Source organism: Comamonas aquatica NBRC 14918 (genome assembly GCF_000739875.1).
GTDB classification, from domain to species: domain Bacteria; phylum Pseudomonadota; class Gammaproteobacteria; order Burkholderiales; family Burkholderiaceae_C; genus Comamonas; species Comamonas aquatica.
In genome coordinates this window covers 1-57,151 of sequence record NZ_BBJR01000047.1, presented here as the reverse complement: position 1 = coordinate 57,151, position 57,151 = coordinate 1, and the positions used below count along the sequence as shown (strand labels likewise).

Genomic DNA, 57,151 nt, shown 5'->3' with positions numbered 1-57,151 from the left:
CTGCAGGCCATCCATGCCGGGATTGCCGCCGGCCAGTACTACCAGATCAACTACACCCAGCAGCTGCGCGCCGAGGCCGCACGCCCTGTGGAGGGCGCGGCGCTGTTTGCCGCACTGCAGCAGGCGCAGCCCGGCGGCTATGCGCTGTACCTGGACATGGGCGGCGAGCAGGTGGCCTCGGTCTCGCCCGAGCTGTTTTTCGACTGGCACCAGCCCGCCACGGGCAGCGGCCCCATCCTGACCCGCCCGATGAAGGGTACGGCCGCGCGCGGCGCCACGCCGCAGCAGGATGCGGCCCAGGCGCAGCACCTGCAGACCGCGGCCAAGGAGCGGGCCGAGAACGTGATGATCGTGGACCTGCTGCGCAACGACCTGGGGCAGATCGCCGAGGTCGGCTCGGTCGAGGTGCCGCAGCTGTTTGCCGTGCAGGCCCTGCCCAGCGTCTGGCAGATGACCTCCGATGTGCGCGCCCGTCTGCCCCAGGGCACCGGCCTGCGCGAGGTGTTCACCGCGCTGTTCCCCTGCGGCTCGGTCACCGGGGCGCCCAAGCGCTCGGCCATGGCCGCCATCGCCCAACTGGAGCCCGCGCCGCGCGGCTGGTATTGCGGCGCCCTGGGCGTGGTGCGGCCCGACGGGGCCGGTGGCCTCCGTGCCACCTTCAATGTGCCGATCCGCACGGTGGTGGTGCAGGGCCGTGCGCTGCGCTGTGGCATCGGCAGCGGCATCACCGCCGATGCCACCGAACCCGGCGAATGGGCCGAGTGGCGCGCCAAGCGCGCCTTTGTGGAGCGTGTGAGCAGGGCGTTCGATCTGATCGAAACCCTGGCGCTGGAGGACGGACGCTTTCGCCACCTGGGCCTGCACCTGCAGCGCATGCAGGCCGCGGCGGCGCACTTTGGCTATCCCTGGAGCGAGGCTGCCCTGCAGCTGACCCTGCAGCAGGTGCAGGACACCCACCCCAGCGGCCTGTGGCGCGTGCGCCTGCAACTGGGCCGCGATGGCCTCTATGCCAGCCAGGCCGTGGTCTGCCCGCCGTCACCGCCGCAGGCCTATCTGCAGCTGGCGCCCGAGCCGCTGGCCGAGGCGCACGGTGAATTCGTGCGCTTCAAGACCACGCGCCGCGCGCACTACGAGCGCTGGGCCCCCAAGGACACCCACATCTTCGACACCATCCTGTGGAACGAGGCCGGTGAAATCACCGAAGGCACGCGCGGCAATGTGGCCGCCTTGATCGACGGGCAGTGGGTCACGCCGGCCCTGGCCTGCGGCCTGCTCAACGGCGTGGGTCGCCAGGTGGCACTGGCCGAGGGCCGGGTGGTGGAAGGCGTGATCCACCGCGACGACCTGCACCGGGTGCAGCAGTGGGCCTTCATCAACAGCCTGCGCGGCTGGGTGGCCTGCCAGATGGTGGGCCACCTTTCTTAGTTTCTATGCGGTTGGCGAGTGCAAGGTGAAAAGGCTGTTGGAGATTAAGCTGTTTTTACTTGTGCGTTCTTGCTCTTTGGCGGAGGATGGCTCCGTATCCTTTACTGAAAGAACGTATTTAAAGGATTCCACTAAATATTGCTAGATCAAATCAAACCGGGACGCTGAGAAGTCGGCTCGCAGCGTACTGATCACTATGCCGGCAAGGAGATTGTTATGAGCAAAGGTGGCCATGGTGGAGCTAGTGCTGGTCGTGGAGGGGGGGCGCAAGGCAGTGGTGGTAGCAAAGGCGGTTCTTCCTCTGGAGGGGGGCGTGGTCAGGGGAATGGAGGCGGATGGCCTAGTGGTACAGGGAATCCTTCTGGAGGCGGACGTAGCAATGCTCCGGCAGGTAACGGTGGCAAAAAATAACTGATCTTTACTGATCATTGATGAGGCATCAAAAGCTTTTGATGCCTCTTTACATTTTGGACTGCTTACTTTTTTGTGAGTACCTGCAGCCAGCCACCATGGTGAGTTGTCATTTCGAAGCGGAAAGCTGCTGTATCTGAAATTTGGTGCATAAAGATGATGCGTGCGAGTGGCCGTTATCGTCTCCGCTATTTGATTTAACAGCGATTGTGGTTTGTTTCAAGCGAAGTTCCTGATGTCTGAAGACTCTGTCTCGGCCGCGGGCAGCGCCCAGGCGGCCACGCCACGCACCACATCACCGATCACCAGCACGCTGGGGCTGCCCAGGGCCTCGTCCGCCAGGGTGGTGGGCAATTGCGCCAGCGTGGTGATGGCATGGCGTTGTTGGGGCAGGCTGGCGTGCTGGATGATGGCCGCCGGGGTGTCGCCGGGCAGACCACCGGCCTGCAGTTCCTGCGCCATGTCGGCCGCGCCGCTGACGCCCATGTAGACCACCAGGGTCAGCTTGGCGGCCTGGGCCGTGGCGGCCAGTTGGCGCCAGTCGGTGCCGGCGTCGCCGGGTTTGGCGTGGCCGGTGATGAACACCACGCCATGGGCGTGGTCGCGGTGGGTCAGCGGGGCGCCCAGGGCGGTCAGGCCGGCCAGGCCGGCGGTGATGCCGTTGATCACCTGCACCTCGACCCCGGCGGCGCGCAGGTGTTCCACCTCTTCGCCGCCCCGGCCAAAGATGAAGGGGTCGCCCCCCTTGAGGCGCACCACGTTCTCGCCCTCGCGCACGGCCAGCAGCATGAGTTTTTCGATGAAGGCTTGGGGCGTGCTCTTGCAGCCGCCGCGCTTGCCCACGTCGATGATCCGGGCCGTGGGCGCGGCATGGGCGACGATGGCGGGCGACACCAGGTCGTCCACCAGCAGCACGGTGGCGGCCTGGATGGCTTTGAGGGCCTTGAGGGTCAGCAGCTCCGGATCGCCGGGGCCGGCCCCCACCAGGGTGCAGCGGCCGGTTGCGGGCAGGGTGAAGGTGGCATTGGTGCTCATGGCTGTTCTCCTGGGGGAATTTGGCGCGCCAGCTGGCAGATGTGCGCGACCTGCCGGGCAATGGCCTCGGGGACAGGAAGGCTTCCTGCCAACACCTGGCGGGTGTAGTCGGCGGTGCTGGCCACGTCGATGGCGGTGGGCAGGCCGTCAATCGCGCTGGCCGTACCGGGCTGTTGCTCATCCAGCACCTGGTGCACGCCGGCGACAAAGCCGTCGTAGCGCGGCAGGCGGCGCGGGTCGGCCACGACCTCGCCCTCCAGCCCGCGTGACAGCAGGGCGTACAGGCCCAGGCCCTGGCAGGTGGCCCGCAGCGTGTCCAGGTACTCGGGGTGGGTGTAGCTGCTGACGATCAGAGCCGGACCGGCGCAGGGGTTCATCAGCTTGACCACGCTGTGGCCCGGGTTGCGCAGGCCGATGACGGCGCGCGTGGCCAGCAGGCGGGCCAGCCCGGGGTGCAGCAGGTCGGTGGCGATGTGACCCACCTGGCCGGGCGCCACGGCGCCGGGCGTGGTCTGGGCCGCCATGCCCAGGGCCTCGAGCACGTCCGAGGCCAGCACGCGCCGGGCCTCGGTGCGCATGCCGTGCAGCAGCACGGGCAGGCCTTCGCGCGCCAGCAGCAGGGCCAGCAGGGGGGTCAGCACCGGCAGCCGCCGCGCGCCGTTGTAGCTGGGCAGCACCACCACGGGCTGGGGGCCGGCCGGCACGGTGTGCAGACGGGCGTGCACGGCATCCAGGAAACCGCACATCTCCTCGGCGGTCTCGCCCTTGATGCGCATGGCGATGCAGAAGGCGCCGACCTCCAGGTCGCTGACCTGGCCGTCCAGCACCTGGCCGAACAGGTCCTGGGCCTGGTGGCGGTCCAGGGCCTTGGCGCCACGCGCGCCGCGGCCGATTTCCTTGAGGTAGTGGCTGATGGGCATGGCAAGACCTCCGTTCAGGCGCTGTGGGCCGCGTGCTGCTGCACCATCTGGCGCAGCCGGGGCAGGCAGGAGCCGCATTCGGTGCCGCAGCGCAGCGTGTCCTGCAATTGGGGCACGGAGTGCAGGCCGCTGTCCAGGGCCTGGGTGATGGCCTGTTCGTTCACGCCCAGGCAGGTGCAGACCAGGGCGGCGGGCGCGGCGGGCAGGCCCTGGGCGGGGGGCGCCTGGGGGCGCAGCAGGGCGTGGCCCGGCAGGGACAGTGGCTGCGCGCTGTGCAGCAGCGGCAGCAGCCAGTGCCCGGCATCGGAGGGGCCGCACAGCACCAGGGCCTGCAGCCAGGTCTGCTGCTGCGCATGCTGCAGCACCAGGCTGCGGCGGTGCTGGCGCTGGGCATCGGCATAGCGCAGCACTTCGGCCCCTTCCAGGCCCAGCAGGGCATGGACCTGCTGCACCAGGGCCGCATCGGGTGGCGTGGCGCTGGCTGCGCGCAGCAGCACCCCCTGGCGTGCGGGGCTGCTGGGCGCCCCCGGCGCGGCAAACGGCACGCAGCTGGCAAAGTCCCACTGCGGCAGCAGCGCGGCCAGGGCCTGGCGCACGGCCAGCAGGCGCTCTTCGGGCAGCCAGGCCGCGGCCAGCAATTGCCAGGGCAGCTCCACCGCCTGCACGCTGACGGCAGCGTGCTTGAGTTCCGGTTGCTTGGACTGGGGGCAGAACGCCGGCGTGGTCACGGCGTTCACGCCGCCCACGGCCTGGCCATCGTGGCTGCGCCCGCCCAGGTATTCGCTGCCCCAGTGCATGGGCAGGTAGACCTGGGACAGGCCCAGGCCGGCATCGGCCTGCACCGGCACGACCAGCTGGCCGTGGCGGCTGCGCACGGCGACCAGCTGGCCGGGCTGCAGGCGCTGGCGCTCCATGTCCTGCGGGTGCATCTGCAGCGCGGGCTCGGGCGCGTGGGCCATCAGGCGGGCCAGCTGGCCGGTGCGGCTCATGCCATGCCACTGGTCGCGCAGGCGGCCGGTGTTCAGGCTGAAGGGAAAGCGCGCGCTGCGCGGTTCGGCCACGGGCTGCCAGGGCTGGGCGGCAAAGCGGGCGCGGCCGTCGGCCGTGGGGAAGACGCCCTCGGCATACAGGCGGGCCTGGCCTTGCTGCGCGCCTTCGGGCAGCGGCCACTGCTGCGGGCCGGCGCGGTCCAGCAGCGCCCAGGACAGGCCGGTGATGTCCAGGTCGCGCCCGCGGGTGCTGGCGCGGTGCTCGTTCCAGATCTGCTCGGCGCCCAGCTCGGCGTGCTGGGTGTCATAGGCAAACAGGCTGGGCTGGCCGGGGCGCAGGCGGGCCTCCAGGCGCTGGGCGATCTGCGTGGCAATCTGCCAGTCGTGCCGGGCCTGGCCCAGCGGGGGCACGGCGGCACGCACACGCGAGATGCGGCGTTCGCTGTTGGTGACGGTGCCCAGCTTTTCGCCCCAGGTGGTGGCGGGCAGCAGCAGGTCGGCGTAGGCGGCGGTGGCCGTGGTGGCGAAGGCGTCCTGCAGGATCACGAACTCCGCCCGCTGCAGTGCGCGGCGCACGGTGGCCTGGTCCGGCAGGCTGTGGGCCGGGTTGGTGCAGGCGATCCAGAGGGTCTTGATCTGGCCGTCGGCCGCGGCCTCGAACAGCTCGATGGCGGTCTTGCCGGGCTGGGCGGGCACATCGTCCACGCCCCACAGCGCGGCCACCTCGGCGCGGTGATCGGGGTTGGCCAGGTCGCGGTGGGCGCTGAGCAAGTTGGCCATGCCACCCACTTCGCGCCCGCCCATGGCATTGGGCTGGCCGGTCAGCGACAGCGGGCCGGCGCCCGGCTTGCCGATCTGGCCCGTGGCCAGGTGCAGGTTGATCAGCGCGGCGTTCTTGGCCGTGCCGCTGCTGCTCTGGTTCAGGCCCTGGCAGTACAGGCTGAGCGTGGGCGCGCGCTGGGCCGTCGTTTCCACCGCACCGCCCAGCGCAAACCAGCGGGCGGCCTGCAGCACATCCTGCATGTCCAGGCCGCAGTCGCGCGCCACACGTTCGGGCGTGGCTTCGCGCACCAGGGTCTTGAGGGCGTCGAAGCCATGGGTGTGGCGTTCGATGTAGGCGCTGTCGATCCAGCCTTCCCACAGCATGGTGTGCAGCATGCCGTGGAACAGGCGCACATCGCTGCCGGGCTGCAGGGGCAGGAACAGGTCGGCGATCTCGGCGGTCTCGGTGCGGCGCGGGTCGGCGACGATGATCTTGAGTGCCGGGTTGGCGGCCTTGGCGTCCTCGATGCGCCGAAACAGCACGGGGTGGGCCCAGGCCGTGTTGCTGCCGGTGATGAACAGGCAGCCCGCGTGCTGCAGGTCGTCGTAGCAGGCCGGGGGCGCGTCGGCCCCCAGCGTGGCCTTGTAGCCGGCGACGGCGCTGCTCATGCACAGGCGCGAGTTGGTGTCCAGGTTGTTGGTGCCCAGCAGGCCCTTGGTCAGCTTGTTGAAGACGTAGTAGTCCTCGGTCAGCAACTGGCCGCTGGCGTAGACGGCCACGGCATCCGGGCCGTGCTGCTGCACGGTGTCGGCGATGCGCGTGGCAGCGAGATGAAGCGCCGCATCCCAGGCCAGGGGCTGGGGCGTGGCACCGCGCTGGGCGCGCTGCAGCGGCTGCAGCAAGCGGGTCTGCGGGGCCAGCGCAGCAGCGGCGGTCAGGTGCAGGCTGTTGCCCTTGCTGCACAGGCGGCCGAAGTTGGCGGGGTGGTCCGGGTCGCCGCGCACGCCGGTGATCTGCGCCCCCTCGGACTGGATGATCACGCCGCAGCCGACGCCGCAGTACGGGCAGGTGGAACGGGTTTCGGTCATGGCGAGAATTTCCAGTGTTTGAGGGCTTTGGCGCAGGCGGGGCGGGCGCAGGCAGCTATGGTTTCAGGCAGCGGGTGCGCAGCGGCGCGCCGGCCCGGCGATGGGGCGCGCCAGGTCGGTGGCCTTGGTGGCCAGCTCGGCCGCATCCAGGTAGACCATGCCGTCCTGCACCTGCACGGCAAAGCCGGGGGTGCAGCCTTCGTCGGGCGCGGCGGCCTGACCGTCGCACAGGCCGATGGTCCAGTTGTGCAGGGGACAGGCCACGCTGTGGCCAAACACGATGCCCTGCGACAGCGGGCCTCCCTTGTGCGGGCAGCGGTCCAGTAGGGCGAAGACTTCGTTGTCCGCATTGCGGAACAGGGCCACGTCCAGCCCCTGGGGGCGGGCGACGCGGCGGGCGCCGAGGACCGGGATGTCGTCGACGGCGCAGATGGCTTGCCAGGTGGTCATAGCTATTCCTTTGGGAGCTGTTGGCGCTCGTGGGTATTGGGCTGGGTGGCGATTGGGTGCTGCATCACGCGGTGACTGCCTGGCCCGCGGGCAGGGCGGGAATCATGGGAATCACGCGCTGGAACTGGCGCGCATCCACGTGCGCCTTGTCCAGCTCGAACCAGGGGTCGGGCTCGCCATCCAGCGCGAACTGCAGCTGGACCCACAGGGCCTGGCGACCGGCCGCATCGTCCAAGATGCGGCGCTTGACGTAGTCCAGGCCCACGCGGTGCACGTAGTGCACGGTGCGCTCCAGGTACCAGCCTTCCAGGCGGTACAACTGCATGAAGGCACCCGTGTACTCCAGTACCTCTTCGGCGGTCTTGAGCTTGGTGAAGAAATGCGCCACCTCGGTCTTGATGCCGCCGTTGCCGGCGATGTGCATCTCCCAGCCGCTGTCCACGCCGATGATGCCCACGTCCTTGATGCCCGATTCCGCGCAGTTGCGCGGGCAGCCGCTGACGGCGAACTTCACCTTGTGCGGGGCGTACATGCGCCACATGGCGCGCTCCAGGTCCTTGCCCAGCTGGGTGCTGTCCTGGGTGCCCATGCGGCACCATTCGCTGCCCACACAGGTCTTCACCGTGCGCAGCGCCTTGGCGTAGGCGTGGCCGCTGGGCATGCCGATGTCGTTCCACACCGCCTGCAGGTCTTCCTTCTTCACGCCCAGCAGGTCGATGCGCTGGCCGCCCGTGACCTTGACGGTGGGGATCTGGTATTTGTCCACCGCATCGGCGATGCGGCGCAGCTCGCTGGCCGTGGTCTCGCCGCCCCACATGCGCGGGATCACGCTGTAGGTGCCATCTTTCTGGATGTTGGCGTGGCTGCGCTCGTTGATGGCACGGCTTTGCGGGTCGTCCTGGGCCTCCTTGGGCCAGGTGCTGACCAGGTAGTAGTTCACGGCTGGACGGCAGGTGGCGCAGCCATTGGGCGTGCGCCATTCCAGGTGGCGGAAGACGGCGTCCGTGGTCAGCAGGTGGTGCTGGGCGATGGCCTCGCGCACCGCCTGGTGGCCGTGGCTGGTACAGCCGCACACGGCCTTGGTCTTGGGCGTGGCGGAGTAGTCGCCGCCGGCGGTGAACATGATGATCTGCTCCACCAGACCGGTGCACGAGCCGCAGCTGGCACTTGCCTTGGTGTGCTTGCGCACCTCGTCCAGCGTGAACAGGCCTTTTTCCTGGATGGCCTTGCAGATGGCGCCCTTGGTCACGCCGTTGCAGCCGCAGACCTCGTCGCTGTCGGCCATGGCCGAGGCCTTGCTGTGCCCTTCGTGGCCGGTGTCGCCGATGTTGGATTCACCAAACATCAGCCGGTCGCGCAGGTCGGCGATGGAGCGGCCCTCGCGCAGCAGCTTGAAGTACCAGCTGCCGTCGACGGTGTCGCCGTACAGGCAGGCGCCGACCAGTTTGTCGTTCTGGATCACCAGCTTCTTGTAGACGCCACCACCGGGGGCAGAGGGGTCGCGCAGCACGATTTCCTCGGTGTCCGCGCCGCCCTGGAAGTTGCCGGCCGAAAACAGGTCGATCCCCGTGACCTTGAGCTTGGTGGAGGTCAGCGAGCCCTGGTAGCGCCCGATGCCCCATTCGGCCAGGTGGTTGGCCAGCACCTTGCCCTGCTCGAACAGCGGGGCCACCAGGCCATAGGCCACGCCGCGGTGGGCGGCGCATTCGCCCACGGCGTAGATGCGCGGGTCGGTCACGGTCTGCAGCGTGTCGCTGACCACGATGCCGCGGTCCACATGCAGGTGCATGCGCTGCGCCAGCGCGGTGTTGGGGCGGATGCCCACGGCCATGACCACCAGGTCGGCCGGCACCTCGCTGCCATCCTTGAAGCGCACGGCGCGCACGCGGCCGCCCTCGCCCGCCAGCAGCTCCTGGGTCTGGGCCTGCATCAGGAACTGCATGCCGCGCTCGGCCAGCGACTGCTGTAGCATCCGGCCGGCCACATCGTCCAGCTGGCGCTCCATCAGCCATTCGTTGGCGTGCACCACCGTCACCTGCATGCCGCGCTTCATCAGGCCGTTGGCTGCTTCCAGCCCCAGCAGGCCGCCGCCGATGACCACGGCGTGGCGGTAGCGGCTGGCCGCGTCGATCATGGCCTGGGTGTCGGCAATGTCGCGGTAGGCCAGCACGCCCTGCAGGTCGTGGCCCGGAATCGGCAGGATGAAGGGGTTGGAGCCGGTGGCCAGCACCAGGCGGTCATAGGGTGCGCTGACCTGGCGGCCTTCGGCATCCACGCCGTGCACCAGGCGGCGCACGCGGTCGACCTCGGTCACAGTGACCCCAGCATGCAGGGTGATGCCGTGCTCCTGGTACCAGACCCAGTCGTTGAGCACGATCTCGTCGAGCGTCTGCTCGCCCGCCAGCACGGGCGACAGCAGGATGCGGTTGTAGTTGGGATGGGGTTCGGCGCCGAAGACGGTGATCTCGTACAGATCGGGTGCGATCTTCAGCAGCTCTTCCAGGGCGCGCACACCGGCCATGCCGTTGCCCACCAGCACCAGTTGGGATTTTTTCATCGTGCCCCCAAGGCAGTTCGCCAAAACAAAAAGGCGTCCACACGCGGGGCGGGCCAAAGGCCTGCTGCGTGGGGACGCCGTCGTCCTGCGAGACTGGTGCACCGTTGCACGCGCCCCGCACGCGGCCTGCATCGGCCGCAGGCTAGCTATGCAAGCTGCGTGCCAGGATGGCGGGCAACGCGCTGCCACTCCGGGGGCGTGGCGCAGCTGCTCTCGTCAGGGGGCGCCTGGGCTGGCGGCCCGCACCTCGGGCTGCGCCGCGCTGGGGCAGGACTGCACCATGCTGGGGGGCTCCGAGCGCCAGTGTGCCCGGCACGGCGCAGGGGGCAAGCGCCGGTGGACGACAGGGACATGGGGATAAAGCCCGGTTGCATGGCGCACCCGGATGGGCTGAAATGGTTTTTCACATCTGTGTTTTTTGCCCGGAGCTGTTCCATGACCACTGTTGCAGAGATCCTCAAGTCCAAGACCTCTTCCATGGTGTTTGCCATTGCCCCGACGGCGACGGTCTATGAGGCCCTGCGCCTGATGGCCGAGCAGGGCATCGGCTCGCTGCTGGTGAAGGACGGCGAGACCATCGTCGGCATCTTCACGGAGCGCGACTATGCGCGCAAGATTGCCCTGATGGGGCGCACCTCGGCGCAGACGCGGGTGAGTGACGTGATGACCACGTCGGTGCTGTTCGTGCAGCCCAGCCAGACCAGCGAGGAGTGCATGCAACTCATGACCAGCAAGCGCCTGCGCCACCTGCCTGTGGTGGACAACGGCCAGCTGGTGGGCCTGGTCTCCATCGGGGACCTGGTCAAGGACATCATTTCCGAGCAGAAATTCATCATCGAGCAGCTCGAGCACTACATCAACGGCGGCGGCCGCTAGGCCGGGAATGCCCCCTGCGCGGGGGGCGCTCTCCCTTCTCTCGGATGGCTGCGCAATTCGGCAAAGGCAACACCGCCAGCGCGGTGGTGCTGCCCTTGCGCCGCGTCCCTGCCCTGGGGCGTGCCGGTTTTGTGCGCCGTGCGGCGAAAGGCGGAGAGACAAAAAGCCCCGACGGCATGCCGTCAGGGCTTGGGGGGCGGCGGCCGGGTCAGGCAGCCTTTTCGACGTGCCCCTGGCGCGTGTAGAGGAAATCGATCACGGCCTTGCGGCAGCGCTGGTACTCGCGGTCCTCGGCCAGGGCGACGCGCTGGCGCGGGCGGGCCAGGGGCACGTGCAGCACTTCGCCGATGGTGGCGGCCGGCCCGTTGGTCATCATCACGATCTTGTCGGACAGCAGCACGGCCTCGTCCACGTCGTGGGTCACCATGACCACCGTGCTGTGCGTGCGTGCCACGATCTCCAGCAGTTCGTCCTGCAGCTTGGCGCGCGTCAGGGCGTCGAGGGCGCCGAAGGGCTCGTCCATCAGCAGCACCTGGGGTTCCATGGACAGGGCGCGGGCAATGCCCACGCGCTGCTTCATGCCACCCGAGATCTCGCCGGGGCGCTTCTGCGCCGCATGGCCCAGGCCGACCAGCTCCAGGGCCGCGTCGGTGCGGGCCTTGAGCTGGGCCTTGCTCTCCTTGGCACCAAACACGCGCTCCACCGCCAGGTGCACATTGCCCCAGCAGGTCAGCCAGGGCAGCAGCGAGTGGTTCTGGAAGACCACGGCGCGCTCGGGCCCCGGGCCCTTGATCTCCTTGTTGGCGCACAGCAGGGCACCGGCCGTGGGCGTGGTCAGGCCGGCGATCAGGTTCAGCAGCGTGGACTTGCCGCAGCCCGAGTGGCCGATCAGGCTGACGAACTCGCCCTTGGCAATCGACAGGTCGATGCCCCGCAGCGCGGGAAACAGGCCCTTGGCGGTCTTGAAGGTCTGCTCCACGCCCTGGATTTCGAGGTACTTGGTGGACAGCGATGCATTCATGATTTCACCTCTTCGAACGTGAAGGCCGAAGCCAGCTTGACCAGGGCCCACTCCAGCAGCAGGCCGACGATGCCGATCACGAAGATGGCAATGATGATGTTCTTGACGTTGAGGTTGTTCCACTCGTCCCAGACCCAGAAGCCGATGCCCACGCCGCCGGTCAGCATCTCGGCCGCCACGATCACCAGCCAGGCCGTGCCCACGGCCAGGCGCACGCCGGTCAGCAGGTAGGGCAGCACGGCCGGGAACAGGATGGTGGTGGCGATCTTCCACTCCGACAGGTTCAGCACCCGTGCCACGTTCATGTAGTCCTGGGGTACGCGCTGCACCCCGACGGCGGTGTTGATCACCATGGGCCAGATGGAGCAGATGAAAATAGTCCAGATCGCGGCCGGGTTGGCCCCCTTGAACACCAGCAGGCCGATGGGCAGCCAGGCCAGGGGCGAGACCGGGCGCAGCAGGCTGATCAGCGGGTTGACCATGCGCGACAGGAAGCTGAAGCGCCCGATCACAAAGCCCAGCGGGATGCCGACCAGCGCCGCCAGGCCAAAGCCCAGGGCCACGCGCTGCAGCGAGGCCAGCACGTTCCAGCCCACGCCCTGGTCGTTGGGGCCGTTGCGGTAGAAGGGATCGCTGAAGACCTCGACGGCCTGGGCCCAGGTGGCCTGCGGGCCGGGGATGGACTGGCCGGTGCTGCTGGCCACCACGGACCACAGGCCGATCAGCAGCGCCAGGCCCAGCGCCGGTGGCAAGGCCCAGGCCAGCAGGGCCTCCAGCCGCCTGCGTGCGCCGGGCCGGGCGTGTGCGGTGGGTGTCAAGGGTTTTCCGGCTTTGGATAAGGTACTGCCTGCGCTGGTAGCTATGGATTTTGGGGTGGCGTTCAGGGCGTCGCCGGGGGCGGAACGCTCACGCGGGGAGTGGAAGACGGCGCTGACCATGGGGGTTCTCCGTTAGCGTGGTGGCCTCAGGCCTTGATCTTGAAACTGTCGGCGTATTGCGCGGGGTTCTTGCCATCCCACACCACCCCGTCCATGAGCTTGCTGCTGCGCATCGCGTCCTTGGGCACGGCCACCTTGAGTTGGCTGGCCGCCTGGGTGTACAGGTCGATGCGGTTGATCTGCTTGGCCACGGCCAGGTAGTCGGGGTGGCTCTTGAGCAGGCCCCAGCGCTTGTGCTGCGTCAGGAACCACATGCCATCGCTCAGGTAAGGGAAGTTCACTGCCCCGTCGTTGAAGAACTTCATGTGGTGGGGGTCGTCCCAGGTTTTGCCCAGGCCGTTCTGGTAACGCCCCAGGATGCGCTGGTTGATGGCGTCCACGCTGGTGTTGATGTAGGACTTCTGGGCCACGGTTTCGGCCATCTTCAGCTTGTTCTGCAGGCTGGCGTCGATCCAGCGGCCGGCCTCCAGGATGGCCATGATCACGGCGCGGCAGGTGTTGGGGTACTGGTTGGCAAAGTCCCCTGTGGCGCCCAGCACCTTCTCGGGGTGGTCCTTCCAGATGTCCTGCGTGGTGTTGGCGGTGATGCCGATGCCGTCCATGATGGCGCGGTGGTTCCAGGGCTCGCCCACACAGAAGCCGTCCATGTTGCCCACGCGCATGTTGGCCACCATCTGTGGCGGCGGCACGGTGATCAGCTTGGCACCCGACAGCGGGTTGATGCCGGCGGCCGCCAGCCAGTAGTGCATCCACATGGCATGGGTGCCCGTGGGGAAGGTGCCGGCAAAGGTGTAGTCGCGCGGGTTCTGGGACATGGCCTTGGCCAGGCTGGGGCCATCCACGGCGCCCTTGTCGGCCAGGGCCTTGGACAGGGTGATGGCCTGGCCATTCTGGTTCAGGCCCATCAGCACGGCCATGTCCTTCTTGGGGCCGCCCACGCCCAGGTGCAGGCCATAGACCAGGCCGTAGAGCACATGGGCAAAGTCCAGCTCGCCATTGACCAGCTTGTCGCGCACGCCGGCCCAGCTGGCTTCCTTGCTGGGGACGATGGTGACGCCGTACTTCTTGTCCAGCCCCAGCACCGAGGCCATGACCACGCTGGCGCAGTCGGTCAGCGGGATGAAGCCGATCCGGACCTCTTTCTTTTCCGGAGCGTCGGAGCCGGCGGCCCAGACGCCGCCATGGCCCAGTTGGGTGAACAGGGCGGTACCTGCCGCGGCCCCTGCGGCCTGGCGCAGGAACTGGCGGCGCGAGGCCTGGGGATCGGCGGGGCGGTGTGGGGCGAGCTGTGCCATGGAGGGCTCCTTGAATGCGTGGGCAAAACCGAAAGACGGTCCCACCAAGCACAACGGCGTCCCGATCCTTCCTGCAGGCAGGGGATGGGGACGCCGTTGTCCATAGGGGGGAATGGGTGGATCCCTGACCGCCTTTGGCCGAGATTCGCCAAGTAAGAAGCAGAAACTGTGCCAACCGCCGTTGGCCCTGAAAGTCCCAGGCAGGGCGGTCCGGTGCAGCCCATGCGGTTGCTGCAATGCAGCAAAGTGGTGCCGAAGCAGCCTGTTTTTGGTGCGTGGCCGTCCGCATGCCCCGCGTGCGCGGGGGGCAGGCGCTGTCGGGCTCAGCCGGCGTGGCCGGGCAGGGGCAGCAGGTCGGCCATGGCCAGCATGGCTTCGGCCACGTCGATGAGGCGGCGGTTCTGGTTCATCGCCGTCTGGCGCAGCAGCTTGTGGGCCTCGGCCTCACTCATGCCGCGGTGGGTCATCAGCAAGCCCTTGGCGCGCTCCACGGTCTTGCGCTCGGTCAGCGCCGTGCGCACGGTCTCCAGCTCATGGTGCATGGCCTGCAGGCGCAGCGACTGCTCCTGCACCAGGGCCATCACGGACTGGCCCAGCTGGGGCGCGTAGTCGGTGCCGGGGCGCAGCACCAGGCTGGTGTTGGAGGTGCTGAAGAAGTCCGGCAGGGCCCCGGCCGCATCGCTGGCGCTGTGCAGCATGCTTTGCGGCTGGGCCAGGGCCGCCTGGGCGGCCTGCAGCTGGGTGTGGCAGCGCTGCAGCAGCTCGTCGGCCAGCGTGGTCTCGATCTCGTACATGGTGTCCATGCGCAAGGTGCAGGCATCAAACCAGATCTCGCCCAGCTCCATGTCCAGCGCGGCGTCGGCGGGCGAGGTGCAGCCGATGCGGCGCAGCCGCTCGATGGTGGTCAGGTGGGGGCTGTGCATGCAGGCGGCCTGCCACAGGGCCAGCGGGGTGGCGGGGGCGCATTCGGCAAAGACCTGCAGGCAGCGCTCCTGCGAGTCGATCAGGTGCAGCCAGTGCTGTTGGCGGGTGGCGGTGCTGGTGCCGCTGCTGAAGACCGTGGCGCCGGTGGCGCGTTCCTGGCCGGCCAGCTCCTTGCCCTGCATGAAGTGCAGCATGGCAATCAGCAGGCGCGAGATGTCGGGGTGGGTGGCGCTGTCGGCGGCTTCAAAGACCACGGCCAGCAGACCGGCGATCAGGCGGATGTAGGCCTGGGTGGCGGCATCGGGGCTGAGGTCCAGCGCGGCGATGCGGGCGCGCAGCGCCGGCAGCGCATCCAGCCCCTGCAGCACGTAGGCAATGTGGTTGCACAGGCGTGCGCCATGGCTACCGCGCAGCGCCTGCAGGTCCAGCGAATCCAGCACGCCGCGCAGCGCGCGTGCGCTGTGTGTGCTGGCCTGGATCTGGGTGTGCAGGGCCTGGCGGGCGCGCTGGCCGTGGCTGGCCAGCAGGATGTTGGACAGGCCCCGCTCTTTCTGCAGCGCATGGATCAACTCGCCCAGCTGGCGCACCAGGGTGCTGGTGCGCTGCAGCCGGTGCAGTTCGTCAATTTCGCATTGCCGGGCGGCAATCAGGTAGTGCAGGGCAGTGGACATGGTGGTCACGGCAGGGCGTCGGTGCCTGCTGCCATGCAAATCGCATGCCGCCCTGCTGCGGCGGCCCGGCCCGGGCAGGGCAGGGCAGGGCAGGGCAGGGCAGGACTTAGAGCTTGCCCTTGAAGTAGCTGGGCTTGTCCATGTCCACGATGTCCACGCTCAGCTGCACTTCCAGGCCGGCTTGCGCAGGAATCACGGACTTCAGCACCGCGGCGATGCGATCGGACAGCTCTTTCTTGACTTCGGCCGTGCGACCGGCCATCAGGCGCAGTTCCACGTGGGCGAAGGCGCGACCAGCGCTGTTCAGGCCGATGCGGTAGTGGCTCACCTGGGCGATGCGGGTCTTGACATCGGCCTCGTCGCTGACGGTGGGGTGGCCGCAGACGGTGGCGTTCAGTGCTTCCATCAGGGCGGCTTCGTTCAGGCCTTGCAGGTTGTTGGTGTATTCCACATACATATGGGGCATGGTGTGTCTCCTGGAATTGAGGGGCAAAAGTTGGCGCTCATTGTGCCTCGGCGGCAGGCCCCTGATCGGCCAAGGCCTGCAAGGCATCCACGAGGGCGGCCACATCCGCGGCCGTGTGCGCGGCCGACAGGGCGATGCGCAGGCGCGCCGTGCCTGCCGGTACGGTGGGCGGACGGATGGCGGGTACCCACAGGCCGCGCTGGCGCAGGCCCTCCATCAGCGCCAGGGCGGCGCCGTTGTCGCCGATGACCAGGGCCTGGATGGGCGTGTCCGAGGGTAGCAGGCGCCAGCCGGTGCGCGCCAGCAGCGGCTGCAGCTCCGTGCGCAGCTGCTGGATGCGGGCCTGCAGCTGCGCACGCAGGGCATCACCGTCTGCGATGACCCGCAGGCTGGCCTGCAGCGCGCGCGCCAGCAGGGCCGGCGCGGCCGTGGCGAAGGTGTAGCTGCGCGTGGTCTGCAGCAGCCATTCGATCAGGTCTTCGCTGCCGGCCACCAGCCCGCCGGCCGCGCCAGCGGCCTTGCTCAGCGTGGCCATGTACAGCACGCGCGGGCTGGCGTGGGCGCCCGTCAGTCCCGCGGCGGCCAGGCTGCCCCGGCCCTGCGGGCCGCGGATGCCCAGGCCGTGCGCATCGTCCAGCATCAGCAGGGCGTCGTAGCGTTCGCACAGGGCCAGCAGGCCGGGTATGTCGGCCACATCGCCATCCATGCTGAACACGGCATCGCTGACCACCAGCTTGCGGGCGCAGGGGCTGGCCGCCAGCAGGGCTTCCAGGGCGGCCAGGTCGCCATGCGGGTAACGCTGGATGCTGGCGTGCGACAGGCGGCAGCCGTCGATCAGGCTGGCATGGTTCAGCGCGTCCGAAAAAATGCCATCGTCCGCCCCGACCAGGGCCGGGATGACGCTGGCATTGGTGGCAAAGCCGGCATAGAAGTACAGCGCGCGCGGCAGCTGCAGGAACTGCGCCAACTCCTGCTCCAGCGCTGCATTCGCCGTGCTGTGGCCGCTGACCATCGGCGAGCCGCCCGAGCCCACGCCAAAGTGCAGCGCCGCATCGCGCGCGGCCTCGATCAGTGCCGGGTGCAGGGCCAGGCCCAGGTAGTCGTTGCTGCAGAACTGCAGCATGGGCTGGCCGTTGACGGTGATGTGTGCACCCTGCTGCGGCGCCACGGTGCGGCGGGTGCGGCGCAGTTGCTGGGCATCCAGCGCCGCCAGCTGTCGGGGCAGGGCCTGCAGCCAGGAGGTGGGGGAGAGGGTGTTCATGGCTGGGAGTCCTTTCGAGCAGCCGCTGCCCCTGGAGGGCACGGCGACCGCACGCCGTGGTGGGTGTGGGAGGGAGTTGTCATTGCCACGCGAGGGGCAGTTGGACGGGGACAGCGCGCGCATCGGGCTGTGCTTGCCAGGGAATGTCGGCCAGCAGCGGCGCACCCAGGTGCTGGCGCAGGTAGGCCAGGTTGGCCTCGGGTTCGCGCATCTGCGGATCGACGCGGCTGGCGATCCAGCCCGCCAGCGGCAGCCCGCTGGCGCGGATGGCATCGGCCGTCAGCAGGGCGTGGTTGATGCAACCCAGCCGCAGGCCGACCACCAGCACCACCGGCAACTGCAGGGCCACGGCCAGATCGGCGATGCGCAGGTGGGGGGACAGCGGTACCTGCCAGCCGCCTGCGCCTTCCACCACCACGGCATCGGCCTGGGCCGCCAACTGTTGGTAGGCCTGCAGGATTGGAGCCAGCTGCACGGTGACGCCCGCGCGTTCGCCGGCGATGTGGGGTGAGACCGGGTCGGGCAGCAGCACCGGGTTGTCGAGCTGTGGTGGCACCACCAGGGTGGAGGCCGCGCGCAGCGCCAGGCTGTCCTCGTTGGCCCAGCCGCCCTGGCCATCCGGCTCGGCGCCGGACGCCACCGGCTTCATGCCCACCACCCGGCGGTGGTGCTGCGCCAGGGCGTGCAGCAGGGCGCAGCTGGACAGGGTCTTGCCGACGCCGGTGTCGGTGCCGGTGACAAAGCAGGCAATCATGGTTGGGGGCTCCTGATCAGTGATTTTTTAGGTGGGGTGTGGTGTTGGCGGCAGAGGCCGGGAGTTCGCCCCGGCGGCCGACCTCCTTTCATTTGTCTCGCCCAATGAAAGGAGGCAAAGCAAAGGCGACTCTGCCGAGCGCTTGGCCGTGGAACTCGCTACGCGCTGTTGGCGCTGCGCTCGGACAGCCGCGGCAAGTCAGGTGGCGGGTGGCAGACCTGTCTCGCAGCGCTGCTGCGGCAGGCCTGCGGGAAGAGCCAGCGCTGTGGCGAAGCATGCAGATGTAAAGAGGCTCAGCGCCACCCGTGCGCGCGCAAGCGTCGCGCACTGCCTGGAAGTCCCTCTGATTTCCGGCGGCTGTGTGAGCGCAGCGCCTGCGGCGCGCAGCGAGTTCCGCCGGACAGCCGTCGGCAGACGCGCTTCTTTGGTCACTTTCTTGTCGCAGACAAGAAAGCGACTCGGCCGCCGGGACGAATTCCCGGCTTCTGTCCTTCAACATGGCACGTCCTCGGAAAGTGAAAACAAAGCTTTTAGGCCTCTAGCGCTTGCAGGGACTATGCCTGCAGCTCTGCTTCTTGTAGCAAGCAGTCCTCCAGCGCTGCCAGTGCCTGGGTCGCCAGGTGCTGCACCTCGTCGGCATCCAGCACATACGGTGGCATGCAGTACAGCGTGTGGCCGATGGGCCGCAGCAGCAGCCCACGGGCGCGCGCGGCGGCGTGGTAGCGCTGGGCAAAGTCGGGCAGGGTGGTGGCAATGTCCCAGGCCCAGACCATGCCCATCTGGCGGGCGTGGTGCACGCGCGGGTGGTTGCTGAGCGGGGCGAAGGCGCAGGTCAGCTGCGCCGCCAGCGCGCGGTTGGCCTGCAGGGTGTCCAGCTGCTCGAACAGCTCCAGCGTGGCCAGCGCGGCGCGGCAGGCCAGCGGGTTGCCGGTGTAGGAGTGCGAGTGCAGAAAGGCCCGTGCCGCTTCGGTGCCGTAGAAGGCCTGGTACACGGCGTCTGTGGTCAGCACCGCCGACAGCGGCAGGGTGCCGCCGGTCAGCCCCTTGGACAGGCAGATGAAATCCGGCGTGATGCCGGCTTGCTGGTGGGCGAACAGGCTGCCCGTGCGGCCAAAGCCGGTGGCGATCTCGTCGACCACCAGGTGCACCTGGTAGCGGTCGCACAGCGCACGGGCCTGGCGCAGGTAGGCAGGGTCGTACATGGCCATGCCGGCGGCGCACTGGATCAGTGGCTCCACGATCAGCGCGGCGGTCTGGGCGTGGTGCTGCTGCAGCCACACCTCCAGCGCCGCAGCGGCGCGCCGGGCCACGTCGGCGGCGGTTTCACCCGGCAGGGCGGCGCGCGCATCGGGGCTGGGTACGGTGGCGGACAGGCGCACCAGGGGCGCGTAGGCGCTGCGGAAGATGGGTACGTCGGTGACGGACAGCGCCCCCACGGTCTCGCCGTGGTAGCCGCCGGCCATGCCGACAAAACCGTTCTTTTCGGGCCGGCCGACGTTGCGCCAGTAGTGGGTGCTCATCTTCAGCGCCATTTCGGTGGCCGACGCGCCATCGCTGCCATAGCTGGCATGGCCCAGGCCGGTCAGCGCGGCCAGCTTTTCTGACAGCTCGACCACGGCTGCGTGGGTGCAGCCGGCCAGCATGACGTGGTCCAGCTGCTGCAGCTGATCGGTCAGCGCGGCACGGATGTGTGGGTGGCTGTGGCCGAACAGGTTGACCCACCAGGAGCTGATGGCATCCAGGTAGCGGTGGCCTGCGGTGTCATACAGCCACGGCCCTTGCGCACGTGCGACGGCCAGCAGGGGCTCGGTCTCGTGCCGCTTCATGGGGGTGCAGGGGTGCCAGACGGCCGCGAGGCTGCGGGTGGCGAGGTCGGATGAGTTCATGTGAATGACTCCTTGGCTGGCAGCGGTATGGCTTGTTCAAAGGGGGGCTCTAAAAAACTAGAGCTTTTGGCGCTTGCTGGTATTTGGGTTCATGGATAAAAGTCTTTAATTTTTTTAGAGGCTGTTTTTGCTTTGAAGACAGAGGCCGGGAGTTCGTCCCGGCGGCCGAGTGACTTTCTTGTCCGCGACAAGAAAGTCACCAAAGAAGCGCGTCTGCCGACGGCTGTCCGGCGGAACTCGCTGCGCGCTGGCAGCGCTTCGCTCACACAGCCGCCGGAAGTCAGAAGGACTACCACCCAGTGCACGACGCTTACGCGCGCAGGCGGCGCTGCGCCACTTGCGCTGTGCATGCTTCATCACGGTGCTGGTTCTTCCCGCAGGCCTGCCGCAGCTTTGCTGCGAGACAGGCATGCCATCCGCCACCTGACTCGCCGTGGCTGTCTGAGCGAAGCGCTGCCAGCGCGCAGCGAGTTCCACGGCGAAGCACTTGGCAGAGTCGCTTTTGCTTTGCCTCCTTGCGTTGGGCGAGACAAATGAAAGGAGGTCGCCCGCCGGGGCGAACTCCCGGTCTCAGCCCCTGAATGGAGCATGGAAGGATGTAAACCAAATCAGCGTCAAACCCAATAACCATCAGCGCAACCAGCTCCTCTTTTTCAAGCCATCCTCATTCCGCCGTGGTCGTGGTCTTCAACCCCTGCAGCCCCAGCTTGCGCAGCAGCGTGGTGTCCGCCTCCACATCGGGGTTGCCCGTTACCAGCAGCTTGTCGCCGTAGAAGATGGAGTTGGCGCCGGCCATGAAGCACAGCGTCTGCACGGCTTCGCCCAGTTGCTGGCGGCCGGCCGACAGGCGCACGCGCGCGGTGGGCATGGTGATGCGGGCCACGGCAATCACGCGCACGAAGTCCAAAGGGTCCACCGGTTCGCTGTCGGCCAGCGGCGTGCCGGGCACGCGCACCAGGCTGTTGATGGGCACGGACTCGGGGTAGGGATTCAGATTGGCCAGCTGCGCGATCAGACCAGCGCGGTGCACGGGCGCTTCGCCCATGCCGATGATGCCGCCGCAGCAGACGCTGATGCCGGCGCCGCGCACGGCGGCCAGGGTGTCCAGGCGGTCCTGGTACTGGCGGGTGCTGACCACGTCCTGGTAGTACTCGGGCGCCGTGTCCAGATTGTGGTTGTAGTAGTCCAGCCCTGCCTCGCGCAGCGACTGGGCCTGGTGGGGCTGCAGCATGCCCAGCGTGGCACAGGTCTGCAGGCCCAGGCCCTTCACCGCGCCGATCAGCGCATTCATCTTCTCGATGTCGCGGTCCTTGGGCGCACGCCAGGCGGCGCCCATGCAAAAACGGGTGGCACCGGCATCCTGCGCGGCCTTGGCGGCGCGGGTGACTTCCTCCACGCTCATCAGCTTTTCGGCCTTCACGCCGGTGTCGAACTCGGCCGCCTGCGGGCAGTAGCCGCAGTTCTCGGGGCAACCGCCGGTCTTGACCGACAGCAGCGTGGCCAGCTCGATCTCGCCATCGGGCCAGTGCTGGCGGTGCACGGTCTGGGCGCGGTACAGCAGCTCCATGAAGGGCAGGTCCAGCAGTTGCTGGACGGCCTCGACCGACCAGCGCTGGTGGCCGCTGTCGGCGACGGGGGCGGCAGGCTGGTGCCAGTGCATGGGCTGGGCCACAGGGGGGGCGCAAGTCTCGCTGGGGTGGGACATGGGAATGGTTCCTCGAAAAGCCTGCAAGCAGGGATGCCATTCATTGTCAGCACAAAAAAATCGAAAGTCTGTGGAGATTTGTTGAGGCTGTGGTTTGCCAGGAGATGGTGGAGATTGGGTTATTTTTGATGGGTGAATGAGCGAAGTTGGCTGGTTTTTGCGGTGCGTTCTCAGCGGGATTTGGCTTTTGTGTGCAACGTGCAGCGATTGGCGTGCAATTGCAGGAAGTGGGCGGACCGCAGTTGCGCCAATTGCTGCAGAAAGACGGTACTTATCGGCATGAATTGGCGGTAGTTACGGTTTTTTGGCAAAAATATCCAAAATATTTTGTATGGTGAAATGAAAAAAACTGCTGCCCCTGAAAAACAGTGGATGAAAGTTGAGTGAATTAATGGGGAATTGTGGTGTGCTGCCTAAGTGTTTAAAAAAATAGCTTGAAGCTTAGATTTTGTAAGGCATAGAGCTGGTTTTGATGTTGACTGCACGGTGCATATGGGGGCTGGGTGTGCGTCACCCGGCCGACAAGGCCTGGCGGTCTTGCTGGGGTAGCGGCGGCAATGGCGCCGTCAGCGCCGCAGCAGCAGGGGAGACTGTGGGGGAGGCGGGCAGGCCGGCGCCAGCCTGGCCGGCAACCGGGTGGTGTGGCGATGCCCCGTGCGGGAATCGGAGTGCACGGTGAACCGTGGGGCTGGTCGGGGTCCCAGGTGGCCGCGCGCAGCGTGCAACGGTGTCCGGGTGGAAGGGGGGCGTCTTACGGAGGAGGTGGTGGCGGCGATGCCCGACGGAGCGCTGCGCGGGCCAGTGCCTCGCCATGCGCGCCCGGTCGCCTCAGTCGCGCTCGTACAGCTCTTCTTCGAGTTCCAACGGGGCGCTGGCGGTCGTCGTGGCCGGGCGGTAGGCCAGGCGCACGTAGATGGGGGCGTAGGCCTCGGCCTGGGTGATTTCGATCAGGGTTTCCTTGCCCAGCTCCAGCAGGGCAATGAAGGTGACGACCAACACGGTGCTGCCCTTGCTGGGGTCGAAGATGCGCTCGAACTCCACAAAGCGCTGGCCTTGCAGCTGCTTGAGGATCTGGCTCATGTACTCGCGCACCGACAGCTCTTCGCGCGTGATGCGGTGGTGCTGGACCAGCTTGGCGCGCTTGAGGATGTCGCGCCAGGCGGCTTGCAGCTCGCCCACCGCCACATCGGGAAAGCGCGGCTGCAGGCTTTGCTCGATGTGCACCTGGGCCTTCAGAAAATCGCGCCCGTACTGCGGCAGCGTGCTGATCTGTTGCGCGGCCAGCTTCATCTTCTCGTACTCGAGCAGGCGGCGCACCAGCTCGGCGCGCGGGTCTTCGGCCTCTTCCTCGCCCTCTTTCTTCTTGGGCGGCAGCAGCATGCGCGACTTGATCTCGATGAGCATGGCCGCCATCAGCAGGTACTCGGCCGCCAACTCCAGGTTGCGGCTGCGGATCTCGTCCACATAGCGCAGGTACTGCTGGGTCACCGCCAGCATGGGGATGTCGAGGATGTTGAAGTTCTGCTTGCGGATCAGGTACAGCAGCAAGTCCAGCGGGCCTTCGAACGCTTCCAGGAACACCTCCAGCGCATCCGGCGGGATGTAGAGGTCGTTCGGCAGCTTGAACAGCGGCTCTCCGTACAGGCGCGCCAAAGCCACCTGATCGACCACGTCGGGCATCAGGTCGGCGTTGGCCGATGCCGCCGTGGCAGGCAGCTCGGCAGGCGCGGTGTCGGGGGCGCTATCGCTCATGCGGATTCAACAACAAGAGCGCCCGGCGCTTGCTGGGCAAGGGCCGGGCCATGAAAACACGGGCAAAGTGCTTTCAGTTGTGGTTCTGGTAGACGTAGGGCTGTTGGGCCACACGGGCTTGCTCAGAGTCGGCCTGCACTTCGTAGTTCACCTGCTTGTCCCACAGCAGGGCGCGGCCTGCCAGTTGCTGGGCTTCCAGCTGGGGCTTGTCCTTTTTCATCTGGTTGATGAAATCGGTGGCTTCGGATGTGTAGTGGGGACGGGCAAAAATGGACATGGACTGTTAACCTCTCTGGATCAAGGATTCTACCGGGACCACTGTCCATGAACTTTTTCAACCGTCTGACAACCACCGTGGCGGCGCTGGCCACCTGTGTGCTGACCCTGGTGGGCTGTGACCAGCAGAAAATCGACACGCTGGAAGAGGGGCTGTCGACGGAGGTCGACGTGCGCAAGGCCTTTGGCGAACCCGAAACCATCTGGCCCGAAACCGATGGTTCGCGCACCTTCGAGTACCCCCGCCAGCCCATGGGGCACCGCAATTACATGATCACCATAGGCCCGGATGGCGTGATGACGGCGCTGCGCCAGGTGCTGACCCCGCATGTGTTCGAGCAGGTGCAAGCCGGCATGACCCAGGAGCAGGTGCGGCGTCTGCTGGGTAAGCCGGCCCAGCGCATGACCTACGAGCGCAAGCAGGAGACCGACTGGGACTGGAACTGGATCGATCCGCCCAACCAGGAGATGGAGTTCACGGTCACTTTTGGTGCGAATGGCACCGTGAAAAAGAGCGGCAGCCGCATCAAGCAGCAGCAAGGCGACCGTTGAGCGGCCAGGGTCTGTGATGGCGCGCAGACGCGGAAAATGCTCTAATTGCTGCGCTGCAACAAAATGCCTGTCAGCGCCGGGACCCGGTGCTGCGTTGTGAGTCCTGCACCCCTGGGGCAAATCCCGGTGGCGCATTTCTTGCTTGATTGCAGCATTGATGTGTGCGGGGTGGCCACAAGCCGGCACCGCAGAAAAACGGTACCCGCCATGAGCACCACCACCACTTCGCCCGTTTCCGAGCCTGCGCTAAGTGCGCCAGCCTCTGCCCCTGTCCAGGTCGCCCGGCACGGCCGCTATGAAGATGCCCAGGCCCTGTTCTCGGGCTCGCTGTTCGTCGGCATCACCATGATGATGTACGCCCAGGCCGGGCTGCTGACGGGCAGCACTGCCGGTCTGGCCTTCGTGCTGCACTACGCCACGGGCCTGTCCTTCGGCGGCATCTACTTCCTGATCAATATCCCGTTCTACTGGTTCGCGTGGAAGTACGTGGGCCGGGAATTCACGGTCAAGACCTTTCTGTCGGTGGCCCTGCTGTCGGTGATCACCGAGTTCGGTCCGCAGTTCATCCACATCGATTACCTGCACCCTGCCTTTGCGGCCATCGCGGGCGGGCTGCTGATGGGCACCGGCGTGCTGTTCCTGGCGCGGCACCGCTCCAGTCTGGGGGGCGCCACCATCGTCTCGCTGTACGCGCAGGACCGATGGGGCATCCCGGCGGGCAAGGTGCAGATGGTCATCGACTGCGTGGTGGTAGCCCTGGCGCTGTGGGTGGTGCCCTTCGAGCGCGTGGCCTGGTCGGTGCTGGCGGCCGTGGTGATGGGGATTTTCCTGGCCGTCAGCCACCGCCCCGGGCGCTATGCCGGTCAATAAAGAGAGCTAATGGCGCAATCCAGATAAGGGCTGGAAGGCTATTTGATACATAAAAAGCCCCGCAGGCGCAACACCTGCGGGGCTTTTTCTTGGGCCGGATGGGCTGCGTTGCGCTCAGCCCACCGTAATGGTCTTGCTGGCCGTCAGCGTGGCGCCCTGGTCGTCCTTCCAGAACATGGTCAGCTCGCCGCTGTGGCGTGCCTTGAAGGTGAACTCGATGTAGGGGTTCTGGGCGATGGAGGTGCCGGGGTCCCAGGTGAAGATCAGCTTGCCGCCGAGCTTGGCCTCGAAGTGGCTGAGGATGTGGCGCGGGCGGGCCTTGCCGGTGGCGGGGTCGACGCGCAGGCCGGTTTCCATGACGTGCTCCATCTGCGCGCGCACGCGCAGGATGTCGCCGGCCTTGGGCTTTTCATTGCTGACCCAGACGCGGGCCGGTTTGTTCATGCTCATGGCGTGCTTCCTTTCACATGCCGCAGCCGCTGGCGGCCACGGTGACGGCCTGCTTGGCCGCCAGGACCTTGCCGCTCTTCATGCGCGCCAGCACGTGCACGGTCTGCGACTGGCTCAGACGGATGCGCACGGCCGCCTCGGCCGTGCCGGTGTCGGCGGTGAAGCGCATGCGGCAGGCCAGCGGGATGGGGTTGAGCTCGGCCACCACCATCAGTTCCTCGCACCAGTCCTGCTCGGTGATCGGCAGGGTCACCTTGGCCTTGACGGGCACGGCGCTGGGGTTGTCGGCCAGCACCGGCGCGTCCAGCTGCAGCCCTTCGGCCTGCGGTGTGGCGCTGCCGATGAACTGCTCCATGGTTTTCTTGAATTCCACGGGGTTGGGGGCCAGGGGACCAACCAGCGGCGTTTTCGCCGTGGCTTGGGCCAGCGCCGCACCGGGCAGGGCCAGGCTGGCCCCTGCGGCGGCAGCGCCGGCCACCAGGTGGCGGCGGGTCAGGGAAGGTGCAGGTTTCATATCAGTGCGGGGAGACGATCTGGAGGGTGCGTGGGGGCTGTCGCGGGCCTCCACCGTCCGGCCGGGGCCGCAGGGTGGAGGGCGCGCTGCGCTCAGATGCCGAGGAAGTCGCTGAACTTGCCGTTGATCCAGGCAAAGTCTTCCTTGACCAGATCGGGCGTGCGCACGTCCATGTCGATCTGGGTCTGGTTGACCTGGCCGTTGGCGTCCACTTCGTATTCGAACTTCACCGAGATTTCTTCCTGTGGGTCGCCATTGACCATCATGTAGCACAGGTTGTCGGGCAGCAGCGGGGTGACCTCCTGGCCGGCCACGCGCTGGGCGATGTTCTTGGCCACGATCTTACCGATGTAGTTGGCCACGTGGGCGCTCTTGGGGTAGTGGCCGAACTGGGGCGAGATGGCCCCCATCAGGTCGCCCACGAAGTACACGCGGTCGTCGCTGTTGGCGGTGAAGTAGCGCACGTTCATGTCGGCCCAGCCCGTGGGCTTGCCGTCGGGGGTCTTGCCGATCAGGTCGGCCCACCACACCATCTCGGCGGCCTGGTGGGGCGGCATGAGGATGGCGTCGTCGAACTGGAACTCGCCGGCCGCCGTCTTGATGCGCTTGTTGAAGGGGTCGACCTCCTGCACGCGGGCGTTGGGCACGTGGGTGATGATGTCTGCGTACAGCTCGTCGAAGGCCTGCTTGTAGCCCACGCCGATGGGCGCGATCTTGGGCTTGGGGTCCAGGATCAGGATCTTGCCGGGGATCTTGTGCTTCTTGATGTGCCAGGCGATCAGGCAGGCGCGCTCGTAGGGCGAGGGCGGGCAGCGGTGCGGTGGCGGGGGCAGGGTCATGACCAGGGTGCCACCCTTGAAGTTCTTGACCTTGCTCTTGAGTGCCAGCATCTCCTGGTTGGGGATGTAGGCGTTGGGAAAGTGCTTGCGCGTGTAGTCGATGGCCTTCTGGTCGTTGCCGAACCAGGCTTCGTAGTCGTTGCGGATGCCGCCGGACAGGATCAGGAAGTCGTACTCGATCAGGCCGTGGGCGGTGCGCACCAGCTTCTTGTCGCGCTCGAAGCCGGTGACCTCGGTCTGCAGCAGCTTGTAGCCGTACTTGTTGGCGGGGTGCAGCATGTCGCGGTTCACGAAATCGGTGTTCACGATGTCGATCAGCCACTTGTTGCTCATGGGGCCGGACCAGAACGTGGGGTTGCGCTCCAGCAGCACCACGTCGGAGTTGGGGATCAGCTCGCGCAGGTAGCGCGCGGCCGTCATGCCCCCCCAGCCGCCGCCGCAGATCACGATGCGCGGGCCCTTGCCTTCGCGCGGCAGGATGCGCGACTGGGGCGTCATGATGGTCGGGGCGGCCAGCGTGGCGATGGGCACGGCCGCCGCAGCGGCCCCCAGGGCCATCGCGGGCGGGGTCATCAGAAAGTGGCGTCGTTGCAGGGTCATGGTTCCTCCTTGGGGTGGGAAATCGGGTCAATCCAATCGACAGGCCGGTGCATGCAGGTGTCGCCGCAGGGCTTGCGGCGACCAGATTGCAAAGGGAACAGGGCAGGACCATGCCGGATGACCATGCTGGTGCAACAACACGGGGCGGTGGGCAGTGTTCAGGCTCCTGGCGTGGCAGGAGCCACATCCATTGCGTCAACGAAACTCAGGGCGCAGGCTTGAGCGTTGGGCGCAAGCACTGGGGCAACCAGGTACTTGCGGGCAAGGATGGGTAAATCCCTCTCAGCCGTCACGCGGCACAAGCAGAGCTGTCTGGGGCGCGATTCTAGACCAGGGGGGGCAAAAAGCTACCAATTGCAACTGGTGCGCTCGGTCAAGTGCGCCGGCCCCACAGTTGCAGGCACAGGACGCTGCCCAGCACGATGCCGGCCACGGCCGGCCCGGTGGCCCAGGCCAGGGTGGTGATGCCGGTCAGCCCCTGGCCAATGGAGCAGCCCGCGGCCAGCAGGCCGCCAAAGCCCATCAGCCAGCCGCCGATGGCGCTCCGGGCCAGCTGGGCGGGGCTGTTGAACCCTTCCCAGCGTGCGGTGCGGCTGGCCAGGGCCGCGGCCCCTGCACCCACCAGCACGCCCAGCACCATGGCCGAGGCCGCATCGAACTCGCGGCCCACGGCCACCTGCACATACAGCAGCGTCTCGGCGATGGGGGAGATGAAGCTCAACGAGGTCAGCCGGGCCGGATCGAAGGGGTCGACGCCGACCGTGGCGCTGATCCACCAGCCCACGGCTACCAGGGCGCCGATCACCAGGGCCGACAGCGCTTGCACCGGGCTGTGGCGCAAGGCCGGGCGGTACAGGGCATAGGCCATCAGCAGCAGTGCAGGAACGATAGCAAGCAGCGCATAGATGGCGCCGGCAGACCAGCCCTGGGCCTGCAAGGCCTGGGACACGGTGGCATGTTCGGCGGCTGTGGGCGCCAGGCCCTGGAACCACTGGCGCAGCGGCACCAGGATGCCGGTGGAGCTGGCCTGCGCGCCCAGGGCCAGAAACACCACGGTCACGAGGGCGCGCAGGTTGCCGCCGGCCAGCAGCACCAGCGAGCGCGCACCGCAGGCATTGGCCAGCACCATGCCCAGTGCAAACAGGGCACCGCCGAAGAACACCCCGGCGATGGAGAAGTTGGGCCGCACGATCTGGGCCTTGCCCAGGTCCACCAGCCCAGCCCACTGCAGGCCCTGCGAGGCCAGCAGGGCCACGGCCACGGCCAGCGCGAACGCCTGCAGCGCCGGCGCGCTGCCGCGGGGCTCGGCGCCATCCAGCCCCAGGCTCTGGCGCAGGCCGCGCAACAGGCAGAAACGCCCCAGGCGCGCGGCGACACCAAAGGCCACGCCCAGGAAAAAGGTCAACCACAACAACATAGCAATTCCTCAAGCAGCGCGCATGCTAAACCAAGCGGGGCACAGGGCAGAGGGCGCGCATGCCAGGGGCGGACAAGCAATCCCCCGGCGCCTTGCGGGGAGGCCCGTGGTTGGCGCAGTCCTGTGCCAGCCCGTCCGACCCGAGCGCCATCGGGCGGTCCAGCCCATAAAAAAGGAGCGCGCACTACGCTCCTTGGGCGTGGTGGGGCCTGAATGCTCTGATTCTCAGGCCCGCACGGCAGGGCGATGCCCCCTGCGGTTGCCCTGGATCGCACCCCGGGACACCAGGGCCAGCAAGCCAGGGCTGCCCCGCAGCGGCACCCGACATCCCCTTCCCGCCACACCCAGGGTGGTGCGCCAAGGGGGCGGGCGCATCAGCGCCCCAGGAGCGTCGCCATCAGCGGTCCCAGATGTCCGTGCTGATGGCCTTGTACCAGGCCGCGCCGTAGACTGCCTCGGCCTTGCGGAAGCCCGCATCGGCGTTCGCCGGGCTGACGCCACCGGAGCCGGGCACCTCGATCAGCTTGCCGGCCTCGCTGCGGTACACGCCTGCCACCGAGATGCCGTAGTCCGTGCCGATCAGGCTGTAGCAGGTGTTGGCGAAGGCCGCCTGGGGCTGGGGCTGTCCGGTCAGCTCGGCCGCAATCGCGGCGGCAGCCACCTTGCCCTGGGTGTTGGCGGCAAAGCCCGACTTGGGCATGGGCGCGGCCTGGGTGGCATCGCCCAGCACATGGACGTCCTTCACCAGGGTGGACGCGAAGCTGTCGGGCTGGATCGGCACCCAGCCGCTGGCATCCGTGACCCCAGCGCGGTCGGCGATGAAGCCGGCCTTCTGCGGCGGGATGACGTTCAGCACGCTGGCCTGGTGCTTGGTGCCGAAGGCGGTCTCCACCACGCGCTGCTTGGCATCCACCCGCACGACCTGGCCGTCGTCCGACTGCTTGACCCATTCGATCATGTCGCCGTACAGCGCCTTGTAGCCCTGCAGGAACAGGCCCTGCTTGGAGAAGGCGTCCTTGTTGTCCAGCAGCAGGATCTTGCTCTTGGGCTTGTGCTGCTTGAAGTAGTGGGCCACCATGGCCGCGCGCTCGTAGGGGCCGGGCGGGCAGCGGAAGGGGTTGGCCGGAATCACCATCACAAAGGTGCCGCCGTCTTCCATGGCTTCCATCTGCTGGCGCAGCAGCTGCGTCTGGGTGCCGGCCTTCCAGGCGTGCGGCGCCAGCTGCGCGGCGGCTTCGTCATAGCCTTCCAGCGCGCCCCAGCGCATGTCCACGCCGGGGGACAGCACCAGCTTGTCGTAGCGCAGGGTCTTGCCATTCGACAGCTTGACGCTGCGTGCTGCGGTGTCCACATCGTCGGCACGGGCGTGGACCACCTCCACGCCGGCCTTGCGCAGGCCGTCATAGCCGTGGCCAATGCTCTCGAACGAGCGCAGGCCAGCCAGGTACAGGTTGGAGAACGGGCAGGTGTAGAAGCGCTCGGCGGGCTCGACCAGGGTCACGCGCACCTGGGGGGCACGCTGCTTCAGGTAGCGCGCCGCGGTGGCGCCCCCAAAGCCGCCACCGACCACCACCACATGGGCGGAGCCGGCCTTGGCCTGCACGATGGACGGCAGGGCCAGCGTGGCGGCGCCGGCCATGGCGCTGCCCAAAACAGTACGGCGATTCACAGTCATTACTGGGCCTCCTTGCTGAACCACTCGGCCAGCGCCTGGATTTGTGCGTCGTCATAGCCCTTCATCAGGCGGGTCATGACCGTGGCGTCGGCGGCGGTGCCGGCCTTGAAGGCCTGCAGGCGCAGCAGCAGGTGGCGTTCACCCACACCGCGCAGGGTGGGGATGCCGCCCGTGGACTGGCCGTTGGGGCCATGGCAGTTGGCGCAGGTGCCGGCGATGACCGAGATGTCCTGCACGCTGGGACCCGCGGCGGGGGGCGTGGGTGAGGCGGCCATGGCCGCGAAAGGCGTTGTCAGCGCCAGGGCCAGCAAGGCTGGTCGCAGGGGAAGTGACAGAGGCATGCAGTCTCCTGTGGGGCTTGAGCCAGTCTCCGCGCTGCATTCGTGGGGCAGGTGGGGGACGTGCTATGTGTGTCAACAACAACCGCCGTGGCCCTGCACGCAGGAACAACGGTCAAGAGCGGCGGATTCTAGGTAACACCTTGCAACAACGGGTTAGAAGTTTCTGCGCTGTGCCTATATGCCGCCCATCGCCCCCCGGGGGCAAGACGGGGCGTTGAGCGTGCGTGCAGGCTTGTTCTTAAAAAGGTGAGCTGCTGACGCTTATTCAGCAAGCGTTTTGCGGATTTTTTATGCGAATCGGTGTTGTCGGGTAAATGAAATGGATGTCGCGTTGCGCGATGGCTTAATTCCAAATTGGAGATGGTTGCGCGACGGGCGGCACCATGCCAGCGGGGGCGGGAGCCGCAGGGGGCTGTGCGTTGGCACCGTCCTCGGACAGCGCATCCACCGCGGCGCCCACGCCGTGGCCCACCACCTTGGCCGTGCCCACGGCCACATCGGCGGCCAATCCCACCGCCGTCGCGGTCACGCTGACCGCGGTTGCAGTGACCGTCACCACGGTGCAGCCGGGCAGCAGCAACAGGCTGCACAGACCAAGAAAAGCCCCCAGGGCACGGCGCCGTGGGGGCTGGCGAGGTGAGTCCATCACCATGTCGGCGGCCTCATCGCTGGGCCCTGGGCGCAGTGTCAGCGCCCTGCAGGGTGCGGACCATCAGCCGATGCGCATGCCGGGCGTGGCGCCGGGGAAGGGCTCCAGCACATAGATGCCGGGGTGGGCCTTTTCGTCGGCGTGGCTGGCGGCCAGCACCATGCCTTCGCTGATGCCGAACTTCATCTTGCGCGGTGCCAGGTTGGCCACCAGCACGGTCAGCTTGCCCTGCAGCTGCTCGGGCTGGTACATGCTGGCGATGCCGCTGAACACATTGCGCGTCTTGCCTTCGCCGGCGTCCAGCGTCAGCTGCAGCAGCTTGGTCGAGCCTTCCACGGGCTTGCATTCGACGATCTTGGCGATGCGCAGGTCGATCTTGGCAAAGTCGTCGATGGTGATGGTGGGGGCAATCTCTTCGCCACCGGGCTTCACGGCCTCGACCACGGGGGCGGCGGGCGGCTCGAACAGGGCGTCGAGCTGCTCCACCACCACGCGCTGCATCAGGTGTTCGTACTTGCCGATGCCGTGGCCGGCGCCCAGCAGGCGGTCGGCGTCGGCAAACTGCAGGGGCTGCACGTGCAGGAAGGCTTCCACCTGTTCGGCCACGGCGGGCAGCATGGGCTTGAGGTAAACCGTCAGCAGGCGGAAGGCCTCGATGCAGGTGGAGCACACGTCCTGCAGGCGGGCGTCCATGCCTTCTTGCTTGGCCAGCTCCCAGGGCTTGTTGGCGTCGACGTAGCTGTTGACCTTGTCGCACAGGGCCATGATGTCGCGCGCGGCGCGGGCCGTGTCGCGGGCTTCGTAGGAGGCCACGATGCTGTCCTTGGCGTCGCGCAGCGCGGCCAGCAGGGCCTGGCCGTCGTCGCTGACCGCACCCAGCTTGCCGTCAAAGCGCTTGCTGATGAAGCCGGCAGCGCGCGAAGCGATGTTGACGTACTTGCCGATCAGGTCGGAGTTGACGCGCAACATGAAGTCTTCCGGGTTGAAGTCGATGTCTTCGTTCTTGCCGTTGAGCTTGGCACCCAGGTAGTAGCGCAGCCACTCGGGGTTCATCTTCAGGGCCAGGTACTTCAGCGGGTCCAGGCCGGTGCCACGGCTCTTGCTCATCTTCTCGCCGTTGTTCACGGTCATGAAGCCGTGCACGCAGATCCTGGTCGGCGTCTTGCGGCCGCTGAACTTCAGCATCGCCGGCCAGAACAGCGTGTGGAAGGTGATGATGTCCTTGCCGATGAAGTGGTACTGCTCCAGGTCGGGGTCGGCCATGTAGGCGTCGAAGTCCTCGCCGCGGCGGTCCAGCAGTTCCTTGAGCGAAGCCAGGTAGCCCACGGGCGCGTCCAGCCAGACATAGAAGTACTTGCCCGGTGCGTCGGGGATCTCGATGCCGAAGTAGGGCGCGTCGCGGCTGATGTCCCAGTCGTCCAGGCCTTCGCTGGTCGAGCCATCGGGGTTGGTGCGCACGCCGAACCATTCCTTGATCTTGGCCGCCACTTCGGGCTGCACATGCTGGCCGTTCTGCGTCCACTCGGTCAGGAACGCCACGGCGCGCGGGTCGGACAGCTTGAAGAAGAAGTGCTCCGAGGTCTTGAGCACGGGCGTGGCACCCGACAGGGCCGAGAACGGGTTGATCAGGTCGGTCGGGGCGTAGACCGAGCTGCAGACTTCGCAGTTGTCGCCGTACTGGTCCTTGGCGTGGCAGCGCGGGCACTCGCCCTTGATGAAGCGGTCGGGCAGGAACATGTTCTTCTCGGGGTCGAAGAACTGTTCGATGGTGCGCGTCTCGATGAAGCCGGCGGCCTTGAGGTCGCGGTAGATTTGCTGGGACAGCGCGTGGTTGGCCGGGCTGTCGGTATTGCTCCAGTTGTCGAAGGCGATGTGGAAGCCGTCGAGGTAGGGCTTGCGGCCGGCGGCGATGTCGGCCACGAACTGCTGGGGCGTCTTGCCGGCCTTCTCGGCGGCAATCATGATGGGCGCGCCGTGGGCATCATCCGCACCCACGAAGTTGACCGCATGGCCCTGCATTCGCTGCGCACGCACCCAGGTGTCGGCCTGGATGTATTCCATGATGTGGCCGATGTGGAAGTTGCCGTTGGCGTACGGCAGGGCGGTGGTGGCGAAAATCTTGCGTTGGGACATGGGAGCCTTCTCGTTGGGCTGTGAAAAGCAACCCTCGATTCTAGAAGCCCTGAAACCGCTGTGCAGTAAATGCGCGCATGGCCCCGGATTCCCGGTTTTGATAGCTGTCAGCGCAATATGGATAAGGGCTGGATGGCATTTTGACCCTGAATGCCCCCAGCGCCGTGCGCGGGCCTCCCCGGCCGGGGCGGTGCCTGCGCAGGCCTCAGGGCTGGGCCATCAGCGGCTTTTGCAGCAGCGTGGCCAGGGTCAGGCCCTGCAGGATGGCGATGTGCTGGGCATCGGCAAAGCGCTGCGCCGTGTCCTGCAGCGGGGCGATGCAGACATACGCGCATTCCTGGGCGTTGTGCGTGGGCATGGCCTGGTGCAGGGCGCGCAGCGGCTCGACGCCATGGGTGCCGGCCTTCCAGCGCTTGGCCAGCACCAGCGTGGTCTTGCCATTGCGCTGCAGCACGAAGTCGGCGGCCGCATCCTTGCTGCGCGCGACGCTGTAGCCCTCGGTGGCCCATGCGCGTTCCAGGTGCTGGGCAAACTCGTTCCAGTTCTGCTGCGCGGCCGACTCCAGCAGGGCGCGCTGCTGGGCCGGGGTGGGCTGGTCGTATTGGCGCACAAAGGCCACAAAGCCCAGGGCCCAGAAGGGCAGCGACCCCAGGATGGCGACCATCTTGTAGGGCTGGGGCACCAGGGCTGCCGCCAGCAGGGCCCAGCCCGCGCCGACGGTAAAGCTCACCCACCAGCGCGAGCGCAGCAGGATGGCGAACAGGGAGTTTTCGGCCATTTTGAATTTCATGGCGGCAGATCTTTCAAAGGGGGGAAACCGGGCGCCGGTGCGCCCCAGGAACAAGAGCCCGCTGACCATATGGGTTGCGGGGCTCCGATAGACTCAGTGTCTTCTGATTTTCTCAGACCCCACCATCCATAAGTACAAAACAGCAATGTCCCTGACCGAACCAAGCTTGCTGGCTGCCCTGGCCAGCGTGAACGATCCGCACACCGGCACCGATTTCGTCAGCACCCGCTCTGTGCGCAATGTGCAGATCAGCGGTGGCGACGTGGCCTTCGACGTGGAACTGGGTTACCCCGCCAAGAGCCTGATTCCCGAGCTGCGCAAGGCCTTCATTGCCGCGGCCAAGACACTGCCGGGGGTGGAGAACGTGTCGGTCAATATCAGCACCAAGGTGCAGGCCCATGCCGTGCAGCGTGGCGTGCAGCTGCTGCCAGGTGTTAAGAACATCATCGCCGTGGCCTCGGGCAAAGGTGGCGTGGGCAAGAGCACGACCACGGCCAACCTGGCGCTGGCCCTGGCCGCCGAAGGCGCCCGTGTGGGCGTGCTGGATGCCGACATCTACGGCCCCAGCGTGCCCATGATGTTCGGCGTCAGCGGCAAGCCCGAGAGCAGCGACGGCAAGACCATGGAGCCGCTGGAGAACTACGGCGTGCAGCTGATGTCGATCGGCCTGCTGCTGAACAACCCCAACGAGGCCATGATCTGGCGCGGCCCCATGGCCACGCAGGCGCTGGAGCAGATGCTGCGCTCCACCAACTGGAAGGACCTGGACTATCTGCTGATCGACCTGCCCCCCGGCACGGGCGACATCCAGCTGACGCTGAGCCAGAAGGTGCCCATGACCGGCTCCGTCATCGTGACCACGCCCCAGGACATCGCCCTTCTGGATGCCAAGAAGGGCATCAAGATGTTCGAGAAGGTGGGCGTGCCCATCCTGGGCCTGGTGGAGAACATGGCCATGCACGTGTGCACCCACTGCGGCCATGTGGAGCACATCTTTGGCCAGGACGGCGGCAAGCACCTGGCGGCGGAGTGGAACATGGACTTCCTGGGCTCGCTGCCCCTGTCGATGAGCATCCGTGAGCAGGCCGACAGCGGCAAGCCCACCGTGGTGGCCGCGCCCGACAGCGAAGCCGCGCTGATCTACAAGAAGCTGGCGCGCGATGTGGCCGTGAAGATTGCGCTGAAGGCCAAGGACTTCTCCAGCAAGTTCCCCACCATCACCATCAGCAAGAACACCTGATGCCACCGCAGGTGGCCGGCCGGGCGGGAAGCCCTGCTTAAAACTTAGGCAAAGTGCCCCGGTTCAGCCGGGGCGCTTTTTTTCCGGCATGCTGTGCGCGTTTTGTCTGTTGCAGCGCCTGGGGCGCTGTTTTTGATCGTGCAAGAACAAGAGCCTGAAAATTCCGCTGGCGCTGGGCGCCGCCTGCTGCGTCCCCTGGTCCAGGGGGGGCAACGGCTGGCCCGCCAGACCCGGTCCGGGTGGGCGCTGCTGCGCCAGCGGGCCACGCAGTCCCCACGCCTGCTGGCCCTGGGGGAATGGCTGCAACCACATGTGCAGCGCATGCGCCGCTGGCGCTGGCAATGGCTGGTGGTGCTGCCCGCGCTGGCACTGGGCTATGCCCTGCTGCTGGTGCCCTTCACCCCCAGCATCAGTGACATCCGCAAGGCCAAGCTGGAGCAGCCCGCCCAGGTGCTGACGGCCGACGGCAAGGAGATGGCGCTGTTCAAGCGCAGCAACCGCCAGTGGGTGGGCCTGGACGAGATTGCCCCGTCCGTGGTCCAGGCCCTGATCGCCACCGAGGACCACCGCTTCTACGAACACCACGGTATGGACCTGTGGCGCACGGCGGCGTCGGTCTGGCACTCGCTGCGCGGCGATCTGCAGGGCGGCTCCACGCTGACGCAGCAGCTGGCGCGCAACCTGTACCCCGAGGAGATCGGGCGCTCTGCCAGCGTGAACCGCAAGCTCAAGGAGGCCATCACGGCCTTCAAGATCGAGGCGCTCTACAGCAAGCCAGAGATTCTGGAGACCTACCTCAACACCGTGCCCTTCCTGTACAACGCCTGGGGCATCGAGATGGCGGCGCGCACCTACTTCGACAAGCCCGCGGCCAAGCTGTCGGTGCTGGAGGCGGCCACCCTGGTCGGCATGCTCAAGGGCACCAGCTACTACAACCCGGTGCGCAACCCCGAGCGCGCCGTGGCGCGGCGCAACACGGTGCTGGCGCAGATGGTCAAGCGCGAGGTGCTGACCGCGGCCGAGTTCGAACGTCTGAAGGTGCGCCCGCTGCGCCTGGACTTCGAACGCCAGGAAATGCCTTCGGGCATGGCCCCGCACTTTGCGCAGCAGGTGCGCAAGTGGCTGATCGACTGGGCCGACAGCCATGGCTACAACATCTATGCCGACGGGCTGGTGGTGCACACCACGCTGGATGCCCGCATGCAGGCCTGGGCCACCCAGGCGGTGCGCAACCACACGCGCACGCTGCAAGGCATTGCCAACACCAACTGGAGCAAGCGCGACGGCTGGAACCCCGACAACCCGCTGGTGCACAGCCTGGTGCGCGAGACCACGGCCTATGCCGCCCTGCGGGAAAAAGGCCGCAGCAGCCAGGAGGCCCTGCAGGAGCTGCTGGGCGACAAGGCCTTCCTGCAGCAATTGCGCCAGGACAAGCTGCGCCTGGAAGCCGGCTTTCTGGCCATGGACCCCGGCACGGCCGCCGTGCGCGCCTGGGTCGGCAGCCGTGACTTTGCCCAGGATGCGTTCGACCACGTGCAGCAGGCACGCCGCCAGCCCGGGTCCACGTTCAAGCCCTTTGTCTATGGCGCCGCACTGCAGTCGGGCGTGCCGGCCGATGCGCAGCGCGTGGACCAGGCCGTGGAAATCACGTTGGCCGGGGACGAGGTGTGGCGCCCCAGCGATGCCAGCCCGCCCAGCGGGCGCAGCATGACGCTGGCCGATGCGCTGGCCTATTCCAAGAACACCATCACCGCCCAGCTGGTGCAGGAAGTCGGTCCGGCCAAGGTGGCGCGCCTGGCGCGCAACCTGGGGGTGCGCAGCAGCCCGCTGGAGGCCGTGCCGGCCCTGGCCCTGGGGGCCAGCCCGGTGTCGCTGCTGGAAATGGTCAACGCCTATGGCAGCCTGGCGCGCGGCGGTCAGTATCGCGCGCCCCTGCTGGTCACACGCATCGAGGACCGCCAGGGCAAGGTGCTGGCCGAGTTTGCCCCGCATCCGGCCGAGCAGGTCTGGGACGAGGAGGAGAACTACGCCCTGGTTGACATGCTGCGCGGGGTGGTGGACAAAGGCACGGGGCGTGACATCCGCCGCCGCTGGGGCATCAAGGACGACGTGGCCGGCAAGACCGGCACCACGCAGAACAACGCCGATGGCTGGTTCATCCTGATGCACCCCGAGCTGGTGGTGGGCGCCTGGGCCGGGTTCAACGACGGGCGCATCACCTTGCGCAGCGACCACTGGGGCCAGGGGGCCCGCAGCGCCCTGCCCATGGTGGGGGATTTCACTGCCCAGGCCTTGCGCAGCAAGCTGGTGGACCGCCATGCGCGCTTCACGCCGCCTGAGTCGTCGCACTGGTGGGCCTCGCTGGCCGATGGCGTGCGCCGCCAGATGCAGGCCTGGTGGGGTGAGGAGCGCCAGCCATCGGCGCCGGTCCCGGGCCATACACCGCCGCCGGTGGCCGTGCCGGCCCCGGTGACGCCCGCGCCCGACAGCGACGTGATCGAGGAGTCCACACCGCCCCTGCCGGCTTCGCAGCTGCCGCCTTCCGATGCGCTGGATACCTGGATGGAGCAGTGGGCGCCACCGCCCGGCACGGCGCCGGACTGGGAGCAAACACCCCCGGCCGTGCTGGGGCGTCCGGTCGAAGCCCCCTGAACCCTGGGGGTGGGCGCAGCGCCCGGGGCGGGCTTGCGCTATCGTCCTGGGCATGACGATGAGCTTCTGGCAACTGGGATGGCGCACGCTGTGGCGCGATGCGCGTGCGGGCGAGTTGCGCCTGCTGTGGGTGGCGGTCACGCTGGCGGTGGCGGCGCTGACCTCGGTCGCATTCTTCGCCAACCGGCTGGAAGCCGGCTTGCAGCGCGATGCGCGCCAGCTGCTGGGCGGCGATGTGGTGATCGCCAGCGACGACGGGCAGCTGCAGCGCTTTGTCGACCAGGCCCAGGCCCTGGGGCTGCGCCATGTCACGACCCTGGTCTTTCCCACCATGGGCCGAGCCACCGAGGCGCGCGGCGGCATGGCCAAGCTGGTGGCGCTGAAGGCGGTGGACCAGGGCTACCCCTTGCGGGGCCGTCTGCAGGTGGCCGATGCCGCGGGCGCTGCAGACCGGGTGACTGCTGAGATTCCCGCCCCCGGCCAGGCCTGGGTGGATGCGGCCCTGCTGTCGGCGCTGGAGCTGCAGGTGGGAGACACCCTGCTGCTGGGCGATGCCAGCCTGCGCATCGCCCAGGTGATCACGGCCGAGCCCGACCGTGGCGGCGGCTTCATGAGCTTTGCGCCGCGCGTCATGATCCATGCCCAGGACCTGGCGGCCACCGCCCTGGTGCAACCCGCCAGCCGTATCACCTGGCGCCTGGCCGTGGCCGGCGAGGACGCCCAGACCGTGGCGCGCTACGCGGCCTGGGCCCAGGCCCAGATCGGCAAGGGGCGGCGGGCAGGGCTGCGCCTGGAGTCGCTGGACAGCGGCAGCCCCGAAATGCGCCGCACGCTGGAGCGGGGCGAGAAGTTCCTGAGCCTGGTGGCCCTGCTGGCGGCGCTGCTGTCGGCCGTGGCCGTGGCCCTGGCGGCACGGGCCTTTGCCCAGGGGCACCTCGATGTGGCGGCCATGCTGCGCGTGCTGGGCCTGCCCCAGCGCCGGATTGCCGCCGCGTATGCGCTGGAGTTCGCCGTGGTCGGCCTGCTGGCCAGCCTGCTGGGCGTGGCCCTGGGCTGGGGCGTGCACCACGCGTTTGTCTGGCTGCTGGCGGGCCTGGTGGCCGATGGCCTGCCGCCGCCCAATCTGTGGCCCGTGGGTTTTGGCGTAGGCATGGGCATGACCTTGCTGCTGGCCTTTGGCCTGCCGCCCGTGCTGCAGCTGGCCCAGGTGCCGCCGCTGCGCGTGCTGCGCCGCGATGTGGGGGCCATCAAGCCCCTCTCGGCTGGGGTGCTGGGTGTGGGCGTGCTGGGCTTTGGCGCGCTGCTGATGGTGGTCAGCCGCGACCCCAGGCTGGGCGGGATCGCCGTGGGCGGCTTTGCGGCGGCCGCGCTGCTGTTTGCCGCACTGGCCTGGGTGGCTGTCTGGCTGTTGCGGCGCCTGGTGCGCGAGAACGCCGCGCCACGCTGGCTGATCCTGGCCACGCGCCAGCTGGCGGCGCGGCCGGGCTATGCCGTGGTCCAGGTCAGCAGCCTGGCCGTGGGCCTGCTGGCCCTGGTGCTGCTGGTGCTGCTGGTGCTGCTGCGCACCGACCTGGTCAGCAGCTGGCGCCAGGCCACGCCGGCGCATGCCCCCAACCGCTTTGTGATCAACATCATGCCGGACCAGGCCCAGGCCTTCCGCAGCCACCTGGAGCAGGCCGGGGTGCAGGGCTACGACTGGTTCCCCATGATCCGGGGGCGGCTGGTGGAGGTCAACGGCCAGGCCGTCCGCCCCGAGAACTACACCGACGACCGGGCCCAGCGCATGCTGGACCGGGAGTTCAACCTCTCCAACGCCCTGGCCATGCCCGACAAGAACACCGTCACCGCCGGCCAGTGGGTGGCGGGCGAGGCCGATGGCGCCAGCGTGGAGGACGGCATTGCCCAGACCCTGGGCCTGCATCTGGGCGACACCCTGGTGTTCGACATCGGCGGCGTGCGCCACAGCGCCCGCCTGACCAGCCTGCGCAAGGTGGACTGGGGCAGCATGCGCGCCAACTTCTTCATCATGTTCCCCGTGGCCAGCGTGCCCGATGTGCCCACCACCTACATGGCGGCCTACCGCGCGCCGGCGCAGGCGGGCTTTGACAATGCCTTGCTGCGCCAGTTTCCCAACATCACCAACGTGGACCTGGACAGCACCATTGCCCAGGTGCAGCGCGTGCTGGACCAGGTGATCCGCGCGGTGGAGTTTTTGTTTGCCTTCACGCTGGCGGCCGGGCTGGTGGTGCTGTTTGCCGCCGTCACTGCCACGCGCGAGGAACGCGCGCGGGAGTACGCCATCATGCGGGCCCTGGGCGCGCAAAGCCGCCTGCTGCGCCAGGTGCAGCGGGCCGAGCTGGCGGGCGTGGGCCTGCTGGCGGGCTTCCTGGCCAGCTGCGTCGCCATGCTGGTGGGCTGGGCGCTGGCGCGCTGGGTGTTCGAATTTGCCTGGACAGCCGTCTGGTGGGTGCCGCTGGCCGGGGCACTGGCCGGTGCCACGCTGGCCCTGGGGGCCGGTTGGTGGGGCCTGCGCGAAGTGCTGCAGCGCCCGGTGATGCACAGCCTGCGTGCCGCCGCAGAGTGAGGGCATGCAAAATACATAGCGTTTGGCGCATGTGGATAGACCGCTGCAGGGTGCTTGGCGTTCGAAAGCGTGGATGGGCGAGCGCCGGCAGCTCTCATCTTTGAAGAGGCGGGTGCGCCGCCGCCGTGCAGCGGCCCCGCCGTTCTGGCTGACGTGCGGATGCGCTGCGCGCTGACCCGGGGGGCGGACGCCGCTTGGCAATCATGGCTGCATGACTGCACTCACACACACCCAACTCCAGACGTTTCGCCATCTCCTGCAGCAGCGTGAACAGCAGTTGCGGCAGGAGCTGGCGGCCGCGCACCAGGAACAGGAACAGCAGGCCGAGGACGCCGAGGACATGCCGCCGGAGCCCGACGCCAACCAGACCCACGAGACGGCCGACCGCGAGGTGCGCTATGCCGAAGCCGTGCGCGACCAGCAGGAACTGCAGGACGTGCGCGCTGCCTTGCAGCGGCTGGACGATGGCAGCTACGGCGAATGCGTAGTCTGCGGCAAGGCGATCGCCGTGCCCCGCCTGCAGGCCTTCCCCTCGGCCAAACGCTGCATCCAGTGCCAGACCAAGCTGGAGGCCAAAGCATAGGGCTGCAGCCGCTGGCGTGCCACCGTGGCGGTGCGGGCCTGTACGGTAGCCCAGGCCCCCTGCCAGCCGGGCGCCGGCGCCGGGGCAGGGCCGAGACTTAACCCCTGGTCCACCCCGGCGCGGTACAGCTGGCACACTGCCAGGCATGGATGCCTGCCCTGCAGGCTGGTTTGTATTTCTGGGTCCGTGCCATGCAGATAGAAGAAAAGCCCCCGTACGACACACCGTTTGAATGGATTGGCGGGGAAGCCCCCGTGCGCCGCCTGGTGGATCGTTTCTACGACCTGATGGACCTGGAGCCCGGCTACGCCGAGCTGCGCGCCTCGCACGGCAGCACGCTGGAGGATGCGCGCCAGAAGCTGTTCTGGTTCCTGTGCGGCTGGCTGGGCGGCCCCGACCACTATGTGGAGCGTTTTGGTCACCCGCGCCTGCGCATGCGCCACATGCCGTTCGCCATCGGCATCCTGGAGCGCGACCAGTGGGTAGCGTGCATGGACCAGGCCATGCAGGAGACCGAGGTGCCCGAGGCCCTGCGCGTGCGGCTTAAGAGCAGCTTCATGCAGACGGCCGACTGGATGCGCAACAAGGGCGTGTGAGCCGGTCCTTGGCGGCCTGCGGGTGTGCCAGGGCGGTACCACGGGCGCCCGGCCACGGCCTGGTGCGGCCCGCGCGCTTCACCGGCGACCAGCTCCGCATCCGCTCACCCAGGGCATGTGCTGGCGCCGCCGCGGGCCTGCAGCGGTGCCGCAGACGCAATCCAGGTGCGGGCCCACCGCTCCACTAAGATAGCCGGCACCAACCAACCGTGAGAGGAAGCTGCCAATGACGACACTGTGGGGCTTGCTGGCCATCGTGGCCGTGCTGGCGCTGTGGGGCATCGCGGTCTACAACCGCCTGCGCCAGCTGCGCAACCGTGTGGACAACGCCTGGTCGCAGATCGACGTCCAGCTCAAGCGGCGCTACGACCTGATTCCCAACCTGGTGGAGGTGGCGCGGGGCTACCTGCAGCACGAAGCCTCCACCCTGGAAGCCGTGGCGCGCGCACGCAGCCAGGCGGTGGCGGCCAGCGATGCCGTGCGCCATCGTGCGCGAGACGGCCAGGCCCTGGCCGCCCTGTCGGCGGCCGAACAGGTGCTGGGAGGCAACCTGGGGCGGCTGATGGCGGTGATGGAGGCCTACCCCGCACTCAAGGCCGACGCCCAGATGCAGCGCCTGGCCGAAGAAATCGCTAGCACCGAGAACCGCATTGGCTTCGCCCGCCAGGCCTACAACGACCAGGTCATGGAATTCAATGACCGGGCCAGCCAGTTTCCGGACCTGCTCTGGGCCCGCCTGCTGGGCTTCATGCACCTGGATATGCTGCAGTCCACGGCCAATGCGCAGGAGCGCGCCACGCCCCAGGTGCGGTTCTGAGCCCCGGCGGCCCCATGCGTTTCTGGGACTGGCAAACCGATGCCCGGCGCACCACGCGCTGGCTGGTGCTGCTGTTCGGCCTGTGCGTGCTGGCCGCGCTGGCGGCCGTGCATGGTGGCCTGGCGCTGGCCTGGCGGCTGCTGTTTGCGCACCTGGACTATCCCAAGGGCTTTGTGGCCGTGAATGTGGGGGTGACCCTGTTTCTCATCCTCGGCGGCTGGTGGCTGACGCACGAACAGCTCAGTGCCGGGGGGCGCCAGCTGGCGCAGCGCATCGGGGCGCGTGAGGCCCGGCCGGGCAGCACCCCGGCCGAGCAGCAGCTGTGCAACATCGTGCAGGAACTGTGCGTGGCCGCGCAGATGCTGCCGCCCCAGGTGGTGGTGCTGGCGCGTGCCGATGCCATCAATGCCTTTGCGGCCGGCTGGGAGCCGGACGATGCCGTGATCGCTGTCACGCAGGGGGCGCTGGACTACCTGACGCGCGATGAAATGCAGGGACTGGTGGCGCACGAACTCTCGCACCTCAAGGAGGGCGACACCCGGCTGAACATGCAGCTGGCCGGCATGGTCAGCGGGCTGGAGCTGGTCTACCACTTTGGCGAAACCCTGCGTGAGCGCGGCGGCCTGGCCTGGTGGTTTGGCAATGCGGTCATGGCGGCGGGTTTTGTGGGCTGGTGCAGCGGGCGCCTGCTGAAGGCTGCGGTTGCGCGCCAGCGCGAATTGCTGGCCGATGCCCGTGCCGTGCAATGGACGCGCAGCCGCGATGCCCTGGGCGGCGTGCTGCGCAAGGTGATGACGCAGCGCCAGGAGGCCGCGCGCCACCGCGGCGGCTGGCGGGCCGACCACCGCAGCCACAGCGGGTTGCACCATCCGCTGGTGCAGCACATGCTGCTGGCCGAGACCCCCGACAGCAGCCGGCTGGAGCACTGGCTGGACGCCCATCCGCCCCTGGAGCTGCGGGTGGCCCGCATCTACGGCCGGCCGATGCGGCCCCTGCCGTTGCAGGCCACGCCGGTGGTGCGCGAGGCCGATGGTTTTTGACAAGGTTGATGATGCACACAGACACCCCCACGGCTTCCTGGCAATTGTTGCGAACCATGCCGGCCCTGGCGCACCTGGACGTCGAGCGCCTGCGCTGGCTGGCCGACCGCGTGCAGTGGCGCGTGTTGGCCGCTGGAGAGCCTGTGCCTTGCCCATTCAGCGACACGCGCATCCACCTGCTGCTGTCCGGCCAGGTGCAAGTGTGCTGCGCGAATGTGCAGGGCCGGGAATTGCTGCTGGGCGAGCTGCTGCCCGGGCAAATGTTCGGCAATGCGCTGTCCTGCAAGGCCATGCCCCAAGGCGTGCGCATGGAGGCCACCCAGCCGACGCTGCTGGCGGTGATGGAGGGGCAGATCGTGCAGGAATGGCTGTACCACGACAGCGCCATGGTGCTGGGCATCTTGCAGAACGTCACCGACCTGCTGTGGCAGCTGGTGGCCCGTGTGGTCGAGATGGGGACGCTGAATGTCCGCAGTCGCCTGCACATGCGCCTGCTGGCCCTGGCGCAGCGCCAGGGTGTGGAGGGCAACCAGGTGCTGCTGTCCCCCAGCCCCACCCAGGCCAGCTTGGCGGCCTACCTGGGCACCACCCGGGAAGAGGTGGCCCGCGAGATGTCGCGCCTGATGCGCCTGGGGCTGCTGCAGCGCCAGGGACGCAGCATTTTCCTCAGCAATCTGGATGGCTTGCTGGCGCTGGTGGAGGCGCAGTAGGCAGGGTGGTGCGCGCAGGCGCAATTACATCTGTAACGTGAGAAAACGCACAGACGCAAAACCGTCTCTATAAGAAACTTCGACGCCATGGAGTCCAGACGACGTTGTCTGCTGACTCGGTGGCAGTCAAGGAGTTTCAAATGCGTTACCACCGTATCTTTTCATGTGCTGCGCTGGCACTGGGCCTGGTCTCAGTCGCCCACGCAGAAGGCAGCACCACCTCTTCAACGCGCGGCACGGCACCGGAGTTGACCCGTGCCCAGGTGTTGGAGGATCTGCAGCAGTGGCATGCCGCGGGCATGAGCTTCATGCCCCATCCTTCGGGCTACAGCGACAGCGCGCTGCGCCCGGAGTACCAGCGCTACCTGCAAATGCGACAAAGCAAGACCGAGAAGTCCGAGACCCTGGCTGCCACGACCGAGCAGCCACAGCGTTGAAGACCGATCTGCACTTGCAGACGCACCGCCCACTGGGCGGGCCCTTGTGCCAGTCTTCTGAAGTTCAGGATGCACAGCCGATGGCTGCTGGATGAGCGGGTCGGCACAGGGATGGAGAGAGGGGGCCAGCACCGTGGTGCGAGCCCCCTTTTTTCTTGCCAGGCCCGCAGGGCTCAGAGCGACAGCTGGGCGCGGCGGATCACATCGCCAAAGCGCTTGCTCTCGTCCAGCATGAACTGCTTGAACTCGGCCTCGGTCGGGAAGTAACTCTCGTAGCCGAAGGTCTGGTACTTGGGCTGGATGTCCGGGTCGTGCAGCACCTTGGTCACGTCCTGGCGCAGCTTGGCGACCACCTCGGCCGGCGTTTTGGGCGAAACGGCCAGGGCATTCCAGCCGGTCACGATGGCATCGGCAGGGCCTCCCGATTCGGCAATCGTGGGCACGTCTTCGTAGCCCTTGAGGCGGTGCGGGGCCATCACGGCCAGGAAGCGCAGCTTGCCGGAGCGGGCCAGCGGACCGGCCGTGCCCGAGGACCCCAGGGCAAAGGCCAGTTCGCCATTGGCCACGCTGGTGTAGAGCTGGCTGGTCTCCTTGAAGATGATGTGTTCCATCTTGGTGCCGGTCAGCGATTCCAGCAGGGCCGAGCCCAGGTGCACCGGGTTGCCCACGGACCACGAGCCATAGTTCAGCTGGCCGGGGCGGGCTTTGGCCGCGGCAATCAGGTCGCCCACGGTCTTGTACGGGCTGTCGTTGGCCACGCAGACGAAGAAGAAGGTGCGGAACAGCGGCAGCACGACGTTGAAGTCCTGGGCCACGTCATACGGCAGCTTCTTGAACAGCGAAGGGTAGGCCGCGATGTGCACGTTGTCCAGCTGGATGATGTCCGTGCCATCGGTGGCACCGCGCTTGAAGGCGTCGATGGCGATGAAGCCGTTGCCACCGGGGCGGTTTTCCACCACCACGGGCTGGTTCCAGAGGCGGCCCAGCTTCTCCGACAGGATGCGCGAGGTGCCGTCCGGACCGCCGCCGACGGGGAAGGGGTTGATGATGCGCACCGACTTGGTCGGCCATTGGGGCTGGGCGCGCAGGCCGCCCACGGCGCCCAAAGCCAGCGCGCCCAGGGCCATGCCGGCGCGGCGGCGTGTCAGTGTGAAATCCGATGTGCTCATGTTGTCTCCTGAAAGCCAAGGGCCCGAGGCTGTGGCCAGCCTTCTTGTGGGGTGGATGGGGCCAGATGGGCGACTGCCATGCGTTGCGGGTATGGCTGCTGACCCGATTTAGATCAAATCCAAGCGGATTGTCTCAGGATGCATGATTCTTTCCAGGGGTGACACCCGCTAACAGCTATATCGGATTAGCATAGCTTGCTAGTACATTCCCTTAATCATGAACCTGCAGCAGATTGAAACATTTGTACATGTCGCCGAGACCGGCAGCTTCAGCAAGGCCGCACTGTTGCTGGACATTGCGCAGCCGGCGCTGAGCCGCCAAGTGCGTGCCCTGGAGATCGAGCTGCGGGAAACCCTGCTGATCCGCACAGGGCGCGGCGTGGCCTTGACCGATGCCGGCCGGCGGCTGCTGGAGCATGGGCACGCCATCATGCAGCGCGTGGCTCTGGCCAAGGAAGACCTGGGCAGCCACCGCGACGAGCCCGTGGGCCGTATCGTCGTCGGCCTGCCACCCAGCCTGGCGCGGCGGTTGACGTTGCCGCTGATCGACACCTTCAGCAAGGAGATGCCCAAGGCGCGCCTGGCCGTGGTGGAGGGTTTTTCCGTGAACATCGCCGAGTGGCTGACCTCCGGGCGCATGGATCTGGGTCTGGTCTACACGCCGGAGCCCAACCCCAACATCGAGGTGGTGCCGGTGCTGCAGGAGCCGCTGTGCTTGATTGGCCCGGCCCGCGCCTTGCCGGGTCGCCGGCAGGTGGCGTTCAGTGAGCTGTCGGACTTTCCGCTGATCATGCCGCAGCGCGGCCAGATCTTCCGCAAGCTGATGGAGGCCCAGGCCACGCTGTCGCAGGTCAAGCTGAACGTGGTCTGGGAAGTCTCCAGCGTGCCTGCCATCCTGGACCTGGTGCGCAGCGGCTACGGCTATGCGGCCCTGACGGCCAGCGCCGTGAACCATGCCACGGACGATGCCGGCCTGGCCGTGCTGCCGGTGGTGGAGCCGCAGATCGTCAGCACCCTGTGCCTGGCGCAGTCCTCCAAGAAGCAGGCCACGCCCCTGATCAAGCGCACGGCGGAAGTGCTGCGCCAGCTCAGCCAGCAGGTGATTTAAAAATCAGAGCATGGGGCGCAGGTCCCGTGCGGCTTCCTGCAGTAAAGGCAGCAGATCCCGCAGCATGGCCTCTGCCGGCATGCGCTGCGGGGCACACACCACGTTCAGCGCCGCCAGCGTGTGCCCCAGCGGGTTGCGCAGGGGCACGGCGATGGCGTGCACGCCCAACTCGTGCTCCTCACGGGCCAGGCAGTAATCCTGCTGGCGTACGCCATACAGCAGCGACAGCAGGTGCTGGGCCGAGGTCACGGTGTGCGCCGTCAGGCGCGGCAAGGGGTGCTGGCGCAGCCACTGCTCCAGCGCCTCGTCGTCCAGGCTGGCCAGCAGCACGCGGCCGGTGGAGGTGGCGTGCGCCGGCAGGCGGCTGCCCAGGTGCAGGCCGTGGGCCAGGCGGCGCTCGGGCTGTTCGCTGGTGGCGCTGCGTGCCACGATGATCACCTCGGGCCCGTCCAGCACGACGACGGAGCACGACAGCCCGGTCTGCACCGCCAGGCGCGTCAGCGTGGGCTGCACGGTGCGTGGCAGGCGGGCCGAGGCCAGGTAGCTGCCCGACAGACGCAGCACCTTGGGCGCCAGCCAGAAATACTGGCCATCGCTTTCCAGGTAGCCCAGGTGGGCCAGCGTCAGCAGGTGGCGCCGCGCCGCCGCCCGGGTGATACCGGCGCGCTGGGCCGCCAGGGTGGCGTTCAGGCGCTGGCGCTCGGTGTCGAAGCTTTCCAGCACGGCCAGGCCTTTGGCCAGTCCGGCGATGTAATCCGCGTGGGCGATGTCGGGCATGGGGGGGTGAGCGTGATCTTCTGCGCGATGATCGCGCATTTTGCACGATGATCGCACAAAGCAGCGGGCGGCTGCATGGTGTTTGATGTGCCGCAAAACTAGGCTCGGGGCTTCGTATTGCAAAAACACACGGAGACACCCCATGCGCACCCAGGTTGCCATCATCGGTGCAGGCCCCGCCGGCCTGCTACTCGGCCAGTTGCTCTACAAGGCCGGCATCGACAACATCATCCTCGAGCAGCGCAGCGCCGATTACGTGCTGGGCCGCATCCGTGCTGGGGTGTTGGAACAGGTCAGCGTGGACCTGCTGGAGGCCGCGGGGGCGGCCGAACGCATGCACGCCGAAGGTCTGCCCCACGACGGCATCGAGCTGCTGTTCGGTGGCCAGCGCCACCGCATCGACCTGCACGAACTGACCGGCGGCAAGCGCGTCATGGTCTATGGCCAGACCGAGGTGACGCGCGACCTGATGGCCGCACGCGCCGCCGCCGGCCTGACCACGGTGTACGAGGCGGCCAACGTGCAGCCGCTGGACTTTGACGGCGACCAGCCCTGCGTCACTTATGAGCACGATGGCGTGCCGCACACGCTGCAGTGCGACTTCATCGCCGGCTGTGATGGCTTCCATGGCGTGTGCCGTGCCAGCGTGCCCCCGGACCAGATCCGGACCTTCGAGAAGGTCTACCCCTTTGGCTGGCTGGGCCTGCTGTCGGACACGCCCCCGGTCTCCGACGAGCTGATCTACGCCCACACCGAGCGCGGCTTTGCCCTGTGCAGCCAGCGCAGCCTGACGCGCAGCCGCTACTACCTGCAGGTACCGCTGACCGAGAAGATCGAGGACTGGAGCGACGAGCGCTTCTGGGACGAGCTGAAGCTGCGCCTGGACCCCGAGGCCCGCGCCCAGTTGGTGACCGGTCCGTCGCTGGAAAAAAGCATGGCCCCGCTGCGCAGCTTTGTGACCGAGCCCATGCGCTTTGGCCGCATGTTCCTGGCCGGCGATGCGGCCCACATCGTGCCGCCCACCGGGGCCAAGGGGTTGAACCTGGCCGCCTCGGACGTGGGCTACCTGCACCAAGCGATGACGGAGTATTACCAGCAGGGCTCACACGAGGGCGTCGAGCGCTATTCTGAGCGCTGCCTGCGCCGCATCTGGAATGCCGAGCGCTTCTCGTGGTGGATGACTTCGCTGATGCACAACTTCCCCGAAGGCGGTGGTTTTGACGCCAAGGTGCAGGCGGCCGAGCTGGGCTACATCGTGCGTTCGCGCGCCGCAGCCACGGCCCTGGCCGAGAACTACGTGGGCTTGGCGCTGTAAATCGGGGAGAGGGTGGTCGCGTCCTATGCTTTCAGGGCATAGCTGCTAGCGGTGCCCCTGGCTAGCCGCAGGGCACGCACCTCTTCACAATGGATGAAAAGCCATGCGCCATGGCCTTGCATGAAAAGCCTGCGCCATGGCCTTGCGGCCATGTCGAGAAGCAGCAGGCACCATCGATCGGAGACATTGGCATGCACACCGCAATCACAGGCATTTCTTCCATGGCCACGCGCCGGGTGCTGGCCGAGCTGGCGCAGGCCTGGCAGGCGCGCGGGGGCGCGGCCCTGGCCCTGGAATCGGTGGGCGGCGTGGATGCCGCCCGGCGCGTGCAGGCCGGCGAAGCCTTTGACGCCGTGTTCCTGGCCTCGGACGCGATTGACCAGCTGATCGCCAGCGGCCATGCCGTGGCCGGCAGCAAGGTGGACCTGGTGCTGTCCCGCACGGCCGTGGCCGTGCTGGCGGGCACCGAGCCGCCCGACATCGGTACCGAAGCCGCGCTGCGCGATGCCGTGCTGGCCGCGCCCAGCATCGGCTATTCCACCGGCCCCAGCGGCGTGGCGCTGCAAAAACTGTTTCAAGCCTGGGGCGTGGCCGAGCAGCTGCAGCCACGCCTGGTCCAGGCCCGCCCCGGCGTGCCCGTGGGCCAGTTGGTGGCCGATGGCGAGGTGGCCCTGGGCTTCCAGCAACTGAGCGAGCTGATCCACGTGCCCGGCATCACCATCGTGGGGCCGCTGCCGGACGCCGTGGCCATCGACACCATCTTTTCCGGCGCCGTGGTGGCGGGTTCTGCCCAGGCGCAGGCCGTGCAGCAGTTGCTGGCCTTCATGGCCTCCGAGGCTGCCGCGGCGGCCAAGCACCAGCAGGGCATGGCGCCGGCCGCCGTCCCCGCCACCCTCTAGAACCGCCGAGGGCGCCGCGTGCGCCCGGCCGCCTGCCTGCGAGGGCGGGCACAGGCCTTCGGCAAGCCAGCACCACCTATAACACCAGAGACAAGCTAGGTTTTCCCATGCGACAAGTTCCCCAGGCCCCAGGCGCTGCTGCGCTGACCGCCGATGTGCAGACCGTGCTCAACGAGCACCCGTTCTCCCGCTTCCAATGGGCGATCTTTGCCCTGTGCTTTGTCATCGTGCTGCTGGACGGCTTCGACACGGCCGCCATCGGCTACATCGCGCCGTCGCTGCTGACCGAGTGGGGCCTGAGCAAGCCCGACCTGGCGCCCGTGCTCAGCGCGGCACTGTTTGGCCTGGCCGGCGGTGCCGTGTGCTCCGGCCCGCTGGCCGACCGCTTTGGCCGCAAGGCGGTGCTGGTGGGGTCGGTGCTGGTGTTTGCTGTGGGCTGCCTGGCATCGGGCTATGCGCACGATCTGCAGACCCTGACCGCGCTGCGCTTTGTCACCGGCCTGGGGCTGGGGGCGGCCATGCCGAACGCGGTGACGCTGATGAGCGAGTACTGCCCCGACGCGCGCCGCGCCATGCTGACCAATGCCATGTTCTGCGGCTTTCCACTGGGCGCGGCCCTGGGTGGATTCCTGGCGGCCTGGATGATCCCGCATTTCGGCTGGCGCAGCGTGTTGCACCTGGGCGGCGTCGTGCCCTTGCTGGTCGTGGTGCTGCTGGTGCTGGTGCTGCCGGAGTCGGTGCGCTACATGGTGACCCGGGGCTATGCGGCAGACCGCATCCGCAAGCCGCTGGCGCGCATAGCCGGCGATGCTGTGCTGCAGGTGCAGCAGTTCGTGATGACGGAGCGCAAGGCGGCCGTGGCCGGCAAGAGCGGCATGGGCGTAGTCCTGTCCAAGCCTTACCGCCTGGGCTCGTTCATGCTGTGGCTGGCGTACTTCATGGGCCTGGTCATCTTCTACGCGCTGATGAACTGGATGCCGGTGCTGTTCAAGGAAGGCGGGCTGGAGCCGCAGACGGCCACCCTGGTGGCGGCCCTGTTCCCGCTGGGCGGCGTCGGGGCGGTGTTCTTTGGCTGGCTGATGGATCGCTTCAACGCCAATCGCATCATTGCCGTGGGCTATGCGCTGACGGCGGCTTCCATCTGGTGGATCGGCCAGGAGGCGGGCAGCCTGGGCTGGCTGGTGGTGGCGGTGTTTGTGGCAGGCACCCTGATGAACACGGCCCAGTCGTCCATGCCCGCGCTGGCCGCGGCCTTCTATCCCACCAGTGGCCGTGCCACCGGGGTGGCGTGGATGCTGGGGATTGGCCGCTTCGGCGGCATTGCCGGGTCCTTCCTGGTGGCCGAGCTGACGGCGCGCCACCTGGGCTTCAGCCAGATCTTCACCGTGGTGGCCATTCCAGGCCTGATTGCGACGGCCGCCCTGGTCATCAAGCAAGCCACCAGCCCCAAGGACGGGCACTGAGGGCAGGCCGCCCCGGCCTGCCACCACCCCGACTGGGTTCTTCCACTTTTTTGCGAGGACTTCCCCCATGATCATCGACGTACACGGCCACTACACCACCGCCCCGGCCGCCCTGGGCGCCTGGCGCGATCTGCAGATCGCCGGCCTGAAAGACCCGGCCCTGACCCCCCAGGCCAGCGACCTGCGCATCAGCGACGACGACATCCGCGAGACCATCGAGACCAACCAGCTGCGCCTGATGAAAGAGCGTGGCTCGGACCTGACTATCTTCAGCCCGCGCGCCAGCTTCATGGCCCACCACATTGGTGACTTCCAGACCTCCAGCACCTGGGCCGCCATCTGCAACGAGCTGTGCTATCGCGTCAGCCAGCTGTTCCCCGACCACTTCATTCCCGCGGCCATGCTGCCGCAGTCGCCCGGCGTGGACCCTGCCACCTGCATCCCTGAGCTGGTCAAGTGCGTGGAGCAGTACGGCAACGTGGGCATCAACCTGAACCCCGATCCTTCGGGCGGCCACTGGACGTCGCCCCCGCTGTCCGACCCCAGCTGGTACCCCATCTACGAAAAGATGGTGGAGTACGACATACCCGCGATGATCCACGTCTCCACCAGCTGCAACAGCTGCTTTCACACCACGGGCAGCCACTACCTGAATGCCGACACCACGGCCTTCATGCAGTGCCTGACGTCGGACCTGTTCAAGCACTTCCCGACGCTGAAGTTCCTGATCCCCCATGGCGGCGGCGCCGTGCCCTACCACTGGGGGCGTTTCCGCGGTCTGGCGCAGGAGATGAAGAAGCCGCTGCTGGAAGAGCACCTGCTGAACAACATCTTCTTCGACACCTGCGTCTACCACCAGCCGGGCATCAACCTGCTGACCGAGGTGATCCCCACCCAGAACATCCTGTTCGCCAGCGAAATGATCGGCGCCGTGCGCGGCATCGATCCGCAGACCGGCCACTACTACGACGACACCAAGCGCTACATCGAGGCCACGCAGAACCTGACGGCCGAGGAAAAGCACATGGTCTACGAAGGCAACGCCCGCCGCGTGTTCACGCGCCTGGATGCGGCGCTGAAGGCCCAGGGCAAATAAGACGACATAAAAACCAGAGCTGCTGGCGCACATCAATCAAGGGTTTTCAATAGAAAACACCTTGAAAACCAGCAAAGACGAGCGCCAGCTGCTCACCTTTTGAAAAGACAAGGAAAGACCATGTACGAACTTGGCGTGGTGTACCGCAACATCCAACGGGCCGACCGCACCGCGGCCGACGGCCTGGGCGCCCTGGGCTCGGCCACCGTGCACGAGGCCATGGGCCGCGTCGGCCTGCTGCAACCCTATGTGCGACCCATCTACCCCGGGGCCCAGGTCTCGGGCACGGCCGTCACCGTGCTGCTGCAGCCCGGCGACAACTGGATGATGCATGTGGTGGCCGAGCAGATTCAGCCCGGCGACATCGTGCTGGCCGCCGTGACCAGCCCCTGCACCGACGGCTACTTTGGCGACCTGCTGGCCACCAGCTTCCAGGCCCGCGGTGCCCGCGCCCTGGTCATCGACGCTGGCGTGCGCGACGTCAAGACGCTGCAGGCCATGGACTTCCCGGTGTGGAGCAAGGCGATCTCGTCCAAGGGCTGCATCAAGGCCACGCTGGGCGCGGTCAACGTGCCCGTGGTCTGCGCCGGCCAGCTCGTCACCCCGGGGGATGTCATCGTGGCCGATGACGACGGCGTGGTCTGCGTGCCCGCCGCCCGCGCCACCCAGGTGCTGGCCGCCGCGCAAAAGCGCGAAAGCTTCGAAGGCGAGAAGCGCGCCAAGCTGGCCAACGGCGTGCTGGGCCTGGACATGTACCAGATGCGCGAGCCGCTGGCAGCCGCCGGCCTCAAGTACATCGACTGAACGGAGGCCCGCGATGAGCACACCCACCACCGGTGACTTCACCAAGACCCCCGGCTGGCTCGACTGGTACAGGGGCCCCAGCCGGCCGCGCTTCCAGCTGCCCGCCGGCGCGGTCGATGCCCACTGCCACGTCTTCGGGCCGGGGGCGGAATTCCCCTACGCCCCCGAGCGCAAGTACACCCCCTGCGACGCCAGCAAGCAGCAGTTGTTCGCGCTGCGCGACCACCTGGGCTTTGCGCGCAACGTCATCGTGCAGGCCACCTGCCACGGCGCCGACAACCGCGCTATGGTCGATGCCTGCCTGGCCAGCGGTGGCCGGGCGCGCGGCGTGGCCACGGTGCGCCGCTCCATCACCGACGACGAGCTGCATCAGCTGCACGCCGCCGGTGTGCGCGGCGTGCGCTTCAACTTCGTCAAGCGCCTGGTGGACTTCACGCCCAAGGACGAGCTGATGGAGATTGCCGGGCGCATCGCCCAGCTGGGCTGGCACGTGGTCATCTATTTCGAGGCCGTGGACCTGCCCGAGCTGTGGGACTTCTTCACCCGCCTGCCCACCACCGTGGTCGTGGACCACATGGGCCGCCCCGACGTGCGCCAGGGCGTGGACAGCGCAGAATTCGCCCTGTTCCTGAAGTTCATGCGCGAGCACCCGAACGTCTGGAGCAAGGTCAGCTGCCCCGAGCGCCTGTCCGTCACCGGCCCCCAGGCCCTTCATGGTGAGCAGGCCGCCTACCGCGACGTGGTGCCGTTCGCCCGCCGCGTGGTCGAGGAATTCCCCGACCGCGTGCTGTGGGGCACCGACTGGCCGCACCCGAATCTGAAGGACCACATGCCCGATGACGGCCTGCTGGTGGACTTCATCCCGCACATCGCGCCGACCGCCGAGCTGCAGCGCAAGCTGCTGGTGGACAACCCGATGCGCCTGTATTGGCCGCAAGAGGCGTAGCCCCCGGTGGGCGTCCGCAGCACCTGCCGACCAGGGCAGGGCCAGCGCCCACGCAGTGAATGACAGCCGCCGTCCATGCCCGCAGGTGCGGGCACCGGACGCAACCAGGAGAACACCATGGCACTGGACAAACCCTACCTCGACGTACCGGGCACCACCATTTTCGATGCCGAGCAAAGCCGCAAGGGCTATTGGCTCAACCAGTTCTGCATGAGCCTGATGCAGGCCGAGAACCGCACCCGTTTCAAGGCCGACGAGGACGCCTACCTGGCCACCTGGCCTATGACGGCCGAGCAGAAGGCGGCCGTGCGCGCGCGCGACCTGAACTGGATGATGCGCACCGGCGGCAACATCTACTTCCTGTCCAAGCTGGGTGCCACCGATGGGCTGAGCTTCCAGCAGATGGCGGGCTCCATGACCGGAATGACCGAAGAGGCCTACCGCGCCATGATGCTGGCCGGTGGCCGCAGCCCCGAGGGCAACCGCGTGCTGGGCGAGGGCGGCAACGCCCAGGGCCCCATGTCCATGTCCTCGGCCTGGAAGGAATGGGAAGCGGCGCAGGGCCAACTGGCGCTGGCCGATGCGGTGCAGAACGCCCACGCCCAGGCGGCGCAGGGCCAGGCGCGCATCACCGCCTCGGTCTTCACCTCGCACGTGCCGGCGATTGGCGCGGCCATCGACCACGGCAAGACCGGCGACGACTACTGGAAGCCGCTGTTCCAGGGCTACGAGTACTCCAAGCAGTGGATGCAGGACCACCTGCCGGACGTGATCTTTCTGGTCTACAACGACCACGCCACCTCGTTCGACCTGGGCGTGATCCCCACCTTCGCCATCGGCACGGCGGCCGAGTTCGAGCCCGCCGACGAAGGCTATGGCCCGCGCCCCGTGCCCAAGGTGCAGGGCCACCCCGACCTGGCCGCGCACATCGCGCAGTCGGTCATCCAGCAGGACTTCGACCTGACCCTGGTGAACACGCTGAAGGTGGACCACGGCCTGACCGTGCCCCTGTCGCTGATGTTCGGCCAGCCCGAGCACTGGCCCTGCCAGGTCATCCCCTTCCACGTCAACGTGGTGCAATACCCGGTGCCCTCGGGCCAGCGCTGCTTCCAGCTGGGCCAGGCCATCCGCCGCGCGGTGGAAAGCTATGACCGCCCGCTGAAGGTGCAGATCTGGGGCACGGGCGGCATGAGCCACCAGTTGCAGGGTCCACGCGCCGGCCTGATCAATGCCGAGTGGGACAACCGCTTCCTGGATCGCCTGATCGCCGATCCCGCCGACCTGGCCACCATGCCGCACATCGACTACGTGCGCGAGGCCGGCAGCGAAGGCATCGAGCTGGTGATGTGGCTGATCGCCCGGGGTGCCATGGCCGATGTGGCCGGCGGCCCCGCGCCCAAGCTGGCGCACCGTTTCTTCCACGTGCCGGCTTCAAACACGGCCGTGGGCCATCTGATTTTGGAGAACCGCAATGACTAAGACGATCAAAGTGGCGCTGGCCGGCGCCGGTGCCTTCGGCATCAAGCACCTGGATGGGATCCGCAAGATCGACGGCGTGGAAGTCGTCTCGCTGGTGGGCCGCCGCCTGGAGCCCACGCAGGAAGTGGCCGCCCAGTACGGCATCGGCCACGTGACCACCGACCTGGCCGAAGCCCTGGCACTGCCCGAGGTGGACGCCGTCATCCTGTGCACGCCCACGCAGATGCACGCTGCCCAGGCCATCCAGTGCATGCAGGCCGGCAAGCACGTGCAGGTGGAAATCCCCCTGGCCGACAGCTGGGTCGAAGCCCAAGCCGTGCTGGACGTGCAGCAGCAGACCGGCAAGGTGGCCATGGTGGGCCACACCCGCCGCTTCAACCCCAGCCACCAGTGGGTGCACAAGAAGATCGAAGCCGGTGCGTTCCACATCCAGCAGATGGATGTGCAGACCTACTTCTTCCGCCGCACCAACATGAACGCCCTGGGTCAGGCCCGCAGCTGGACCGACCACCTGCTGTGGCACCACGCGGCGCACACCGTGGACCTGTTCGCATACCAGGCGGGCAGCCCCATCGTCAAGGCCAACGCCGTGCAAGGCCCGATCCACAAGGACCTGGGCATTGCCATGGACATGAGCATCCAGCTCAAGGCTGCCAACGGCGCCATCTGCACGCTGAGCCTGTCGTTCAACAACGATGGCCCGCTGGGTACGTTCTTCCGCTACATCGGCGACACCGGCACCTACATCGCACGCTACGACGACCTGGTCAACGGCAAGGAAGAGAAGATCGACGTGTCCCAGGTCGATGTGTCCATGAACGGTATCGAGCTGCAGGACCGCGAATTCTTCGCCGCCATCCGCGAAGGGCGCGAACCCAATTCCAGCGTGCAACAGGTCCTGCCGTGCTACCGCGTGCTGCACGAGCTGGAGCAGCAACTGAACGCCGATTGATCGGTTGGGTTTTAGGCGTGAAATAGGCTGCTGGCCCATGTGAGTATGGGCTGGCAGCTATGGAATGAAGAGTGTGCCGGGGTGCGACAACGGCACATTTCGCACAGCCCCCGGCGCGCAGGCGCAGTGCGCGGGGGCTGGCACTTTCGTGGCGGCAGCCGCTCAAAAGCAGGCCTGCTGGATGTGCGCGG

General features: G+C 67.5%; 49 protein-coding genes and 1 pseudogene (1 of these 50 cut by a window edge). 23 read left to right on the top strand and 27 right to left on the bottom strand.

Annotated features, from left to right (window positions below; all coding sequences use genetic code 11):
- On the top strand, positions 1–1,425 hold the 3' portion of the coding sequence (locus CA2_RS11040) for a chorismate-binding protein (RefSeq protein WP_081888968.1). Its footprint begins 384 nt before the window's first position; 1,425 of the gene's 1,809 nt are visible here — the last part of the coding sequence; the start codon falls outside the window, past its left edge; it ends in the stop codon at positions 1,423–1,425.
- 630 nt (positions 1,426–2,055) lie between these two features.
- Here CA2_RS11040 and cobA read toward each other — a convergent pair.
- The 5 genes from cobA to nirB all read right to left on the bottom strand — a co-directional run bounded on the left by cobA (position 2,056) and on the right by nirB (position 9,638).
- Positions 2,056–2,871 carry a uroporphyrinogen-III C-methyltransferase gene (gene cobA / locus CA2_RS11030; RefSeq protein ID WP_042416763.1) on the bottom strand — a complete coding sequence of 272 codons (816 nt, stop codon included), beginning with the start codon at positions 2,869–2,871 and terminating at the stop codon, positions 2,056–2,058.
- Positions 2,868–3,791, bottom strand: coding sequence for a DNA-binding protein YbiB (ybiB, locus tag CA2_RS11025; RefSeq protein ID WP_042416760.1), 924 nt, complete (start codon positions 3,789–3,791; stop codon positions 2,868–2,870). The genes cobA and ybiB overlap by 4 nt, the downstream gene beginning before the upstream one ends.
- Before the next feature lie 14 nt (positions 3,792–3,805).
- Positions 3,806–6,631 carry a nitrate reductase gene (locus CA2_RS11020; RefSeq protein WP_042416757.1) on the bottom strand — a complete coding sequence of 942 codons (2,826 nt, stop codon included), beginning with the start codon at positions 6,629–6,631 and terminating at the stop codon, positions 3,806–3,808.
- 63 nt (positions 6,632–6,694) lie between these two features.
- The gene (gene nirD, locus CA2_RS11015; RefSeq protein ID WP_042416755.1) at positions 6,695–7,081 is read right to left on the bottom strand and encodes a nitrite reductase small subunit NirD; all 387 of its coding nucleotides are present in this window, start codon (positions 7,079–7,081) and stop codon (positions 6,695–6,697) included.
- 64 nt (positions 7,082–7,145) lie between these two features.
- A complete protein-coding gene (gene nirB, locus CA2_RS11010; protein ID WP_042416752.1) occupies positions 7,146–9,638 on the bottom strand; it encodes a nitrite reductase large subunit NirB in 2,493 nt (830 codons plus the stop codon).
- Positions 9,639–10,073: 435 nt separating this feature from the next.
- Between nirB and CA2_RS11005 the strand changes: the two genes are divergently transcribed.
- Entirely contained in the window at positions 10,074–10,514 is a 441-nt protein-coding gene (locus CA2_RS11005) for a CBS domain-containing protein (protein ID WP_042416750.1), read from the top strand.
- Between the two features lie 208 nt (positions 10,515–10,722).
- Here CA2_RS11005 and CA2_RS11000 read toward each other — a convergent pair whose 3' ends face one another.
- The 11 genes from CA2_RS11000 to CA2_RS10950 form a co-directional block, all read right to left on the bottom strand.
- The gene (locus CA2_RS11000) at positions 10,723–11,535 is read right to left on the bottom strand and encodes an ABC transporter ATP-binding protein (protein ID WP_042416747.1); all 813 of its coding nucleotides are present in this window, start codon (positions 11,533–11,535) and stop codon (positions 10,723–10,725) included.
- Positions 11,532–12,473 carry a nitrate ABC transporter permease gene (gene ntrB, locus CA2_RS10995; RefSeq protein ID WP_042416744.1) on the bottom strand — a complete coding sequence of 314 codons (942 nt, stop codon included), beginning with the start codon at positions 12,471–12,473 and terminating at the stop codon, positions 11,532–11,534. Before ntrB ends, CA2_RS11000 begins: the two co-directional genes overlap by 4 nt.
- Before the next feature lie 26 nt (positions 12,474–12,499).
- A complete protein-coding gene (locus tag CA2_RS10990; protein ID WP_042416741.1) occupies positions 12,500–13,768 on the bottom strand; it encodes a CmpA/NrtA family ABC transporter substrate-binding protein in 1,269 nt (422 codons plus the stop codon).
- A gap of 323 nt (positions 13,769–14,091) precedes the next feature.
- Entirely contained in the window at positions 14,092–15,363 is a 1,272-nt protein-coding gene (locus tag CA2_RS10985; protein WP_042416833.1) for a nitrate regulatory protein, read from the bottom strand.
- A 106-nt stretch (positions 15,364–15,469) separates the two neighbouring features.
- On the bottom strand, positions 15,470–15,829 hold the full coding sequence (locus CA2_RS10980) for a 5-carboxymethyl-2-hydroxymuconate Delta-isomerase (RefSeq protein WP_042416739.1): 360 nt from the start codon (positions 15,827–15,829) through the stop codon (positions 15,470–15,472).
- A 37-nt stretch (positions 15,830–15,866) separates the two neighbouring features.
- Positions 15,867–17,090: an 8-amino-7-oxononanoate synthase gene (gene bioF / locus CA2_RS10975; protein WP_042416736.1), complete on the bottom strand. Its 1,224-nt coding sequence runs from the start codon at positions 17,088–17,090 to the stop codon at positions 15,867–15,869.
- Positions 17,091–17,169: 79 nt separating this feature from the next.
- A complete protein-coding gene (gene bioD / locus CA2_RS10970; RefSeq protein WP_042416733.1) occupies positions 17,170–17,844 on the bottom strand; it encodes a dethiobiotin synthase in 675 nt (224 codons plus the stop codon).
- Positions 17,845–18,398: 554 nt separating this feature from the next.
- Positions 18,399–19,730, bottom strand: a complete 1,332-nt coding sequence (gene bioA, locus CA2_RS10965; protein ID WP_042416729.1) for an adenosylmethionine--8-amino-7-oxononanoate transaminase — start codon at positions 19,728–19,730, stop codon at positions 18,399–18,401.
- A 664-nt stretch (positions 19,731–20,394) separates the two neighbouring features.
- Positions 20,395–21,390: a biotin synthase BioB gene (bioB, locus tag CA2_RS10960; RefSeq protein ID WP_245620942.1), complete on the bottom strand. Its 996-nt coding sequence runs from the start codon at positions 21,388–21,390 to the stop codon at positions 20,395–20,397.
- 873 nt (positions 21,391–22,263) lie between these two features.
- A complete protein-coding gene (locus CA2_RS10955) occupies positions 22,264–23,115 on the bottom strand; it encodes a segregation and condensation protein A (RefSeq protein WP_245620941.1) in 852 nt (283 codons plus the stop codon).
- Between the two features lie 145 nt (positions 23,116–23,260).
- On the bottom strand, positions 23,261–23,464 hold the full coding sequence (locus CA2_RS10950) for a DUF3460 family protein (RefSeq protein ID WP_042416720.1): 204 nt from the start codon (positions 23,462–23,464) through the stop codon (positions 23,261–23,263).
- 47 nt (positions 23,465–23,511) lie between these two features.
- Between CA2_RS10950 and bamE the strand changes: the two genes are divergently transcribed.
- Positions 23,512–24,015, top strand: coding sequence for an outer membrane protein assembly factor BamE domain-containing protein (bamE, locus tag CA2_RS10945; RefSeq protein ID WP_042416718.1), 504 nt, complete (start codon positions 23,512–23,514; stop codon positions 24,013–24,015).
- Positions 24,016–24,222: 207 nt separating this feature from the next.
- Complete coding sequence (locus tag CA2_RS10940; protein WP_042416715.1) at positions 24,223–24,885, top strand: YitT family protein; 663 nt, start codon at positions 24,223–24,225, stop codon at positions 24,883–24,885.
- A 114-nt stretch (positions 24,886–24,999) separates the two neighbouring features.
- Here the strand turns inward: CA2_RS10940 and soxZ are convergent, their stop codons facing one another.
- The 9 genes from soxZ to CA2_RS10895 all read right to left on the bottom strand — a co-directional run bounded on the left by soxZ (position 25,000) and on the right by CA2_RS10895 (position 34,293).
- Complete coding sequence (soxZ, locus tag CA2_RS10935; protein WP_370513840.1) at positions 25,000–25,335, bottom strand: thiosulfate oxidation carrier complex protein SoxZ; 336 nt, start codon at positions 25,333–25,335, stop codon at positions 25,000–25,002.
- A 13-nt stretch (positions 25,336–25,348) separates the two neighbouring features.
- A complete protein-coding gene (locus tag CA2_RS10930; RefSeq protein WP_042416712.1) occupies positions 25,349–25,849 on the bottom strand; it encodes a thiosulfate oxidation carrier protein SoxY in 501 nt (166 codons plus the stop codon).
- 92 nt (positions 25,850–25,941) lie between these two features.
- Positions 25,942–27,282, bottom strand: a complete 1,341-nt coding sequence (locus CA2_RS10925) for an FAD-dependent oxidoreductase (RefSeq protein ID WP_042416827.1) — start codon at positions 27,280–27,282, stop codon at positions 25,942–25,944.
- Between the two features lie 379 nt (positions 27,283–27,661).
- Entirely contained in the window at positions 27,662–28,705 is a 1,044-nt protein-coding gene (locus CA2_RS10920; RefSeq protein WP_042416709.1) for a YeeE/YedE family protein, read from the bottom strand.
- Positions 28,706–29,102: 397 nt separating this feature from the next.
- Complete coding sequence (locus CA2_RS10915) at positions 29,103–30,380, bottom strand: NAD(P)/FAD-dependent oxidoreductase (protein WP_042416706.1); 1,278 nt, start codon at positions 30,378–30,380, stop codon at positions 29,103–29,105.
- Positions 30,380–30,721, bottom strand: coding sequence for a c-type cytochrome (locus CA2_RS10910; RefSeq protein WP_042416705.1), 342 nt, complete (start codon positions 30,719–30,721; stop codon positions 30,380–30,382). Before CA2_RS10910 ends, CA2_RS10915 begins: the two co-directional genes overlap by 1 nt.
- 343 nt (positions 30,722–31,064) lie before the next feature.
- Positions 31,065–31,367 carry a hypothetical protein gene (locus CA2_RS10905; protein WP_042416703.1) on the bottom strand — a complete coding sequence of 101 codons (303 nt, stop codon included), beginning with the start codon at positions 31,365–31,367 and terminating at the stop codon, positions 31,065–31,067.
- 66 nt (positions 31,368–31,433) lie between these two features.
- Entirely contained in the window at positions 31,434–33,542 is a 2,109-nt protein-coding gene (gene metG, locus CA2_RS10900) for a methionine--tRNA ligase (RefSeq protein WP_281176776.1), read from the bottom strand.
- A 166-nt stretch (positions 33,543–33,708) separates the two neighbouring features.
- Positions 33,709–34,293, bottom strand: a complete 585-nt coding sequence (locus tag CA2_RS10895) for a restriction endonuclease (RefSeq protein WP_042416700.1) — start codon at positions 34,291–34,293, stop codon at positions 33,709–33,711.
- A 145-nt stretch (positions 34,294–34,438) separates the two neighbouring features.
- Here CA2_RS10895 and apbC point away from each other — a divergent pair, with 145 nt between their 5' ends.
- The 9 genes from apbC (at position 34,439) to CA2_RS17560 (ending at position 44,952) form a co-directional block, all read left to right on the top strand.
- The gene (apbC, locus tag CA2_RS10890) at positions 34,439–35,533 is read left to right on the top strand and encodes an iron-sulfur cluster carrier protein ApbC (protein ID WP_042416698.1); all 1,095 of its coding nucleotides are present in this window, start codon (positions 34,439–34,441) and stop codon (positions 35,531–35,533) included.
- A 249-nt stretch (positions 35,534–35,782) separates the two neighbouring features.
- Entirely contained in the window at positions 35,783–38,185 is a 2,403-nt protein-coding gene (locus CA2_RS10885; protein WP_439708933.1) for a penicillin-binding protein 1A, read from the top strand.
- Positions 38,186–38,237: 52 nt separating this feature from the next.
- A complete protein-coding gene (locus CA2_RS10880; RefSeq protein ID WP_042416696.1) occupies positions 38,238–40,769 on the top strand; it encodes an ABC transporter permease in 2,532 nt (843 codons plus the stop codon).
- Positions 40,770–40,980: 211 nt separating this feature from the next.
- Positions 40,981–41,352, top strand: coding sequence for a TraR/DksA family transcriptional regulator (locus tag CA2_RS10875; RefSeq protein WP_042416694.1), 372 nt, complete (start codon positions 40,981–40,983; stop codon positions 41,350–41,352).
- Positions 41,353–41,543: 191 nt separating this feature from the next.
- Positions 41,544–41,948: a group II truncated hemoglobin gene (locus tag CA2_RS10870; protein ID WP_042416821.1), complete on the top strand. Its 405-nt coding sequence runs from the start codon at positions 41,544–41,546 to the stop codon at positions 41,946–41,948.
- Between the two features lie 226 nt (positions 41,949–42,174).
- Positions 42,175–42,765, top strand: coding sequence for a LemA family protein (locus CA2_RS10865; protein WP_081888963.1), 591 nt, complete (start codon positions 42,175–42,177; stop codon positions 42,763–42,765).
- 14 nt (positions 42,766–42,779) lie between these two features.
- Positions 42,780–43,805 (top strand): M48 family metalloprotease, encoded by a 1,026-nt coding sequence (locus CA2_RS10860; RefSeq protein ID WP_042416687.1) that lies wholly within the window; start codon positions 42,780–42,782, stop codon positions 43,803–43,805.
- A gap of 11 nt (positions 43,806–43,816) precedes the next feature.
- On the top strand, positions 43,817–44,515 hold the full coding sequence (locus CA2_RS10855) for a Crp/Fnr family transcriptional regulator (RefSeq protein ID WP_169741470.1): 699 nt from the start codon (positions 43,817–43,819) through the stop codon (positions 44,513–44,515).
- Between the two features lie 140 nt (positions 44,516–44,655).
- On the top strand, positions 44,656–44,952 hold the full coding sequence (locus CA2_RS17560) for a DUF4148 domain-containing protein (protein WP_042416677.1): 297 nt from the start codon (positions 44,656–44,658) through the stop codon (positions 44,950–44,952).
- A 173-nt stretch (positions 44,953–45,125) separates the two neighbouring features.
- On the opposite strand, the gene CA2_RS10845 is transcribed toward CA2_RS17560, so the two are convergent.
- Positions 45,126–46,121 carry a Bug family tripartite tricarboxylate transporter substrate binding protein gene (locus tag CA2_RS10845; RefSeq protein WP_042416676.1) on the bottom strand — a complete coding sequence of 332 codons (996 nt, stop codon included), beginning with the start codon at positions 46,119–46,121 and terminating at the stop codon, positions 45,126–45,128.
- 217 nt (positions 46,122–46,338) lie between these two features.
- Here CA2_RS10845 and CA2_RS10840 point away from each other — a divergent pair, with 217 nt between their 5' ends.
- Entirely contained in the window at positions 46,339–47,229 is an 891-nt protein-coding gene (locus CA2_RS10840; RefSeq protein WP_042416673.1) for a LysR family transcriptional regulator, read from the top strand.
- 3 nt (positions 47,230–47,232) lie between these two features.
- On the opposite strand, the gene CA2_RS10835 is transcribed toward CA2_RS10840, so the two are convergent.
- Positions 47,233–48,006, bottom strand: coding sequence for an IclR family transcriptional regulator domain-containing protein (locus CA2_RS10835; protein ID WP_154164303.1), 774 nt, complete (start codon positions 48,004–48,006; stop codon positions 47,233–47,235).
- Between the two features lie 142 nt (positions 48,007–48,148).
- Here CA2_RS10835 and pobA point away from each other — a divergent pair, with 142 nt between their 5' ends.
- From pobA to CA2_RS10795, 9 genes and pseudogenes are all read left to right on the top strand, one after another.
- A complete protein-coding gene (pobA, locus tag CA2_RS10830; protein ID WP_042416667.1) occupies positions 48,149–49,321 on the top strand; it encodes a 4-hydroxybenzoate 3-monooxygenase in 1,173 nt (390 codons plus the stop codon).
- 191 nt (positions 49,322–49,512) lie between these two features.
- Positions 49,513–50,220, top strand: a complete 708-nt coding sequence (locus CA2_RS10825) for a substrate-binding domain-containing protein (RefSeq protein ID WP_042416818.1) — start codon at positions 49,513–49,515, stop codon at positions 50,218–50,220.
- Between the two features lie 107 nt (positions 50,221–50,327).
- Positions 50,328–51,683 (top strand): MFS transporter, encoded by a 1,356-nt coding sequence (locus CA2_RS10820; protein ID WP_042416665.1) that lies wholly within the window; start codon positions 50,328–50,330, stop codon positions 51,681–51,683.
- A gap of 67 nt (positions 51,684–51,750) precedes the next feature.
- Positions 51,751–52,779, top strand: coding sequence for an amidohydrolase family protein (locus tag CA2_RS10815; protein ID WP_042416660.1), 1,029 nt, complete (start codon positions 51,751–51,753; stop codon positions 52,777–52,779).
- A 120-nt stretch (positions 52,780–52,899) separates the two neighbouring features.
- The gene (gene ligK, locus CA2_RS10810; protein WP_042416657.1) at positions 52,900–53,583 is read left to right on the top strand and encodes a 4-carboxy-4-hydroxy-2-oxoadipate aldolase/oxaloacetate decarboxylase; all 684 of its coding nucleotides are present in this window, start codon (positions 52,900–52,902) and stop codon (positions 53,581–53,583) included.
- Between the two features lie 13 nt (positions 53,584–53,596).
- On the top strand, positions 53,597–54,529 hold the full coding sequence (locus CA2_RS10805; RefSeq protein WP_042416655.1) for an amidohydrolase family protein: 933 nt from the start codon (positions 53,597–53,599) through the stop codon (positions 54,527–54,529).
- A 75-nt stretch (positions 54,530–54,604) separates the two neighbouring features.
- A pseudogene (gene ligA / locus CA2_RS18590) lies at positions 54,605–55,015 on the top strand (protocatechuate 4,5-dioxygenase subunit alpha); the annotation flags it as partial.
- 99 nt (positions 55,016–55,114) lie between these two features.
- Positions 55,115–56,008 (top strand): class III extradiol dioxygenase subunit beta, encoded by an 894-nt coding sequence (locus CA2_RS10800; protein ID WP_042416815.1) that lies wholly within the window; start codon positions 55,115–55,117, stop codon positions 56,006–56,008.
- Positions 56,001–56,960 (top strand): Gfo/Idh/MocA family oxidoreductase, encoded by a 960-nt coding sequence (locus tag CA2_RS10795; RefSeq protein ID WP_042416653.1) that lies wholly within the window; start codon positions 56,001–56,003, stop codon positions 56,958–56,960. The genes CA2_RS10800 and CA2_RS10795 overlap by 8 nt, the downstream gene beginning before the upstream one ends.
- Positions 56,961–57,151 lie beyond the last annotated feature (191 nt).

Coding starts and splice junctions, on each gene's coding strand:
- ybiB (WP_042416760.1), bottom strand. CDS start 3,791: ATGCCCATCAGCCACTACCTCAAGGAAATCGGCCGCGGCGCGCGTGGC.
- nirB (WP_042416752.1), bottom strand. CDS start 9,638: ATGAAAAAATCCCAACTGGTGCTGGTGGGCAACGGCATGGCCGGTGTG.
- CA2_RS11005 (WP_042416750.1), top strand. CDS start 10,074: ATGACCACTGTTGCAGAGATCCTCAAGTCCAAGACCTCTTCCATGGTG.
- CA2_RS10840 (WP_042416673.1), top strand. CDS start 46,339: ATGAACCTGCAGCAGATTGAAACATTTGTACATGTCGCCGAGACCGGC.
- CA2_RS10865 (WP_081888963.1), top strand. CDS start 42,175: ATGACGACACTGTGGGGCTTGCTGGCCATCGTGGCCGTGCTGGCGCTG.
- bioA (WP_042416729.1), bottom strand. CDS start 19,730: ATGAACTCATCCGACCTCGCCACCCGCAGCCTCGCGGCCGTCTGGCAC.
- CA2_RS10875 (WP_042416694.1), top strand. CDS start 40,981: ATGACTGCACTCACACACACCCAACTCCAGACGTTTCGCCATCTCCTG.
- cobA (WP_042416763.1), bottom strand. CDS start 2,871: ATGAGCACCAATGCCACCTTCACCCTGCCCGCAACCGGCCGCTGCACC.
- CA2_RS17560 (WP_042416677.1), top strand. CDS start 44,656: ATGCGTTACCACCGTATCTTTTCATGTGCTGCGCTGGCACTGGGCCTG.
- CA2_RS10825 (WP_042416818.1), top strand. CDS start 49,513: ATGCACACCGCAATCACAGGCATTTCTTCCATGGCCACGCGCCGGGTG.
- CA2_RS10915 (WP_042416706.1), bottom strand. CDS start 30,380: ATGACTGTGAATCGCCGTACTGTTTTGGGCAGCGCCATGGCCGGCGCC.
- CA2_RS10860 (WP_042416687.1), top strand. CDS start 42,780: ATGCGTTTCTGGGACTGGCAAACCGATGCCCGGCGCACCACGCGCTGG.
- CA2_RS10920 (WP_042416709.1), bottom strand. CDS start 28,705: ATGTTGTTGTGGTTGACCTTTTTCCTGGGCGTGGCCTTTGGTGTCGCC.
- CA2_RS10795 (WP_042416653.1), top strand. CDS start 56,001: ATGACTAAGACGATCAAAGTGGCGCTGGCCGGCGCCGGTGCCTTCGGC.
- CA2_RS10980 (WP_042416739.1), bottom strand. CDS start 15,829: ATGCCCCATATGTATGTGGAATACACCAACAACCTGCAAGGCCTGAAC.
- bioF (WP_042416736.1), bottom strand. CDS start 17,090: ATGAACACCCTCTCCCCCACCTCCTGGCTGCAGGCCCTGCCCCGACAG.
- CA2_RS10985 (WP_042416833.1), bottom strand. CDS start 15,363: ATGTCCACTGCCCTGCACTACCTGATTGCCGCCCGGCAATGCGAAATT.
- CA2_RS10930 (WP_042416712.1), bottom strand. CDS start 25,849: ATGAAACCTGCACCTTCCCTGACCCGCCGCCACCTGGTGGCCGGCGCT.
- CA2_RS10845 (WP_042416676.1), bottom strand. CDS start 46,121: ATGAGCACATCGGATTTCACACTGACACGCCGCCGCGCCGGCATGGCC.
- CA2_RS10950 (WP_042416720.1), bottom strand. CDS start 23,464: ATGTCCATTTTTGCCCGTCCCCACTACACATCCGAAGCCACCGATTTC.
- CA2_RS10880 (WP_042416696.1), top strand. CDS start 38,238: ATGACGATGAGCTTCTGGCAACTGGGATGGCGCACGCTGTGGCGCGAT.
- CA2_RS10835 (WP_154164303.1), bottom strand. CDS start 48,006: ATGCCCGACATCGCCCACGCGGATTACATCGCCGGACTGGCCAAAGGC.
- CA2_RS10905 (WP_042416703.1), bottom strand. CDS start 31,367: ATGGACTCACCTCGCCAGCCCCCACGGCGCCGTGCCCTGGGGGCTTTT.
- CA2_RS10910 (WP_042416705.1), bottom strand. CDS start 30,721: ATGCCTCTGTCACTTCCCCTGCGACCAGCCTTGCTGGCCCTGGCGCTG.
- CA2_RS11020 (WP_042416757.1), bottom strand. CDS start 6,631: ATGACCGAAACCCGTTCCACCTGCCCGTACTGCGGCGTCGGCTGCGGC.
- ntrB (WP_042416744.1), bottom strand. CDS start 12,473: ATGGTCAGCGCCGTCTTCCACTCCCCGCGTGAGCGTTCCGCCCCCGGC.
- bioB (WP_245620942.1), bottom strand. CDS start 21,390: ATGCACTGGCACCAGCCTGCCGCCCCCGTCGCCGACAGCGGCCACCAG.
- apbC (WP_042416698.1), top strand. CDS start 34,439: ATGTCCCTGACCGAACCAAGCTTGCTGGCTGCCCTGGCCAGCGTGAAC.
- CA2_RS10955 (WP_245620941.1), bottom strand. CDS start 23,115: ATGCCCGACGTGGTCGATCAGGTGGCTTTGGCGCGCCTGTACGGAGAG.
- CA2_RS10820 (WP_042416665.1), top strand. CDS start 50,328: ATGCGACAAGTTCCCCAGGCCCCAGGCGCTGCTGCGCTGACCGCCGAT.
- bamE (WP_042416718.1), top strand. CDS start 23,512: ATGAACTTTTTCAACCGTCTGACAACCACCGTGGCGGCGCTGGCCACC.
- CA2_RS10870 (WP_042416821.1), top strand. CDS start 41,544: ATGCAGATAGAAGAAAAGCCCCCGTACGACACACCGTTTGAATGGATT.
- nirD (WP_042416755.1), bottom strand. CDS start 7,081: ATGACCACCTGGCAAGCCATCTGCGCCGTCGACGACATCCCGGTCCTC.
- soxZ (WP_370513840.1), bottom strand. CDS start 25,335: ATGAGCATGAACAAACCGGCCCGCGTCTGGGTCAGCAATGAAAAGCCC.
- CA2_RS10805 (WP_042416655.1), top strand. CDS start 53,597: ATGAGCACACCCACCACCGGTGACTTCACCAAGACCCCCGGCTGGCTC.
- bioD (WP_042416733.1), bottom strand. CDS start 17,844: ATGATTGCCTGCTTTGTCACCGGCACCGACACCGGCGTCGGCAAGACC.
- pobA (WP_042416667.1), top strand. CDS start 48,149: ATGCGCACCCAGGTTGCCATCATCGGTGCAGGCCCCGCCGGCCTGCTA.
- CA2_RS11000 (WP_042416747.1), bottom strand. CDS start 11,535: ATGAATGCATCGCTGTCCACCAAGTACCTCGAAATCCAGGGCGTGGAG.
- CA2_RS10855 (WP_169741470.1), top strand. CDS start 43,817: ATGCACACAGACACCCCCACGGCTTCCTGGCAATTGTTGCGAACCATG.
- CA2_RS10990 (WP_042416741.1), bottom strand. CDS start 13,768: ATGGCACAGCTCGCCCCACACCGCCCCGCCGATCCCCAGGCCTCGCGC.
- CA2_RS10895 (WP_042416700.1), bottom strand. CDS start 34,293: ATGAAATTCAAAATGGCCGAAAACTCCCTGTTCGCCATCCTGCTGCGC.
- ligK (WP_042416657.1), top strand. CDS start 52,900: ATGTACGAACTTGGCGTGGTGTACCGCAACATCCAACGGGCCGACCGC.
- CA2_RS10940 (WP_042416715.1), top strand. CDS start 24,223: ATGAGCACCACCACCACTTCGCCCGTTTCCGAGCCTGCGCTAAGTGCG.
- CA2_RS10815 (WP_042416660.1), top strand. CDS start 51,751: ATGATCATCGACGTACACGGCCACTACACCACCGCCCCGGCCGCCCTG.